The following is a 57,671-nucleotide window of genomic DNA, read 5'->3' as shown; positions in this document are numbered from 1 at the left end:
GCCATTTCCACCATGCTGTAGAAGGCGTCCACGGTCATCCGCGCCTGCATCAGCATGACTTCGTCCGTGGGCCGCTGCAGCGCCTCCCCCACCATCCCGGCAAACTGCGCGGCCACCGCGCGGTGCGACTGCAAGCGCAGTTCCTGCAGGGGCTGCACGGCGCGCAGGGCCTGGGTGATTTCGTGGCCGCCGACCCGGTCGCGGGTATCCTCGTAGGTGAGCTTCAGCAGCTCATAGATGTTGTCGAGCAGCGCGGGGGCGCCGCCGGCCCGCAGGTGGCACTCGTACCACTGTTCGAAAATGGCGTTCTGGCGCTCCATCAACACCGCGCCCAGGGCGTAAAGGACAGCGTATTTATTGGGAAAATAGCGGTACAGGGCCGGCACCGTAATGCCGGCGCGCTCGGCAATCAGATTGGTGGAGATGCGCTCCACCCCAACCTCCACCAGCAACTCGGCGGCTGCCTGGAGAATATTCTCGTAGGTGCGTTTAGCCCGCTCCTGACGCGGGCGGTTTTTTTCCAGAAGCTCAACTTCAGGCCGGGTCTTGGTCATACACGGACTCCCCCATGCAATCCCGACAACGCTATCTGGGTGCCACACAATTGTTACAGAATTATGACAGGCACAAAAAAGACACGCCGGGACCTTCCCTATTCAACCTGCCCGATTGCTCCCCCTCCGGCGCGCGGCAGACACTGTATAATTGGAATTGTTAGACTTCAAAATGCCACAATGCTACTAACAACTCTAGAACATTTTTGACGGAAGGGACCAAATTTGAGCCGAACGAAACCGGTCGCGCGTAAATTTCGCGGCGTCACCATACCCACTGCCAGCCATCCGGCGATCCGCCGCGTCAAACGCCAGGGCACGTCCCCTTCCATTCACGGCACCAAACCGTGGAAATCCAGCGCCCTGCTGATCGACTACCTGAAGAAGCACCCGCCCGCCCACGCCGGGCGCGTCATCGACGTGGGCTGTGGCTGGGGGGTCGCCGGCATCTGGTGCGCCAAAAAACTGCGGTCGGAGGTGACCTCGGTGGACGCCGACCCGGATGTCTTTCCCTTCCTGGATGAAGTGGCCGCCATGAACCAGGTGCGGACCTCCCACCTGGTCAAGCGCTTTGAACAGCTCACGGTCAAGAAGCTGGCGCGCTACGACATGCTGATCGCCGCGGACATCTGCTTCTGGGACGAACTGGTCAAGCCGGTCACCAACATGGTCAATCGCGCGGTCAAGGCCGGGGTGAAGCACATCTACATCGCCGACCCGGAGCGCTCCACCTTCCTGGAAATGGCCGAGCGCTGTGTCGACAAGCACTGCGGCGAATTGATCGACTGGCGCACCCGCGGCACGATCGAGACCCGGGGCGCCCTGCTGACTATCGAGAACGCCTGAGCGGCAACCACGCGTAGCTCCGCTCAACGGCGGGGCTCGACACCGGCTCCCCCGACTCGAACCGGGGTCGGAAACGCACCTCGCGCAGCGCCCGGCGCAGGCGGCTCGCCGCCGACACCTGCGCTTCCGGCACCGTGTCGATGCCCAGTTCGCGCACGCGCCCCCGGGCGCTCACCGTGAACCGCGCCCGCACCACGGCCTCCGCGGCCTGCCCGGGAGCGGGGGCCTGCCAGAAGGCGCCGTTGTCCGGCAGCTCCACCGGCGCGCCGAACCACTGTTGCAGCGTTTCGCCCTCTCCCGCCGCCGCCAGTTCCGCCGCCAGCTGGCGATAGATCTCCGCCGCGTCGCGGGTGGCCCCGTGCCACTGGTACCAGTCGGCGAGGGCGAGCCGGGCGTCGCGCCCGAGGGCGCTGCCGGCGGCCTGGCTGCCGGCGAAGTCCTGCAATAACTGCGCGCCGCGCATCATGCCGCCGCGCCGCAGGTTGTCCAGGCGCCGGCGCTCCGCCTCCAGGGCGTCCATGTCGCGGCCCGGGGTGTAGAAGGCCCCGGCGGACATCGCGCCCGGCCGGTACCCCGGCTCGGGAATACTCGACTGCAGCAGGTAGAGGTTGCGCAACTGGCTCTGCACCAGCAGCCAGCGCCGCGCTGGCGGCAGCGCCTCCGGGCCGGCGGCGGCATCCGCGTCCAGCAGGTCTTCGTTCAAATCCACCAGCGCCTGCAGGCGCCGCTGGTCGCCGCCGAGACCGCTGCGCAGCGCTTCGCGCTGCCAGCGCAGGTAGTCGAGGGTCGCATGCCAGTTGTCCTCCCCCGCGAGCGGCTGCCCGCTCGCGGCGAGGAAATACAAGTAGGCCTGGCGGTCGTCCAGCCGCGCCAGGTCGCCCGCGGCCCGCGACAGTGCGATCTGGTCGCGCAGCAGGGACACCTGCCGCTCGCTGCGCAGGCCCTCGTTGATCCGCAGGATGTGCAGGGCCCGGTCCAACTGCCGACCCGCCTCGGCCAGCTCCCCCCGCGCCCAGTGCCAGCGCGCCAGGTCGCGCAGGGGCTCCTCGAGTCCGGCCTGGTAGGGGCCGCCCGCCAGCTGCGCGTCCTCGATCGCCGCCGCGTAGGCCTCGCGGCCGGCGCCGGCGGGCGCCGCCGGCGGGCGCGGCACCTCGGGCGTGCCGTCGGGCCAGGTTTGTTCCGCGCGCACCAGGCGCGCGCCGTAGGCCGCCGCCGTGTCGATGGCCATCGCCGGCGCCGCGCACAGCAACAACAGGCCGGCCGACAGCCGGCGGACGCGGCGCTTCGATTTCAGGACCCGCGGGAATTCAAGCTTTGTCGCAAACAGAGGAGTCTCTCCCGGTAAGTCGGTGTTAAGCTGTGCAGGGACACGTTAACCAGCGGGGTGCGAAGGCGATGAAACAACTCGGCGTACTGGATGCCGCGTTCATCAACCTGGAACAAGCCAACACGCCACAGCACATCGGCGGCCTGGGACTCTACGATCCCTCAACGGCGCCCGGCGGCCAGGTGCGCTTCAAGCAGGTCATCGCCACCTTCGAGCGCCGCCTGCGTCTCAACCCGCTGTTCCGCACGCGCCTGGTCAAGGTACCGGGCGGCATCGACCGGCCCTACTGGGTAAAGGACGCCAATTTCGACGTGGAGTTCCACCTGCGCCACATCGCCCTGCCCCAACCCGGCGACTGGCGGCAACTGTGCATCCAGGTGGCCCGCCTGCACGCGCGGCCGCTGGACATGAACCGGCCGCTGTGGGAAGTCTACGTGATCGAGGGGCTGGACAATATCCCCAACCTGCCCGCCGGCTGCTTCGCCATCTACACCAAGCTGCACCACGCCCTGGTGGACGGCGCCGGCGGCTCCGACGTACTGGCGCTGACCCACGACCGCGAACCGAACCCGCCGCAGGAGGTGCGCAGCGAACAGCCCCTGCTGTCGGACACCCCGCCGACGGTGCCCGAGCTGCTCAGCAAGGCCACCGTAAACGGCCTGCGCAACAGCCTGGGCTTTAGCCGCGCGGCGCTGGTCAACGGCGCCTCGCTGGCGCGTTACGGCGCCGGCCTGCTGCGCGGCAAGGTTCCGCTGCCGGAGCTGAGCGCGCCGCGCACCCGCTTCAACGGCCCGGTGGGCCCGCACCGGGTATTCGAGGCGGCGGAATTCCCGCTGCAGGAGTTCAAGCGCATCAAGGACTTCGCCGGCGTCAAGGTCAACGACGTGGCGATGGCGGTGATCGCCGGCGCGATGCGGCAGTACCTGGAGCAAAAGGGGGAGCTGCCCGAGGGCTCGCTGACCGCGACCCTGCCGCTGAACATGCGCACCCGCCGGGGCGGCAGCGACGACCACAACCAGGTGGGGGCGGTTTTCACCAGCCTGCACAGCGACACCCCCGACCCGCTGGAACGGCTGGCGGCCATCGGCGCCTCGACCCGCAACGCCAAGACCTGGGGCGAGCAGACCCCGCTGGTGGATATCATCCGGCTGGCCGGGGCGGTGTCGCCGGTGATCGCCGAATCCGCCGCGGGCCTGTGGTCGCATTACGAACTCTCGCGCTACCTGCCCGCCAACGTGTCGACGGTGATCTCCAACGTCGCCGGGCCGCCCTTCCCCCTGTACTGCGCGGGCGCGCAAATGGTGGACTACTACGGCCTGGGGGTTCTCACCCCGGGCGTCGGCATCTTTCACCTGGTGTTCAGCTACGCCGACAAGGTCACCCTGTCGGTGCTCGCCGACCGGGAGATCCTGCCCGATCCGCAGCTGTACCGGCAGTGCCTGGAGCGCACCTTCGACGAACTGTCGCGCGGCGCGCGCCCGGCGCGCAAAACCCGCGCGCGGCGCAAGGCGTCACCGGCAAGGCGCAAGACCCGGGCGCGGGCTTAAAAAGCACATTCATCGCTCCCGATGCGTCGGACCGGGGCATCCTGCCCTCCCACGATATACAGCCGTACGCGGCCCGGCCCATCCATGGGCATAAAAAAACCCGCCATAAGGCGGGTTTAAAAGGTAACTCGGTTAGACCTGGATGGGAGTCCCATCGGCGCAGCCCTCGCCGCGCCGGCGCTGCGGCCGCACGGACCGAACGCTACATCCTGAGTTGCTACCAGAATAGACCGCCCTCTGATATATTTCTAATGTATTATTTTTATGCTCCCCATGAATTTGGTTCATATTGACCATGGACAGCCGCCAACTCCACAAAATTGACCTCAACCTGCTGGTGGCCCTGCAGGCGCTGCTGGAGGAACGCAACGTGTCGCGGGCGGCCCAGCGCCTGCACATCACCCAGCCGGCGATGAGCAAGACCCTGTCGCGCCTGCGGGAGCTGTTCGGCGACACCCTGTTCACGCGCAGCAACCGGGGCATGCAGCCCACGCCCCGGGCGCGGGAGCTGGAGCAGGCCCTGCCGGCGATCCTGGCGGACATCGGGCGGCTGGTGAGCGGCTCGGACTTCGACCCCTGGGCCTATACCGGCGAGGTGGTGCTGGCGCTGTCGGAGTACGTGGGCATGGCGCTGCTGCCGCCGCTGATCCAGCGCCTGCACGAGCAGGCCCCGCGGCTGTCGATCCGCACCATTACCCGGGTCGAGAACCAGCTGGAGCAGCTGGCCGCGGGCAACCTCGACTTCGCCATCCATATCGCCCAGGCCCATTACGCCGACGAATTCCAGGTGCACGCGATCGGCGGTTCGCCCCCCGCCGTGCTGGTGCGGCGCGACCACCCGCTGACCCACGGCGAGGTGACCTGGGAGCGCCTGGCCAACTACCCGGTGATCCGCGTGTACATCTCCGACCTCGACCAGGCCGAACTGGTGCGCAGCTCGGACACCTTCAACCGGGTGCGCCATCCCCAGCAGGGCTCGCTGGAGACCTCGCACCTGATGACCGCCCTGGAAGTGCTGCGCAACACCGATTACTTCCTGCCCGGCCCGGCGTATATGCTGCGCAACGAGGCGGCGGCCGAGGGCATCGTGGCGCTGCCGATGCCCGAGGACGGCGACTACAGCATGGAGTACATGCTGGTGATGCACGAGCGCTGCGCCGGCTCGCCGCTGCACCAGTGGCTGTGGCGGCAGATCATCGCCACCCTGGAGAGCCTGGAACGGGCCGCCTGATCGCCCCTTCCCCCGCGGCCGCCACTGCCCTATCCTATTCGGCCGCTCGCCAACCACAGCACCGACACCGCCCCTATGAGCACAAAACGCCGCGACATCCCCCGCTTCCAGACCCCGCTGATCGAGACCCACTGCCACCTCGACTACCTGGACCAGGAACACCTGCAGCAGACCCTGGCCCGCGCCCGGGAAGTGGGCGTGGAGCGCATCATCACCATCGCCGTGGCGCCGGGCAACCTCGACAAGGTCTGGCAACTCGCCGGCGCCGAGGATGACGTGTGGGGCACCCAGGGCATCCACCCCCACGAGGCCGAGGGCTACGACGACAGCGTGGCCCAGACCATTCGCGCCCGGGCCGCGGACCCGCGCATCGTCGCCGTGGGCGAGATTGGCCTGGACTACTTCTACGACCACGCCGACCGCGCGGTGCAGCGGCGGGTGTTCGACGCGCAGCTGGCGCTGGCGGACGAGCTGGAACTGCCGGTGGTGATCCACACCCGCGAGGCCGACGACGATACCCGCGCCATCCTCGCCAACTACAGCGGCTCGCTGCGCCGCCGCGGCGTCATCCACAGCTTTACCTCGAGCCTGGAGCTGGCACAGTACTGCCTGGCGGAGGGCTTTATGCTCGGCTTCAACGGCATCGCCACCTTCAACCGCGCCGACAACGTGCGCGAGGTGGTGGCGGCCACCCCGGTGGAGCAACTGCTGCTGGAGACCGACTCCCCCTACCTCACCCCGGTGCCCTACCGCGGCAAACCCAACGCCCCCTACTACCTGCCCTTCGTGGCGGAGAAGGTCGCCGAGGTCAAAGGGCTGCCGGTGGAGGAGCTGCTGGCGCAGGCCCGGCGCAACAGCCTGGCCCTGTTTTTCGATAGCCCCTGAGCCCCATCCTCGCTTTGCGCTGACAAAGCAACGGAATTCGGTGGTACACTACGCGCCCTTTTTTCGGGCCCACGCCCGCCAACCGCAGGCGATACAGGGAGACTATGGAGTATATCGTAGGACAGCGCTGGGTAAGTCATGCCGACGCCCAGCTGGGTTTGGGCGTGGTGGTGGAAGTGGAACCGCGCCGGGTCACGGTCAACTTTCCCGCGGTGGGCGAGGAACGGACCTACGCCACCGACGGCGCGCCCCTCACCCGCCTGCGCTTCCAGGAAGGCGACCATATCTCCACCACCAACGGCGTCGAGCTGATTGTTACCAGTATCGAGGAACGCCAGGGCCTGCTGCTCTACACCGGCACCGACCACCACGAGGCGACGCTGACAGTATCGGAGCTGGAGCTGGACGCCTACGTACAGCTCACCACCCCGCAACAGCGCCTGCTCAACGGCCACTTCGACAAGAACGGCGACTTCGCCCTGCGGGTGGCCACCTTCGAACACCTCGACCGCCAGCAGCGCTCGCCGGTGCGGGGCCTGATGGGCTCGCGCACCAGCCTGCTGCCGCACCAGGTGTATATCGCCCACGAAGTGGGCCAGCGCTTCGCGCCGCGGGTACTGCTCGCGGACGAGGTGGGCCTGGGCAAGACCATTGAAGCCGGCATGATCATGCACCAGCAGCTGCTGTGCGGCCGCGCCAACCGCTTGCTGGTGATGGTGCCGGAGCCCCTGCTGCACCAGTGGCTGGTGGAGATGCTGCGCCGCTTCAACCTGCACTTCGCGCTGTTCGACGAGGAGCGCCTCGCCCAGCCGAGCGACGGCAACCCCTTCGACAGCGAGCAGCTGGTGCTGTGCAGCCCGCAGCTGTTCCTGGACCAGCCCGAACGCCAGCAGCAACTGCTGGACGCCGGCTGGGACCTGGTGGTGGTGGACGAAGCCCACCACCTGCACTGGAGCGAGGAGGAATCCGGCGCGGACTACCGCCTGGTGGAAACCCTCGCCAGCCGCTGCCCGGGGCTGTTGCTGCTGACCGCCACCCCCGAGCAACTCGGCCAGGCCAGCCACTTCGCCCGCCTGCGCCTGCTCGACCCCTCGCGCTTCCACTCGCTGGAACAGTTTATCGAGGAAGAGAAGGAATACCGCCGCTGGAGCGACATGGCCCGGCAACTGGAGGCCGGCGAAGTCCCCGCCGACCTGCCCGCGGGACTCGACGCGGCCACGCCGCCGCCCCAGCTGATCGACCAGATTCTCGACCGCCACGGCACCGGCCGCGTGTTGTTCCGCAACACCCGCGCCGCGGTGAGCGGCTTCCCCCAGCGCCACCTGCACCGGCACCCGCTGCCCTACCCCGAGGAATACGCCCTGGCGAGCCTCGACCTGGAGTCGGGCCTGCACCCGGAGCGGCCCTACCACGACGACAGCTGGGTGGCCTTCGACCCCCGGGTGGAGTGGCTGGAGAAGTTCCTCAAGCAGTTGCGGCCGGCCAAGGCCCTGGTGATCTGCGCCCACGCCGACACCGCCGTGGCCCTGGAACACCACCTGCACCTGCGCGCGGGCATCCGCTCGGCGGCCTTCTACGAGGGCCTGTCCATCGTCGAGCGCGACCGCGCCGCCGCCTACTTCGCCGACGAAATCAACGGCGCCCAGACCCTGGTGTGTTCGGAGATCGGCTCCGAGGGCCGCAACTTCCAGTTCGCCCACCACCTGATCCTGTTCGACCTGCCGCTCAACCCCGACCTGCTCGAGCAGCGCATCGGCCGCCTCGACCGCATCGGCCAGCAGCACGACGTGCAGATTCACGTGCCCTACCTCGAGGGTAGCGCCCAGCACAGCCTGCTGGACTGGTACGAGCGCGGCCTGGACGCCTTCAGCGAAAGCTGCTCCGCCGGCCACATGATCTTCCAGCGCTTTGCCGAGCGCCTGCTGCCGCAGCTGGAAAAGCGCACAGATGACTTCGAGCAGCTGCTGGCCGACACCGCCGACTTCACCGTGGAAACCCGCCGCGAACTGCGCGAGGGCCGCGACCGCCTGCTGGAACTCAACTCCTGCAAGCCCGAACAGGCGCAACAACTGATCGACGGCATTCGCGAGCGCGAGGCCAGCGACCAGCTACTGAACTACCTGGAGGCCCTGTGCGAGGCCTTCGGCGTGGACAGCGAATTCCACTCGGAAGGCGCCCTCATCCTGCGCCCCACCGAGCAGATGCTCACCGGCCACTTCCCCTACCTGCGCGACGAGGGCACCACCGTCACCTTCGACCGCGACAAGGGCCTGGCCCGGGAAGACATGGCCTTCCTCACCTGGGAACACCCCATGCTGGTGGAGGCCATGGACATGGTCCACTCCACCGAACTCGGCAACGCCGCCATCGGCACCATCAAGCTCAAGGGCATCCCCCCGGGCACCATGATGCTCGAATGCCTGTTCACCGTGAACTGCGTGGCGCCGCGGGAACTGCAAGTGGAGCGCTTCCTGCCGCTCTCCCCCATGCGCCTGCTCGTCGACGCCCGCGGCAAGGACCTCGCCCACCTCGTGCCCCACGCGCGCCTCAACGAACTGGTGGAGCGGGTCAAAAAACCCGTGGCCCTGGCCATCATCAAGCAGGTGCAAACCGACGTCGACGCCAAAATGGCCCTGGCCACATCTCAAGCCGAAGCCCGCCTGGCCGATATCCTCACCGAGGCCGAAGCCGAAATGCGCAGCGCCCTGGGCGCCGAGCGCGAACGGCTGGCGGCATTGCGGGAAGTGAACCCCGCGATTCGGCAGGAGGAGTTGGATCACCTGGACTACCGGATTGAGGAATGTGCGGTGCATATTCGGCATGCGGGGTTGCAGTTGCAGGCGCTGAGGTTGATTCTTACTACCTGAGGCGCTCTTGGCCCAGTCCCTGTGTTTTGATTGACGCAGGGGCTTTTAGATACATGCATCGCGACACCTGTAACGTTCGTATCAGGTCCCAGGTACCGCATGCTCCTGGTGCCGGAGCCGGTCACTTCCCTCCCCTTCCCTAACTTAAGTAGCGGCGATCGCCAGCCGGGGCATTTTCCGCCCTTGAAATGACCCGGCTGGCAGGTTATACCTTTTGGCGAATGCAGCGTCGGGGAAGGGGGGGCGAACCTTTTTTGCTTAGTTATTAAATTGGTTCACTGGATTTTACTTGGTTTATCAAGCGCCTGCAGAATCACAAAGCGATACCAGCGAATCAAAAGGTTTACCTCCTAATGTATCTTATGGGACCGTAGGCTCCATTAAAAATGACCGTTAGGTGGACCAGATGGACGCGGAGCAAGCTACAGAGAAATTTAGAGAAGACTCATTCGTACATGTCCTAATTGGAGATGTTATAAGAAGCTCTGACATACTTTCTAAAGAGGATTCTGACTATCAGAGAAGGCTAACTGTAAGAGCCATTTTTGCAGCTATTGAGGGACTTTTTACTGTAGCAAAATCTGGAATGACATCACTCCCGCTAAATCCGGCTGAGGCGTCTGTGCTTAAAGAAGAGTCCTATGAAGTAGGGGAACGAGGAAATATTCGCATACGGACGAAATACATACCTCTGGAGCGTAATCTTAAAGCCATTGTAAGGATTGTTCGTAGAGTACGACCTGCGTATGAACTAGATTTTAATCACCCGGGATGGTCTTCACTAGTTCGTGCCCTGGAGGTAAGACACCGACTAATGCACCCGAAACGCCTGGAAGATCTCTCGGTAAGTGATTCAGAGATGGTAGATGCTCAACGTGGTTTCAATTGGTTTCTGGCGTTTACCATAGAGGTGATGGAAGAGACTAATTCAACTCTTCAAGAGATTTACTCAAAAGTTCTCCCTAGGCCTCGCAAAAAAGCGAATGGAGAGGATGTCACCTAACAAGACAAGACAGAAATTCATACTGATAGAGGCGCTGAATATCGAGTTAGTGAATTTCAGGCCGCCTTGCGGCACAGCAGGATCGTACATAGCTTGAGTCGCCAGGACAATGCACTAACAATGCACATATGGAATCATTTTTTCATTCGCTTAAAGCTGAGTTGATACGAGGTCGAGTGTTTTGTAGCGCTACGGAACTGCGATATGCTCTGGCGGGCTATATCAACAATTACGACAATCGAACGCGGCTGCACTCTGGTATCGGTTATCACCCCCCCTATAGAATATGAGCTATTAGCAGCATGAAAATAACCGTGCCCGTTTATCGGGTGAAGATCATGAATCACTCGCTTCGCTCCTAATTTACCGGTGAATGCGGCGCTAGCTTCATTTTCAGAGCTTATGCATGAATGAGAATATAGATTATGTTGCATGGTGGGGAGCAATTCTCTCAAGCATCGTGTTTGCTTGGAATGTTCTCAAGTGGAAGCTATCTGGACCAAAGTTGGATGTACGTATATCTCCATACGAGTATCAGTGGAAAGGAAAATTTGAGCTTATGCCCGGCGAGGAGAGAAAGCCTGCTGGAGTACCTCAAAAAATGAAGCCTTTTGTCGTGGTAGAAGTTAGGAATACTGGTCGGTCAGCCACGACGATTTTGGAAATTCGCTTCTCTCAATGTGATTCGCCTAAAGGCTTCAAGAAAAGCATGATGAGCGAAAATGAGCACGATCCATTTTCAAATGAATTGCCTGTTGTATTGGAGGCGGGCCATGTTTGGCTATGTCGTTTTGACCAAAACCAAGTAACTAAATTTAGCGAAGAAAATAACACTCCGCATTTTTCTGTTGATATCCGGCATACACATGCAAAGGGCTGGGTTAGAGAACCGGTCGAAATTGAGAGCAAAAGCTAGCACGGCCAGGCAATTCGCTTCGGCCGAAAAAGACGCGGCCTCCGCGGGACAGCCTACACTGCGTTTAGGCTGCCCCTTAGCAAGGCGTTGAGGCTGTAGAAAAACCTCATTTAATTCGGTAAAAACCGATAAAATGGCATTGTAGATTGAAAGGATTTCAGAAATGCCGAAGTTTAAGGCCGACAACTTTAACCAAGACGCCATGGTGGTGATCAACTTCAAGGAACAGTTGCAGCCAGGCAACTTTGAACACGCCATACACTTCTTAATCGATAACAAGCTCGACCTTTCCCCCTTCGACAAACATTACAAAAACGAGGATGGTGGCCGGCCTGCTTACGATCCGTAGAAACGGGGTAGAACCCGTACGACAATTTTGTTATAGAGTGTAATGACGGAAAGCACCGCAAGAAAACATAACGAAAAACGGCCGTTAGCATTAGGCTGAGAGGTCCTATCCGCCACTTCGCGTTAATCTTAAACCACTTTAGTGGACGGGGCTTTTCCGAGACTATGGAGGTACCGAATGGGGGTACACAAAAATGATGAACTACAGCCGTTACTCGCTAGCTTTGTTGCCAGTGCTATGATTGCTGAGTAGAACCAGGAGGCAACTGTGAGTAAGAAAATAGAGGAAGCTGATGTCGGATCAAGAATACTGGGCGGGGCCTTGATCGCCGGCATTATCTCCGCATACTTCTGGGGAATGGGCGGCCTCATCTTGGGCGGAATATTCGGAGCCGCACTTGGTTATTGGGCCCACAATCAGAAAGAGAACGAAGGCAAGAACAACTCTGCGGAGGTTGCTGCACTTAAACCAATAGCCTCACCTCCTTCGGCACCATGTCATGAGATCTTGACACACCCTGACCATCCCGACAGCAATCCATCAAACGCAGGGGTTCCGGATCAGTCTCTATACGTCGAGGCGCTGATTACAGTGTTGGCTGGATGCATAGTCGCAGATGGCAAAGTTGAGCAGTCAGAGCTAAAAATGGCAAGCTCCCTTATCAAGCATGACGACCTGGTTACAGATAAAAAACTCACCGTCGATGCTACTCGGTTAAAAATCAAGAAACTCTTTGCTTCAAGAAAGGAGTCAAAGGCTGCTTTCAATTTAAAGATATCGGCCGATCTAAATCGACTTGCGTATATCACGGACGCTGCACTACGAGAACGGTTGTTGCTTGTGTTAGACGGTATGGTAGATGCACTCGAGGGATCTGATTCGCCCGACACTCTAAAGTTCAAATCGAAAGTACAAGAAAAGCTTTCGCAAGCATCAACTCCTGCAGACAAGAAGGATGCAGTTGAAAGGTACATCTTGAACAGCGGAGATCAAGCTGCGATCCTGACTTTGCATCAGATGCGAGCAAACCCTGCCGCCTATCAACAGAACTTAAAAAATGGCGCGCGGGACAACACTACACTTAAAACAGCTCTTGGAGTATTTACAGGCTTTATCGCCGCCGACCTTATAACAAGCGCAATTCATCAACACCAGTTGCAACAGGCTCTGGAATCATTCGATGCCGAGTTGGCGAACATTGGCGGATTAGACGCGCTTGAATTCGGCGGCGCTGAATATAGCGATCTGAGCTATAAATTCGAAGAGCCAATTGTCGAAACCAGCAGCTATGAGCAGGAAAACGGTGATATCACTGAAGCAGATGACGCTGATATTCATGGCGATTTCGATTCGGATGATTTCGATTTGTTTTCGTAGATACCCGGGCAAAAATAATAAACCAAGATATGTCGCGCTACGGAGCCGGACGCCAAAACCGATACGCGGTTGCGGCGCCATGTAATTTATAATCGAGCGTGACCACGTGATTCTAGCTACAAACAAAGCAATACTGGAGAGCTTCAAGACCTCGTTGAAAAGGAAGATAGGGAACATAGGATCAGGCCTTACATTTGACACAGCTAAAGACAGTCCTGACTCTGAGTGAAATGATGTTATGCATTGCTTATCCTCGCCAGCCAATCCAAGGAACCAAGAACGCAGCGCGTTTATAGCGCCCCTACGGCAAATTTTTGAACCACAGGAGAAAAAACTACGTGCAGAATATTCAAACCTTGGAACTAGTCTCAATTAGAGATCACGGCCTGGACGAGTACTGGCTGCAAGATTATATAAGCCAAAGCCCAGCGTGTTTAGGCTTGGGCGATTTAGAGCTTGTATCAAAAGAGAAAAAACAATCTTCTGGTGGCCGTTTAGATATTCTGATGAAAGGTTCCGACGAAGAACTCTACGAAATTGAAGTGATGCTTGGCGAAACCGACGAAACTCATATTATTAGAACTATCGAATACTGGGATATCGAGAAAAAGAAACGCCCCAAAAGACAACATACAGCCGTTCTTGTGGCAGAAAAGATCAATACGAGATTCTACAACGTCATTAACCTTTTATCGCACAGCGTCCCAATGATCGGCATCCAGGCAAATCTATACCGAGTGGGTGATGAAGTCTCAATGATTTTTACGAAAATTATAGACAGTTTTGAAGAACCTGAAATCGAAGAAGAAGGCGAAATACTACATGGCTTCGAGTTTCTGAAAGGCAAGTCACCTGAAACTGCTCAAGTAATAGAAACACTCACGCCTATAATCGTTAGCACCTGCTCTGATAATCGAATTAATCACAGAAAAAATGGCGCGACCATTTTTATAGGCGGCACAAAAAAAATGACGGTAGCTAGGAGAGGGAATAAACAGGCATCGGTTCAGTATAAAGTCTCTGATGAGGATCGAACAGCTATTGAGGAACTACTAGATTCAAACACAATTTCTTATGACTATAAGAACGGTTATGTTCGTATTTGGCTGACACCTGCAACTTTAAACGAGCATATAGAAGTTCATAGACAAATTATTGAAAAACTTTAATGAGGTACTGCTGCGAACGCTTCGCTCCACGACGCGGGAAGAAGGGTCGGACCATACATTTGATACAGCTGAATACAGCTGAATACAGCCACAAATCTGACAGAAATTAAGACACGAATACTTAAGGCCTGACCCCATTTTCCTTCAAATCTGACAGAAATTAAGACATGCAAAACTTAAGGCCTGACCCCAGCTCCGTGCACGAACCGAGCGATCTTGCAATGCGCTTCTTTTTGCGGCGCACTACTGTTATTAATAAAGCGGGGGTTCAGTTTGGTCACGAGATCTTCTTTTAACAAAGCCAAGCAACATCACGCACTACGTGCACTGGACTGTCTTTCCGCAGCTTTGCCGCTCCAAGCCCGCCGCTGTTGGCGACGATAACCGATTGGGAGAAAGGATGAAAAAGTACCTGGGATTTGGGTCACTATTCGTGGTTTTTCTTATAGTATCTGCTTGTGGAACCGTATCTGTATCCTCGAATCCAAAGCAAAAAATTAGTCGTGATGCAAAAATTACGGTAGTAGCGCCAACAAGTGATGATCAAAATATCACTGGTCAAATTGAGCATTTGCTCCTAAGTCACGGATTTTCTGTAACTTCCGAATCGGTTGGTAGGACTCAAATAGAGTATAGAGAATCAGAAATAAGAACTGAGCAAACAACAAGCAGATCCGGCTCTGTCGGCGTAGTAACGAGGCTTCCTACTGAATTAATATTACGCTTTAGTTACAACGCATATTTTGATGTGTTTTATTGGTCGTTCACCAGATTTAATGGGACCGTGGTAGATCTTGAAGATGGCAAGGTGATTGCCTCTGTATCCTTTTCTGGGGACAAATCAGTTACAGCAGTATTGACGGATTTTACAAATCAACTTGGAGCTATGGCTCAATGAGAGCGGCTAACAAACGCAATAATCCGCTCGCCACACTCCGAAGATAGGATCAGGCCTTATATTTGACACAGCTGAATACAGCCACAAATCTGACAGAAATTAAGACATGCAAAACTTAAGGCCCGACCCCAGTTTACCGCCATGAATCTATTAGGTCCCAAGAAAGATCTCGACATCGCGAATAAAGCGATCGATTACATGAAATCCACCACAGATTTTTCTGAATTTCAGGAAAGCTGGGAGAATTTTCTATTCCGGATAGAAAGAGCCGGGGAGTTCACCGAAAGAACGCTCAAATCAAAAACGGGCTTCCAGCAATGGCATAAGCCATACACTGACCTGCGGAGAAAAGACCCTTTGTTGGTGTTTTTACGGCAGGCACGAAATGCAGAGATGCATAGCGTTTCGCCCACAGTAACCAGGCCTCTTAAGATGGCAGTAGTTGACAAGAGTGGACGTGGTTTTCAGCTCAATTCAATTTCATCACAGCTGGAAAATGGGACTTTGACGATAGATTTAAATTCACCCGATATATTGCTCGATCTGGATACCAGAATCTTGCCTACCGATCCTGAAGTTGTTCGTTTCAAGAATAGAGGAAAGTGGTACAACCCACCATGGCAGCATCTCCGGGAAAGGATCCGTGATCTCCACCCAGTGGCCTTGGCAGAACTTGGCCTTGTGTTCTATCGAGCCTATGTCAATGAAGCTGAGCTTTGGAGTCAGAAAACTTAACAATGTGGTCACCGGGGAAGATAGGGTCAGGCCCTACATTTGACACAGCTGAATACAGCCACAAATCTAGCAGAAATGAAGACATGCAAAACTTAAGGCCTAACTCCAGTTTCGGCCCCCAGTTTCGCAGTTTTCGACTTTGAATATTATTTTAAAAGGACATGCATGCGTAGCTTTTCAATATCAGCACTTCTTCTAGTTCTTAGCACAGGTTGCGCAACAACACCAAAGACCAACGACCTTTCGGTTGCTCATAACGCATGTTATTCCTACAGTTACGGAGAACATGGTTTTGAGAAAAATTACGAAAAGGCTTATGAATGGTGCTCTATTGCCGCGAACTTGGGTGGTAGCAGCTCACAAACACTTCTAGCCGAACTCTACTTTCAAGGTAATGGTGTCACACAAAGCTTAGAAACAGCCGCAGATCTTTATAAAAAAGCAGCGCTACAAGGTCATCAGCATGCCAAAATGATGGTTTTTCTCGTCAATAATGTCTATCGCGAAGAGCAAAGTAGTGCCGATGAAAAAGCTATGGGGCTACTTTTCTTAAACGAAGCAGTTGAAGCAGGCTACCCAAAAGCAGTCGAACTCCAGAAAGAGATCGATGCTCAAAAAATATAGGGGCGGGCCTTACACTTTCTAGTGCATCTTTTGGACTAAGTCATCGCTCCTGCGTAAAATTTTCGGATTTCAGATTGGCTTTCCTGACGCTACAATAGCCGCTCCCTAGTCATCCCGGCAGAAATCCGACAGACTAAAATAGCTTGCCCGCCATCTCGCATCCTGCGCCTGGCACTATTGTACTTCTAAGGAGCTCTTGTGGCGTTTTCGGACCCCGAAAGAAAGGCCCTCCTGGCCGTAAAGGGCGTTGGCCCAACCGTTCTAAAACGATTTGAAGAAATCGGCATCGACTCGCTTGCCGATCTGGCCACCTACCAAGCGGATGTCATCGCCGACATGGTTGCGTCAATGTTGAGAACAACGTGCTGGAAAAACAGTCCGCAAGCCAAGGCTGCGATTGAAGCCGCAATTACCCGAGCAAAGGAAGGCCTGTAGAAAGCCCTGAGTTAGCACTATGGGGCGGCGTAGCCGCGAGCCCGCGACAACTACTATCGCGCTCGGGCTGCTTTACCGCACGACTGAACCGTCCTAAGAATCGAGGTGAGCATGATCACTGGTAGCTGTCTTTGTGGAAGCGTGAAATATGAAATTCATGGAGAAGTTAGCGATATTGTCCATTGCCATTGCGTGACTTGCCGCAAAGCACATGGGGCAGCGTTCTCCAGCGTTGCGGCGGTAAAGGACAGTGACTTCACGCTGACCAGCAATCATGCGCTGGGCGCTTTCGAGTCATCCAAAGGAAAGATGCGTTACTTCTGTTCCAACTGCGGAACACAGATTTATGCCAAACGAGAGGGTACGCCGCATATTATGGAATGGTTCAATGGATGTGAGCAGCCCAGTTAAGGGACAATACCCTCAACTGGAGACTGTACTACATGACCTCGAGAAAGAAATATTCGAAGGAATTCAAGCTGGACGCGATCAGCCTTGTGCTGGAGCAGGGTTATAGCCGTGCGGAGGCCGCCCGCAGCCTGGAGATCAATGCCAATATGCTGGGCCGCTGGATCAAAGAACATACAGAGGGCGATGGAAAGGCTTTTCGTGGCAATGGCAAGCTCACGGCGGAGCAGGCTGAGATCCGGAAGCTCCGGGAAGAAAATCGCCGCTTGAAGATGGAGAAAGACATTTTAAAAAAGGCGACGGTCTTCTTTGCCAAGGAAACGCGGTGAAATACGCGTTTATCACCCGACACAAGAAGACCTGGCCAGCCGACTTGATGTGTCGGCTACTGGGTGTGAGTCGTAGTGCTTTTTACCAACATTGCCAGCGACAAGCGAGTCAACAACCGGACCCCGAGCGTCAGGCGATGTTGTCAGCAGTCAAGGAAATCGCGGAGGCCAGTGGTTACAGCTACGGAGCGCGAAGAATGAAGCGGGCGCTCAATGCCCTGGGATACCCGGTAGGCCGCAGGAAAGCCCGTTCTCTGATGCGCGAGGCCGGTGTAAAGGCACGTTACCGCAAGAAATACAGGGTGACGACGAACAGTAATCACAGGCAGCCGGTGTTCGAGAACGTGCTGGAGCGGGAGTTCGATGTCTCTGCCCCTGATCAGGCGTACGTATCGGATATTACCTATGTCTGGACTCAGGAAGGCTGGCTGTATCTAGCCGTATTTATTGACCTGTTCAGTCGCCGTGTCGTGGGCTGGAGCATGGGATCACGGATAAACGCCCGATTGGTCACCTATGCGTTGCAGATGGCCCTGTGGCGGCGACGCCCACCTGCGGGCCTGATCGTGCATTCGGATAGGGGCTCGCAGTACGCGAGCAAGGCGTACCGGCAGCTACTCAAAGCGCATGGCTTTGTTGGCAGCATGAGCCGAAAAGGCGACTGTTGGGATAACGCAGTGGCCGAGAGCTTCTTTGCCAGCCTGAAGAAAGAGCGTGTTCAGTGGCGCCATTATCAAACCCGCGCCGAGGCGCAGCAGGACATACTGGACTACATTGCGATGTTCTATAACAGCCAGCGGCTGCATTCGTACCTGGATTACACCAGTCCCAGTCAGTACGAATCAGCTATGGCAGAAATGAAGAAAGCCGCTTAACTGGGTTGTCAAAAATTAGTTGACCACTCCATCATCTTGCGTTTGGGCTCCCTGGATGATGATCCTCAATCCAACGAGAAGGGTCATATCTGGGTATCTCAGAAAGCGCCCTGGTACAGCATAAACAATCGCCTGCCCGAGCATGCCGAGTTCGAGTAAAGCTCGTGGAAAGCACACCAGAATCGTTTCGGAGTTCCTTCGTCGCTAGATAGCACTGCCACCGCGCGGCTTAACTGCTAATCTCTATACACTTTTGTGGAGAGCAGTAGCCATGCACAATAGATGCGCACTATAGAAGGCGAAGAATCTATGGATTCGCACAGCGATGAGAAGATCATCGACTCCTGGCACAAGAATGCGTCCCAGTGGACAAGCGCTGTTCGCAACAACCGCATTGGCACCCGCGAGCGGGTCACGAACCAGGCCATGGTCGAGGCTGTGCTGGGTCATTCGCCCGATGCCGTGCTCGATATCGGTTGCGGCGAGGGCTGGCTTTGTCGCCAGCTCGCTCCCCATGTCACGCATTTGGTGGGCGTTGACGCGGTACCAGAGCTGATCGAACAGGCAAAGGCCGGAGGTGGTGGCCGGTTTCTGGTCACTTCCTACGAAACGCTCGCGGAACTGTCACTTGAGGGGCTGTTCGATGTCGTCGTCTGCAATCTCTCGCTGCTGGGCAAGGAGTCGGTCGAGGCGCTGTTCAGTACGGTACCGGCGTGCTTGAAACCGGGGGGCGTTTTTATCGTGCAAACGCTGCATCCGTTGTTTGCCAGCGATATGCCCTATATCGATGGCTGGCGCGACGGCTCATGGGCCGGCTTTGACGCCAGCTTCACCGACCCCGCACCGTGGTACTTCAGGACGCTCGAAAGCTGGATTGCACTGTTTCTGGCGAATGGGTTCAAAATAAAGGCCATCCGCGAGCCCATCGATCCACAGACTCATAAACCGGCATCCATTCTCTTCACCGCTCGAACGAAACCACGCGCGTGGTGAAAGCGGCCACGGCTGTGACGGCGACTGCCCTGGCCTGCTATGCTCTACCCGCAGCTCGCAGGGAAAATGATGCATGAACCGCGCCATCCCACACACTGAACAGCTCGCCGCTGACGCCCCTCCCCTTCAGGTGCTGATCGTCGGCGCCGGTTTTGCCGGCGTGGGCGCCGGCATCCGCCTGCGCGAAGCCGGCATCGACAACTTCCTTATCTGCGAGAAAGCCGTGGGTATCGGCGGCACCTGGTGGCACAACCGCTATCCCGGCGCGGCGTGCGATATCGCTTCCCACCTGTACTGTTACTCCTTCGAGCCCAATCCCAACTGGTCGCGCAAGTTCGCGCCCCAGGCGGAGATCCAGGCCTATATCGAACGCTGTGTGGACAAGTACGGCATTCGCGACCGCATCCGCCTGAATACGGCGGTGGTGTCGCTGGACTGGGAGGCGGAGCGCGGGTTGTGGCGGGCCCGGCTGGGCGATGGCAGTGTGCGCCACAGCCGCCATGTGATCTTCGCCAGTGGCGGCCTGCACCTGCCGGCCTACCCCGATATTCCCGGGCGCGGGGATTTCCGGGGGCCGAGCATGCATTCCGCCGAGTGGGATGCGTCGGTGGATTTCAGCGGCAAGCGGGTGGCGGTGATCGGCAGCGCCGCCAGCGCCATCCAGCTGGTGCCGGAGCTGGCCCGGGTGGCGGCGCGCATCGATGTGTACCAGCGCACCCCCAACTATATCGCGCCGCGGCTCGACCGGGCCTTTAGCGAGCGCGAAAAGGCGCGCTTTGCCCGCTGGCCCTGGCTGGGGCGGCTGTACCGCCACTACCTGTTCCTGCGCGGCGAGTGGCTGTTGTTCCCGGTGGTCAAAACCCGCCGCCGCTCGCGCTGGCGGGAGCGCCTTGAGCGGATGATCCGCGCGCATATCCGCGCCGAGGTGGCGGAACCGGCAACGGCGGAGGCGCTGCTGCCCAGCTACCCCATGGGCTGCAAGCGCATTCTGATCGCCGACGATTTCTACCAGGCGCTGAACCGGCGCAACGTCGAGCTGGTCACCGCGGGTATCGAGCGCATCGCCCCGGAGGGCGTGCAAACCACCGGCGGCGAGCTGCGCGAGGCGGACATACTCGTCTACGCCACCGGCTTCGACCTCGAGGGCTATATGCGCGCGGCGGTAGTGCGCGGGCGCAACGGCCGTCTGCTCAGCGAGGAATGGGCGGATATTCCGCGTGCCTACAAGGGCGGCTTTGTGCCGGGCTTTCCCAACTTCTATTTCACCACCGGCCCCAATACCGGGGTCGGCACCACCTCGGTGGTGTACATGATCGAGGCCCAGCTGGAGTTGATCCTGCAGGCCATTGCCAGCACCGGCGACGGCAGCGCCATTGAGGTGACCGAGGACGCTTACCAGCGCTACAACGCGGAGATTCGCGCGGCGCTACAGGACACGGTGTGGGCGGGCGCCTGCCAGAGCTGGTACAAGCGCGCCGACGGCGAGATCGCCTCGCTCTACCCTTTCAATGCGCGCAGCTACCGCCGGGATCACCGCCAGCTGGAGCGCGGCGACTTCCGCTGGCACGCCGTTGCGGCCGGGCACGACGTGCGGCCCACCACCGCCTCGGCGGACCGCTGAGGGCCTAGGCGGCGGCCACCACCCCGCCGTCCAGGGCCAGTACCTGCCCGGTCATCCATTCCGAGGCCCGCGACGAAAGGAAAATCGCGGTGCCGGCGATATCCTCCGGCGCCCCGATGCGGGAAATGGGGAAACCCCGGACCAGCTCTTCCTCTTCGGGCAGCATGTGCGCGGTCATCTTGCTAGGGAACACCCCCGGGGCGATGGCGTTCACATTGATGCCGTCGCCGGCCAGCTCGGTGGCCAGGTGCCGCGTCAGGTGGTGGATTGCCGCCTTGCTCGCGCTGTAGGAATAGTTCGGCATGTGCGAGTTGATCATGCCGTTCACCGAGCCGATGTTGATCACCCGGGCGCGCGGGCTGGCCGCCGCGCCGGCGCGCAACAGGGGCAGGCAGCGCTGGGTGAGGAAAAACGGCGACTTCACGTTGAGGTCCATGACCTTGTCCCAACCACTCTCCGGAAACTCCGCCAGCGGCGCGCCCCAGGTGGCGCCGGCATTGTTGACCAGGATGTCGAGGCGCTGCTCGCGCGCGGACACCGCCGCCACCAAAGCCTCGATCCCGTCCAGCGTCGACAGGTCCGAGCGTAGGGCAATGCAGTCGCCCGCCGCCGCCAGTTCCTTCTGCGCGGCCTCCAGCTCCGCTTCCTTGCGCGCGGTGATGTAGACCCGCGCGCCGTGCTCCAGGAAGCCGCGGGCGATCATCGCGCCGATGCCGCGGGAACCGCCGGTTACCATGGCCACCTTGCCGCGGATATCGAACAGGTTTTGCATGCCTTTAGTACTCCATTCAGTTAGCGGGGGGCCGATACCAGATGGGCGAGGTATAGGCCCGCTCCTGGATGGTATCTGGGTAGCCGGCCGCGCTCTCCTGCCCCAGCGCCAGCGCGTCGAGGAAGGAGTGGCGGGCGGTGGGCACCTGCAGTACGCGCACGTAGTAGAAGGCCGCCTGGCCGGCGTCGAACCCGGGGTCCCGCCAGTGAGCCAGCAGCTGCGGCGCGCCCTCGTTCTCACCGAGCCGGCCGGTACTGCGGTCGACGGTGTCGGCCACCGGCGGCAGGCGGCCGTCGGCGCCGGGTACGCGGTGGCCGGACCACACCACATCGAAGACTTTCTCGTGGGACTTGCCGCTGGCATCGAGCCAGCCCTTGACGATCTGCACCCGGTCCAGGGGCGCGCCGGCCGGGTCCATCAGCGCCTGGACCAGGAAGCTTGGGGAGCCCTCGCTCGGTGAACCCTCACTGGATGCGCCCTCACCCGCCGCGCCCTCTTCCCCGGCGCTGGCGGCATCTGCCGCCGACAGTTCACCACCCATCGGCACCCCCGCCGCGGTGGCCCGCGCGTACAGGTCCGGCGCTTCGAGGTCTTCGGCGCCCAGACCCCAGCCGGCAAAGAACTGCACACCGATGCGCGGGCCGGTGGTGGCGTAAACCTCGCGCCGCTTCATCGCCGCCAGGATCGCCTCTCGGGTGTTGTCCTCGGCCCACACCGCGGCCATGCCGGAGGCCGACATGGCCCAGCCGTTGGTGCCGCCGTCCTCCTCGCTCCAGCCCAGGGTCTTGTTGGCGGGGATGGAGTCGGTGGCCATCTTGCCGTGGAAGTTGTCCTCCTCGGCGGACGACAGCGCGGTGTGCGAATCGGTGGAGCCGACAAAACCCAGCTGGTAGGGATTGGCGCCCAGTTCGCGCTCCAGTTCCAGGCCGCGCATCAGCGCCGGGCGCAGGTAGTCCCCGGGCCTGGCCTCGTAGGGCGTGATGTGGCGCTGGATGTAGTGCGGATAGGCCTCGAAGTCGGCGAACTCATCCTGTGGCGACAGGTCCGGATGGGTCTCCGAATCGCCCTTGATCTGGGTGATCTCGGCGATCGGCTCCCAGCGCCGCCGGGTGGCGATGTAGTCGGGTGTCATGGCGGCCCCGCGCAGGGTGCGGGTGTCGAACATAAAGCCCTTGGAGATATTGGAGTTGTGCGGAATGGCCAGGAAGTCCACCCCGGTGGCCTCGCCGGTTTCCGCCAGCCAGGCCCACAGGTCCTCGGGATAGGGGCTGTCGTCCAGGCCGAAGGGCTGGAACTGCTGCGCCCGGGCGGCGTCGGCGTCGGACACCACCACCCGGTGCAGGTTGGCCCCCGCCGGGATCGAACTCCACTCCCAGCCGATCAGGGCGGTGAATTCCCCCGGCGCGTTGTAGCGGTCGGCGGCCTCGGTGATCTGGCGCCAGGTGTTGGCCTCCACCTCCGGCATCGGCGGCAGCCAGCCGACGTTGCCGCCCAGCTGGGCCGCCTCGGCGGCGGCGCGTGGATCGCCCGGCTCGGGCAGCACGTCCACGAACAACAACCGCCCCTCGCCCCGATCCACGTGGCGCTGCAGGATCCAGGTGGCCAACCGCGCCTTCAGGCTGTCCAGCAGACCCAGGTCGCTGGTGTCCACGCCCTCAAAATAGGTATTGCGGATCACCCCCAGGAACTCGGCGTGGTCGGACACCACCAGGAAGTCCAGCGGGGTGCCGATCTGCACCCTGGCCCGGTGATAGGGGTGCTCCACCGGCTCGCCGCGGGCGTAGCGGTAGGCGGTGTCCGGGTCCGCCACCAGGTTGTTGTTGGCGAAGGCGTCGGACGAATAGGTGGTGTGCAGGTGGGTGTCCCCCCACAGCAATTGCCGCCCGGCCTGGGCCTGGGCCTGGGCATCCGCGGGCAGCGACAGCCCGGCTATCGGAGTCGCCAGCGCGGCCGCCAGCAACAGGGAAAGGCGCATGTTCCCTCCTTGTGTCGTATTTATTGTTTTTCATGGCGAGCCGTGTGGCTCGCGAACACTATAACGCGGCGGAGCGCAACGCGGCCAGTATGACCTGGCGGGTATCCGCGGGATCGATCACCGCGTCAATTTCCAGAAAGGCCGCGGCCTCGGTGGCCTTGCCGGACTCATACAACTGCGCCACCAGTTTCTCGAACAGGGCCTCGCGCTCGGCGGGGTCTGCCACCGCCTCCAGCTCCTTGCGAAAGCCCAGGCGCACGGCCCCCTCCAGCCCCATGCCGCCAAACTCGCCGGTGGGCCAGGACGCGGCGTAGACCGGCGCCACGAAACTGCCGCCGGTCATGGCCATGGCGCCCAGGCCGTAGCCCTTGCGCAGGAAAATCGCCACCACCGGCACCTGCAGGGCGGCGCCGCTGACAAACAGCGAGGACATCCGCCGCACGGCGGCGGCGGCCTCGCTGGCCGGGCCCACCATAAAGCCGGGCGTGTCGGTCAGCGAGACCACCGGCAGGCCAAAGGCATTGACCAGCTGCAGGAAGCGGGCCGCCTTCTCCGCGGACTCCGCGTCCACCGCCCCGCCCAGCTGCTGGCAGTCGTTGGCGATCAACGCCACCGGCCGGCCCTCCAGGCGCATAAAGCCGGTGATGATGCCGCGGCCGAACACGCGCCTCAGTTCCAGGAAGCTGCCGCTGTCGGCGATGGTCTCGATCACCCGGCGCACCGGGTAGGCCCAGCGCCGGTCCTCGGGCACGATGTCCCGCAGGCCCTGCTGATCGGCGCAGTCCCACTGCGGGTCGTCGCCCTGGAAGTACGACAACAACTGCCGGGCGAGCGCGGTGGCGTGGGCCTCGTCCTCGGCGACAATGTCGATCACCCCGTTTTTTTCCTGCACGTCGGCGGGGCCGATCTCGCGGGCGTCCACCTTGCCCATGCCGCCGCCCTCGATCATCGCCGGGCCGGCCATGCCGATCCAGGAGCTGCGGGTGGCGATGGTAAAGTCGGCGCAACCGAACAGGGCCGCGTTGCCGGCGAAGCAGTAACCGTTGTTGACCGCGATGCGCGGCACCCGGCCGGCGAGCCGCGCCCAGTTGCGGAAGGAGCGCAGGTGCAGGCCGGCGATCTGGGTCTGCACGTCGGTGTCGCCGGGTCGCCCGCCGCCGCCCTCGGTGTACATCACCACCGGCAGGTGCTGCTCCTCGGCGATCTCGCAGATGCGGTCGAGTTTGTAGTGGTGGAAGTATCCCTGGGTGCCCGCCAGCACCGCGTAGTCGTTGACCACCACCGCGGCGCGGGTGCGCTCGCCACCCAAACGGTCGGCGTTGATGGTGCAGGTGCCGGTGAGAATGCCGTCGGCGGCGGTGGCGCTTTGCAGCTCGCCGTAGTCGCGGCGGCTGCGCTGGGCGGCCACCGCGAGCTGGCCGTACTCGAGGAAGGAGTCGGGGTCTACCAGGTCGGCGAGGTTTTCCCGCGCGGTGCGGTAGCCGCGCTGGTGGCGGCGCTCGCGGGCTTCGGCGCGCGCGTCGTCCCCGGTGCGGCGCTGGCGTTCGCGCAGCGCCTGTAGCTCGGGCCTGATGTCATCCACGGGCAGCTCGCCCCGGCGCGCGCCCCACTCGCCCCGTTACTTGCCCTGCCATTTCGGGGCGCGTTTCTCGACAAAGGCGGTGACACCCTCGGTGGCGTCGGCGCTGTTGATGCACAGGTGCTGCAGCTCCGCCTCGGCGGAAATGGTGTCGGCCACATCCTGCTCCATGGCCACGTTCAGCGCCTGCTTGGCGTAGCGCAGCGACAGCGGCGCTTTCTCCGCCAGCTCGGCGGCCCAGGCCAGCGCGGCGCCCTGCAGTTCGTCGGCGGGCACCACGCGGTTGCACAGGCCCAACTCCAGGCAGCGCGCGGCGCGCAGTTTCTCGCCGCCCACAATCAGCTCGTAGGCGCGCTTGCGGCCGATGCTGCGCGCCAGGTGCCAGGTGGCGCCGCCGTCCGGGATCAGGCCGATGGCGGTGAAGGCCTGGTAGAGGTAGGCGTCCTCGGCCATCACGCTGAGGTCGCAGACCATGGCAAAGGCGCTGCCGATGCCCGCCGCGGCGCCGTTGATGGCGCTGATCCAGGGCTTGGGCGCGGTGTTGATCGCCATCAGCGTGGGTTTATACTCTTCCAGCAGCTGGCGGCGCACGTCGAAATCGTCGCCCTGGGCTTCCATCAGGTCGGCGCCCGCGCTGAACGCGCGGCCGGCGCCGGTCAGCACCACCGCGCGCAGCGACTCGTCGCCATTGACCTCATCCACGGCGGCGCGCAGGTCGCGACGCAGCTCGGCGCTGAAGGCGTTGAGGCTGTCGGGGCGGTTAAGGGCCACCAGGGCGACGTTGTCGTGGCGTTCGATGGTTACGGTGTCGTATGCGGACATTGCGGTTTCCTGTACTGGTATATCGGTGCTTCAGGCGATGGCGCCGGAAGCCTTCAACTGTTGTATTTCCTGCTCGCCGAAGCCCATGGCGGACAGCACGGCATCGGTATCCTCGCCGTTGCCGTGCACGCCGTGGCGCACCTCGGAGGGTGTGCGCGCAAAGCGCGGCGCGGGCGCCGGCTGGGTCACCCCGTCCACCTCGATGTAGGTGTTGCGAGCCACGTTGGCCGGGTGTTGCGGGGCGTCCATGAAGGACAGCACCGGCGCGAAGCACACATCGGTGCCCTCCATGATCTCACACCACTGGGCCTGGGTCTTCTGCCGGAAGACCGCCGCCAGCTTGTCCCCTTGCTCCGGCCACTGGGCCTGGTTGTTCTGTTCGCCAAAGTCCTCCGCTGGCAGCTCGGCCAGGGCCAGCAACTGGGCGTAGAACTGGGGCTCGATGGAGCCGATGGAAATAAATTCGCCGTCGGCGCACTCATAGGTGTCGTAGAAGTGCGCGCCGCCATCGAGTATGTTGCCGCCGCGCTTCTTCGCGTCCCAGGCGCCCATGGCCTCGAAACCGTGGAACATCCACATCAGCTGCGCGGCGCCGTCCACCATGGCCACGTCGATCACCTGCCCCTTGCCGGAGCTGGCGGTTTCCAGCAGCGCGGCCAGCACGCCGTTGACCAGCAGCATGCCGCCACCGCCCATGTCGCCCACCAGGTTGAGGGGCATCACCGGCTTGCGGTCCGCCGGCCCCATGGCGTAGAGCGCGCCGGTAATGGAGATGTAATTGATGTCGTGCCCGGCGGCGCTGGCCAGCGGCCCCTCCTGGCCCCAGCCGGTCATCCGCGCAAACACCAGCCGGGGGTTGCGCGCCAGGCAGGTCTCGGGACCAATGCCCAACTTTTCGCACACCCCGGGACGGTAGGGGTCGATCAGCACATCGGCGTTTTCCACCATGCGCAGCAGGGTTTCCACCCCCTCGGCCTCCTTGAGGTTGAGGACCACCGACTTCTTGCCGCGGCCGCTGACCTTCTCCATCAGCCGGGCGTCGACACCGCCGGCGCGGTCGATGCGGATCACCTCCGCGCCCATGTCGGCGAGCATCATGCCCCCCATCGGGCCTGGCCCGATGCCCGCCAGCTCGATAACGGTAAAGCCATTCAATGGTCCCATACTGCTCTCCCTGTGTTGAAAAACGCCGTTAACGCGGCTGCATGCGAATGGCGCCGTCCAGGCGGATGCATTCGCCGTTGACGTAGTCGTTCTCGGCGATGAACACCGCCAGGTGGCCGATCTCCGAGGCCTTACCCAGGCGCTGCGGGTAGCACACGCTGTTTTCCAGGGATTTATACAGGTTATCGGGAATGGACTCGAACAGCGGGGTGTGGATCAGGCCCGGCACGATGGTGTTGACGCGGATGCCGTAGCTGGCCAGGTCCCGCGCCATGGGCAGGGTCATGCCCACCACGCCGCCCTTGGAGGCGCTGTAGGCCAGCTGGCCCACCTGCCCCTCCATTGCCGCGATGGACGCGGTGTTGATGATCACCCCGCGGCCGCCGTCGTCGTTGATCGGCTCGTTGTTGGCCATCTGCTCGGCGGCGTAGCGCGACACATTGAAGGTGCCCACCAGGTTGATGTTGATCACCGGCATGAACTGGTCCAGCGGGAACACGCCCTTCTTGCTCAGGGTCTTGCAGGCGCTGCCGATACCGGCGAAGTTGTTGCACACGTGCACCGCGCCGAACTTTTCCACCACGCCGGCGACCGCGGCCTTCACCGACTCCTCGTCGGCCACGTTGACGCTCCAGAAGGCGACCTTGTCCTCGCCCAGCGCCTTGATGACTTCGTTGGCGTTGCCCTCGTTGAGGTCGAAGATGGCCACTTTCATGCCCTTGGCCACGTAGGCCTCGACGGTGGCGCGACCGAGGCCGGAGGCCCCGCCGGTGACAATGGCGATTTTTCCTGCGAGATCCATGTGTTTGTCTCCTGCTGTTGCTGTTTATCAGAAATTGCGGGTATTGAAGGGGTTGTAATCACCGCCGAGGCAGTCCCGGCTGATAATGATCTTCATCACTTCGGAGGTGCCGGCGTAAATCGGCGATATGCGCGCGTCGGTAAACTGCCGGCTGATGGCATACTCGTCCATGTAACCGGCGCCACCGTGCATCTGCACCCCGGCGTCGGCCACCTTGACCTGCAACTCGCTGGTCACCAGTTTCGCCTTGGCCGCGTCCACCGCGGTCAGTTCGCCCGCGTTGAAGGCGCGCACGCACTGGTCGACAAAACACTGGGCGATGTCCAGCTCGGTGCGCAGCTCCGCCAGCTTGAACTGGGTGTTCTGGTAGGCCGCCACGGGCTTGCCGAAGGCCTTGCGCTCCTTGACGAATTCGGCGGTGAGGTCCCACGACAGCTGCGCCGCGGACAGGTAGCCGACGGCACCGATCAGGCGCTCCTCGGCCAGGCCCTGCATCAGGTAGATAAAACCCTTGCCGGGCTCGCCCAGCACATTGGCCTTGGGCACCTGCACGTCGTTGAAGAACAGCTCGGCGGTGTCCTGGGCCTTGAGCCCCATCTTCTTCAGGTTGCGCCCGCGCTCGAAGCCGGCCATGCCGCGCTCGACGATGAACAGGGTCATGTGGTGCGGGTTGTTGTCGGGGTCGGTCTTGGCGGCCACGATCACCACATCGGCGTTGATGCCGTTGGAGATATAGGTCTTGGAGCCGTTGAGCAGCCAGTGGTCGTCGCGCTCCACGGCGGTGCTGCGCATGCCCGCCAGGTCGCTGCCGGCGTCCGGCTCGGTCATGGCGATGGCCAGCACGTGCTCGCCGCTCACGCACTTGGGCAACAAGCGCTGGCACTGCTCCTGGGAGCCGAAGCGGGTCAGGTAGGGCCCCACCAAACGGCTGTGCAGCGAGTTGTACCAGTCGCCGGCGCGGGCGTAGGCGGTCTCTTCGATGATAATCTGCTCGAAGCGGAAGTCCGGGTCGCCCATGCCGCCGTACTGCTCGTCCGGCCACACCATGAGGAAGCCCTGCTCGCCGGCCTTGCGAAAAGCCGAGCGATCGACGATACCGGCCTCACGCCAGTCTTCCATATGTGGCACAATTTCCGCAGCCAGGAACTTGCGGTAGGCGTCCCTGAACATCTGCTGCTCTTCGGTGAATTCGCGCTGTAGCACGGTGCTGTCTCCCGGGTTGCTGGTGATCCGCTACCGCCCCGGCGCCGCGAGGGGCCGGGCGGAAGTCGAAGGCAGGCCAGTATGGTAAGCGGTCACCGGCCCATCAATGACCTGTGCCGACACATAAATTGACATAAACTGACAACAAAAAACTGGGGTTTCGGGGCGACAGGGATGGAGATGATATTCACGGAAAACCTCGCCTACATTCACTACGGCCTGGTACTCGCGCTGACCTGCGCGCAGCTGCTGATCCTCTATTTCCTCAGCGATTCGGCCAATCCCCCCCGCGGCCTGGGCCTGTTCACAGTGTACTTCATGGCGGCGCTGATGGGATGGATCCTGTTCACCCTGCAACCGGGGCGCGACGCCCTGCTCGACGTGCCCGCCATTGTCGCGCTGGCCACCGGCTACCTCCTGTACCTGGCCTGCGCCCAGCGGGCGGGCATCCCGCGCGGCCGCTACCTGCTGGGCGCGCTCTGCCTCGCCGCCTGCCTGAGCGCGTTTTACTTCCCGCCGTCGCAGATGTTCGCCATCCAGCTCGGCGGCACCGCCGGGCTGTGGGCGGCGGCCGGCGCCGTCAGCGGCTACCGCGGCTGGACCCAGCGCAACGTGGGCGACGCGATCATCGCCCTGGCCGGACTGCTGGTGGTGGCCGGTCACCTCGAGGCCTGGCTGGGCTGGCAACGGGAGAGCGACCTGTCCCGCGCCCAGGCCGACGCCATCGGCGTGCACAGCGCCGCCTACGCCCTGGTGGTGGTGGGCTTTCTCGCCAGCGTGCTGCTGGAGTACCAGCGGCACCTGACCCACCTGGCCACGGAGGACCCCCTCACCCGCCTGCTCAACCGGCGCGGCCTGGAAGACGCCATCTACGTGAGCCTGGCCAGCGCGTCGCGACACAACCTGAACACCTCCGCCATCAAGCTCGATATCGATCACTTCAAGCAGGTTAACGACAGCTTTGGCCACGACACCGGCGACCAGTTGATCCAGCAGGTCGCCCAGGTGCTGCAGCGCCTGTGCCGGGCCAGCGACGTGGTGGCCCGGGTGGGCGGCGAGGAATTCCTGCTGGTGCTGCCCAACACCGACCGCGATGGGGCCCGCGTCCTGGCGGAACGTATCCGCGGCGCCATCGGCGGCGACGCCCTGCTGGTGGACGGCCAGCGTATCGCGATCACTGCGAGCCTGGGGGTAACCACCGCAGAGGGCGAGGTGGACCTGGACAGCCTGGCCCGGGAGGCCGACCGCGCCCTGTACCAGGCCAAGCGCGAGGGCCGCAACCGGGTGGCCACGGTGGATAACCGGCCGCAGCATTTTCGCTCCACCGGACCCGTCACCGGCGACGGGAACTGAAGCCCATGCGCGACCTGTCGATCTCGGTCTATTTCGCGCGCGCGGTGCTGCAAAACACCGTGCGCATGGGCCTGGAGCCCGCCGAACTGCTGCGGCGCAACCGGATTTCCCCGCGCCTGCTGCAGGAGGAAAACGCGCGCATCTCGATCGAGCGCTTCGCCGACCTGCAGGTGAGCACCATGCTGGCCATGCAGGACGAATCCCTGGGCTACGCCAGCCGCCGCCTGCCCATCGGCAGCTGGGCGATGATGTGCCACGCGGTGATCGGCAGCGAAACCCTGGGCCAGGCACTGAGCCGCTACTGCCGGTTTTTTCAACTCTTTGACAGCGCTCCTTGCCCGGCGCTGGAAGAGGACGAGGACAGCCTCACCGTGCGCCTGGATGACCGGGGCCAGGCCCGGGTGGCCGCGCCCTACCTGTCCGAGCTGCTGCTGTTCAACAGCCACCGCTTCGCCTGCTGGCTGGTGCAGGAGCAGTTGCCGATTCAAGTCGTGCGACTCAACTACCCAATGGCGGCCCAGGCCGCGGATTACCGCCACATGTTTTACGGCTACCCCGTGGAATTCGAGCAGGCCGAAAGCGCCCTGGTACTGCCCAAGGGGATTGCGGGGCGGCGCATCAACCAGAACGAGCAGTCGCTGCGGCACTTCCTGCGCCACCCGGTGCTGATCATGCTGACCCAGAACTACGCGCGCAGCAGCTGGACCGCCCGCGCGCGCCAGCAGATCGCCCGCAATATGCTGGCGATGCCGGAACTGCCCGAGGTGGCGGCCCGGCTGGAACTGCACCCCCAGACCCTGCGCCGCCGGCTGTCGGCGGAGGGCACCACCTTCAAGGACATCAAGAACCAGGTGCGGCGCGACACCGCGCTCCACCTGCTGGGCAAGCAGGGGCTCAGCATCGAGGAGATCGCCCACCGTTCCGGGTTCTCGGAATCCAGCGCCTTTATCCGCGCCTTCAAGGGCTGGACCGGCGTCACCCCCTACAGCTACCGCAAGGGCCTGTAAAACCCGCCGCGCTTGTTTTGGCTGCAATGTCGGCGGTTTGTCTATAGTGTAGTTGTGGATTTTGTGTACCTTGAGGTTGTTTGTGAAAACGGTGTTTCGCGTGCTGGCCGGCATCTACCTGGCCTACATCGCCCTGTGCGTGCTGGTGATCATTCCCCTGCTGAACTTCCTGCCGCCATGGTTCGTGCGCGACACCTACCAGCGCGAGCTGAGCACGGAACTGGTGATCTACAATCCCTTCACCCTGGCCCTGGAGGTGCGGGACGCCCGCTTGAGCGAGGTCGACGGTAGCGCCTTCGCCAGCCTGGACCGCGCCGAGGTCGATCTCTCCACCGCCAGCCTGTGGCGCCCCGGCTGGGTGTTCGACAACCTGGCGATCGAGGGCATCGACATTCACCTGCGGCGGCTCGGCGACGGCGCGCTGAACATCGACGACCTGCTGCGCCCCCCCGGCGGCGCCGCGCCGGCGCCGGAGCCGGAACCGCCGTCCGGCGGCGGCGAGCTGCCCGGCATTACGGTTGACGACATCGTCCTCTCCGCCCGCCGCATCCAGGTCACCGACGCGATGCGGCCGGAGCCCTACACCACCCATTGGGATGACCTGCAAATCCGCATGAGCGACCTCTCGACCGTGGCGGAGGCGGGCCACCCCTACCACCTGCGGGTCTTCGACGAGAGCGGCGGCAACCTGGAGTGGGACGGCGAGCTGTCGATTCCCGACAGTTACAGCAAGGGTCGGATCGAACTCAGCGCGATCGGGTTGCGGCCCTTCTGGCGCTTTGTCAAAGACCAGGTGGACTTCGAACTGGCCGACGGCCGCCTGCACGCGGCGGCCAACTATGAACTGCGCTGGTCGCCGGAGCTGCGCTTCACCGTCGACGGCGGCGAGGTCGATATCTCCCGCCTGTCGCTGAAGCCCGCCGATCCCGAAGCCCTGCCCGATACCGGCATTGAACTGGGCGTGATCAAGGCCAGCGCCATCGCCGTCGACGGCGCCAGCCAGCGCGTCACGGTGCGCGATATCAACGCCGACGGCCTCGAAATCGCCGGCTGGCTGGAGGGCGAGCGCGTGAGCCTGGCGGAGATGTTCCAGACCCGCTTCCCGGCGGCCGGGGAACCCGAGCCGCAGGAGCCGAGCCCCTGGGTGGTCGAGCTGGGCGCCGCCCGAATCAACGGCGCCGCGATCAACTGGCGCAGCCCCTTCACCGACCCGCCGGCGCTGCAAGTCAGCCCGCTCAATATCGCCGTCGAGGGCATTCGCTGGCCCGCCGAGGCGCCGGTCGACATCGGGGTGGACCTGGTGGTCAACGGCGAGGCGCGGGTCGAGGTCGCCGGCGGGCTGCACCTGGGCAGCGGCGCCGGCGCCCTCACCTTCGCCCTGGAGCAGTTGCCCATCCCCTGGTTTGGCCCCAACCTGCCCGACGCGCTCAACGCCACTATCGAAAGTGGCCACGCCCGGACCACGGGCGAACTGGCGCTGGAGAACTTCGCGCCGCAGCAGCTGCGACTGGCGGGCGCGGTGGAGGCCTTCTCGGTGCACATGTTCGGCGCCGATGAATCCCTGACCAGCTGGAATGCCCTGGAGTGGGACGGGCTGTCGGTGGACCTCCCGGGCCGGGAGGTGCGGCTGGCCCAGCTGCACCTGGACGGCTACTCCGGGCGGGTGCACATCCACGAGGATGGCAGCCTCAATATCCAGAACCTGCTGGCGGAGGAAGCCGCGGCGCAGGCGGCGGAAGCCCGGGCCAGCGGCGAGGCCGTCGAGGCGGCGGAGCCCGCGCCGCCCTGGCGTTTCGGCGCCCCCGCCATCCACATCAGCGACAGCGAAGTGGATTTCATGGACGAGTCCCTGCCCATCCACTTCCGCACCGTGATCGGCGACGTCAACGGCGAGATCCTCGGCCTCGACTCAGACCCCGCGCAATCGCTGTCGGTGGACATCAAGGGCTCGGTGGACGGCTACGCCCCGGTGGTCCTGGCCGGCAGCGCGGCGCCCTTCCGCGAACAGCCGGCGCTGGATTTGGGGCTCACCTTCCAGGGCGTGGACCTGGCGCGCCTGACCCCCTACTCCGGAACCTACGCGGGCTACGCCATCGACCGCGGTACCCTCAACCTGGACGTGCGCTACAGCCTGGCGCAAAACCACCTGGAGGGCGACAACAAGGTGGTGATCGACCAGCTCAAGCTGGGCGACAAGGTCGACAGCGACAAGGCCCTCGACATCCCCCTGCAACTGGGCATCGCCCTGCTCACCGACGCCAGCGGGGTGATCGATATCGCGGTGCCGGTGAGCGGCGACGTGGACAACCCCCAGTTCAGCCTGGCGAGCGTGATCTGGGGCGCCTTCGGCAACCTGATCACCAAGGCGGTCACCGCGCCCTTCGCCCTGCTGGCCAATCTGGTGGGCTCCGACGACGACCTGCAGCGGGTGAACTATCCCGCCGGCGCCACCACGGTGGACGACACCGCCCAGGCCAAGCTGCGCGACCTCGCCGCCGCGCTCGCGGAGCGTCCCAAGATCAAACTGGTCATCACCGGCCGCATCAATCCCGACACCGACCGGGCCAAGCTGCAGCAGCGCCAACTGCGCGAACAACTGCTGGCCGAGGGCCTGAGCGAAGAGGACATCGACGGCCGCGGCGAGCGCTGGGCGCAGGCGATCGCCGCGCGCTACCAGGCGCTGCCGGAATCGGCGCGCGGCGACTCTGACCCCGAGGCCGACCCCGAGGCGCCGCCGCCCTCCCCGCGAATCCAGGCGCGCAAGGTGCAGGAGCAACTGCCGGTGCCCGCCGGGGCCCTGCGGGAACTGGCCGGGGAGCGCGCCGCCGACAGCAAGCGCTTCCTGGTCAACGAGGGGGGGCTCGCCGCCGACCGCGCGGTAGTCGCCAACACCGACCCGGCGGATCCGGCCAATACCTTCAGCGGTGTCGAGCTCTCGGTGGATACCTGATTTTCGGGCGTATTACGCGTCCCGGTACACCAGTTCGCCGCGGCAGTAGCGGCAGTGGTAGCGCCCCTGCCCGCGCTGCACCCGGTTGTGGCGGGTGGTGGACAGGCTGTGCTCGCGGCAGGGGCACTGGTAGGGGTGAGTGCGCTGGCGGCGCTGGGGAACCCCCGACAGGTCGCGGTCGAAGGTGACCTCCGGGTCGGCCTCGAACAGCTGCATCACCAGGCGCCACTGGCTGCCGTGGGGCTTGACCCGCCGCGCGCCGTAGAGCGCGTGCACGATGTAGTGGGCGACCTCGTGGGGCACGGTGCCCTCGAGGTTTTCGCGGTAGTACTTGGCGAAGATCCAGGGGTTGTAGCGAATCCAGCTGTTGCGGCCGTCGGCGCGGAACATGCCGGCGCTGCGGCCGCTGAGGTCGAAGAGCACCGGAATCCGCGCGAAGCGCCGCCCCAGGCCGCTCTCCGCAAGGGCGATGTAGCGGTGGGTTGCCGCCACCACCTCCGCCCGCTGGCCGGCGTTGATGGGCTGTATCACTGATGACTCCGGGACGCATTGACCACGCCGGGCAGTATATCGGACCAGCTCTGCTCACACAGCTGCAACCACTCCACCAAGGCGCTGCTGTGGAACTTGTCGCGGTGCAGGATGAGGTTCAGCTGGCGGCGGAAATCCCGGCCCGGCACCGCCAACGGCACCAGCGAGCCCCGGGCGAAGGCCTCCACCAGGCTGATGCGCGACAGGCAGCCCACCCCCAGCCCCGCCTCCACCGCGCGCTTGATCGCCTCGGTGTGCTGCAGTTCCAGGGCGATATCGAGGTCGGTGAGGATCCCGCTCATGGCGCGATCGAAAGTCTGCCGGGTGCCGGAGCCGGACTCGCGCACGATCCACGGCAGGCCGACCAGGTCCGCGTCGGTGAGCGCCTCGCGGCCCGCCAGGGGATGGCCGGGGGCGGCGAACACCTGCAGCTCGTCGGCGCGCCAGTGCCGGGTCTCCAGGTCCGGGTGATTGAGTTCGCCCTCCACCAGGCCCATGTCGAGCTCGAAGCCCGCCACCCCCTCGGCGATGGCCTCGGTATTGGCGACCGTGAGGGCCACGTCGGCGTCGGGAAAATGGCGGCGAAAATCGGCGATCATCGGCACCGCCAGGTAGTTGCCGATGGTCAGGGTGGCTCCCACCCGCAGGCGGCCCGCCACTTCCCGCCCGGACAGGGCCTGCTCCAGCTCCCAGGCCCGGGCCAACAGGTTTTCCGCCCGGGGCCGCAACTGGGCGCCCAGTTCCGACAGCCGCAGGCGCTTGCCGCGGCGGTCGAACAACCGCACCTCGAACTGGCTCTCCAGGTCTTTCAGGGCGCCGCTGGCGGCGGACTGGGACATGGCCAGGTCGCGGGCCGCGCGGCTGATGTTCTCGTGCCGCGCGGTGGCCAGGAAGACCTCCAGCTGGCGCAGGCTGTAGCGCATCGCCGCCACCTTCTTTCATCGAACCGTATATCGGATTTACAGATATGGTATATCCGACATTCCCGATTTGCCAATATAGATTGCGGGTTTACACTGGCGGCATTGAATCCATACCGGAACCCCATGCCATGGCGACACTACTGCGCGAACAAGTCACCGAAGTCCACCACTGGACCGACCGCCTGTTCAGCTTCAAAACCACCCGCGACGCGGGCTTCCGCTTCAAGAACGGCTATTTCACCATGATCGGCCTGGAGCACGAGGGCAAGCCCCTGCTGCGCGCCTACAGCATGGCCAGCGCCAACTACGAGGACCAGCTGGAGTTCTTCAGCATCAAGGTCCCCGACGGCCCGCTGACTTCCAAGCTGCAGAATATCCAGGTGGGCGACGAACTGCTGGTCAACAGCAAGGCCACCGGCACCCTGGTGCTGGACAACCTGCTGCCCGGCCGCAACCTCTACCTGATCGCCACCGGCACCGGCCTGGCGCCCTTCCTCAGCATCATCAAGGACCCGGAGATCTACGAGCACTTCGACCGCGTGGTACTCACCCACGGCTGCCGCTACGTCGAGGAGCTGGCCTACCAGGAGGCGATCACCGAGCACCTGCCCGAGCACGAGTACCTGGGCGAGGACGTGCGCAGCAAGCTGGTGTACTACCCCACGGTGACCCGGGAGGAGTTCCGCAACACCGGCCGCCTCACCGACCTGCTGGAGAGCGGCAAACTGCCCCACGACGTGGGCCTGGACGCGATCGACCCGGAGGTCGACCGCTTCATGATCTGCGGCAGCCCGAGCATGCTCAAGGATATCTGCGCGCTGCTGGACAGCCGCGGCTTCCGCGAGTCGCGCCACGGCAAGCAGGCCCACTACGTGATCGAGCGGGCCTTCGTCGAAAGCTAGGCGGCCCTCGCAGGCCCTTCGCCGGACCTTCGCCGGCTATCCAGCCCCGTCCAGCGGCAGGGACTCACGCAGTTCGCGCTTGAGGAACTTGCCGTTGGCGTTGCGCGGAATCGGCTCGTCGAGCAGCCAGATGTAGCGCGGCACCTTGTAGGGGGAAAGCACCCCGGCGCAGTGCGCGCGCAATGTTGTGGCGTCGCAGTCCGCCCCGGGGCGCAGGTAGACCGCCGCGCCCACCTCCTCTCCCAGGCGCTCGTCGGCCACCGCGAACACCACGCACTCCGCCACCCCGTCCTGGGCGAACAGGGCGTTTTCCACCTCCGCGCAGTACACGTTCTCGCCGCCGCGCAGCACCATGTCCTTGGCGCGGTCCACCAGGTAGATAAAACCGTCGTCGTCGATCCAGGCGATATCGCCGGTGTGCAGCCAGCCGTCGGTGATGGCTTCGGCGGTGGCCTCGGGGCGGTTCAGGTAGCCCTTGATCACCGGCGCGCCGCGCACCCACAGCTCGCCGACGTCCCCCGCCGGCAGACCGCGCCCTTCCGGGTCGACACACTTGGCTTCAAAGGTGGGCATGGCCGGGCCCACGCTGGCCGGCTTGCCGACGAAGAAGGCCGAGGAGATGGCGGCGATGATGCCGCAGGTCTCGGTCATGCCGTAGCCGGTATTGGGCCGCGCGCCGCCGCTGGCGTCGATCTTCGCCACCAGATCGGGCTGCAGCGCGGCGCCACCACCACCGAGGGTTTTCAATGACGCGGTGTCGCGGCGGGCGAAATCCGGGTGGCCGAGGATCTCCCGGGCCATCATCGGCACCGCGTTGAACACCGTGACCCGCTCCCGCTCGATCAGGGCCAGGGCCTCGGACGGGTCCCACTTGTACATGTGCACCAGCTTGCCCCCCGCCAACGTGGTGGCCTGGGCCACGCAGTTGTTGCCGGTGACGTGGAACAGCGGCGTGGCCAGCAGCGACACCGGCGGCTCCGGCGCCTGCCCGGCGGCCTCCCCGCCAGGCAGGCCCGCCTTGGCCAGGGCCAGCGGCTGCACGGCGTTGACAAAGGCCAGATTGAGGATGTTGTTCACGCAACCGCGGTGGGTCAGGCGCGCGCCCTTGGGCTGGCCGGTGGTACCGGAGGTATAGAAAATACAGGCGTCGTCGTCCGGCGCGATGGTCACCTCCGGCAGCGCCGGCGCGGTGTTGACCACATCCATCCACTCGGTGGCCCAATCGGGGACCGGATCCTCCATGCGCACCGCCGCCACCGCCAGCTCCGGGTAGTGCTCGCGGATTTCGGCAAAGCGCTGCAGGCGTTCGCGGTCGCAGATCAGCACCTTCGGCGCAGCGTCGTCCAGGGCGTAGCGCATCTCGCCCGCCACCCACCAGGCGTTCATGCCCACCACCACGGCGCCCATCGCGGTCACGGCCCAGTAGCCGAGCATCCACTCCGGGTAATTGCGCATGGCGATGGCCACCCGGTCGCCGGGCGCCACCCCGCGCTCGCGCAGCCAGGCGGCAATGGAGGCCACGTACTCCTGGGCCTGCGCGTAGCTGCAGCGCTCGTCGCGGAACACCAGGTAATCCGCGTCGCCGTGGGCCGCGCAGGACAGCCACACTTCCCGCAGCGACGGCGGCGCGTGTTTATAACTGCGCGTGGGCGCGCCGCCAACGGTGACCGTTTCCAGTTCGAACATCTGTCCGGGCGCGGTCAATTCCGCCCAGGCTGCCTTGAGTTCCGGATACACTATTCACCCCGTTTATACTGATTAGTCTGCGTGGACTGGCAGCATAACCCTTGAGTTGGGCGTGCTCAATAACGCACAATCGTCTGTCGTTTACGGTCAATTTTTTTGTCGGGCCTTGTCATTGTTCACCCCCGTGGCTGCCCACAGACTGACCGCCGCGTTCCGAGTCATAATCTCCACCCATACCCCCAGGAAGCAGCATGAGCACACAACAACTCGATATCTCGCGCCTTGCGGACTACCTGCGCGAGCACGTCCCCGGTTTTTCCGGCGAGCTGACCGCGGAGAAATTCGCCGGCGGGCAGTCCAACCCCACCTTCAAGCTCACCGCCGGCGGCACCTCCTATGTCCTGCGGCGCAAGCCACCGGGCGAGCTGCTGCCCTCGGCCCACGCGGTGGATCGCGAGTACCGGGTAATCACCGCCCTGGGCGGCACCGACGTGCCGGTCCCGCGCACCTACGCCCTGTGCGAGGACGAGAGCGTCATCGGTTCGATGTTCTATGTCATGGAGTACATGGACGGCCGTATTCTCTGGGACCCCCTGCTCCCCGAGGCCCGTGACAACGACGAACGCGCCGCCTATTACGACGCCATGAACCGCACCATGGCGGCCCTGCACAATGTCGACGTGGACGCGGTGGGACTGTCCGACTACGGCAAGCCGGGCAACTATTTCGAGCGCCAGGTGGGTCGCTGGACCAAGCAGTACCGGGCCTCGGAGATGGAGCGCATCGAAGCCATGGAGACCCTGATCGACTGGCTGCCCGCGAACATGCCCGCGGACGACGGCACGGTGAGCCTGGTACACGGCGACTACCGTCTCGACAATATGATGTTCCACCCGGACAAGCCGGAGGTTATCGCCCTGCTGGACTGGGAACTGTCGACCCTGGGCCACCCCCTGGCCGACCTCGCCAACCAGTGCATGGCCTGGATGCTGCCGCGCGACAGCAGCATGAAGGGCCTGGCCGGCGTCGACCGCAAGGCAATGGGTATCCCCACCGACGAGGAGTACATCGCGCGCTACTGCGAGCGCACCGGCCGCAGCGGCATCGATAACTGGAATTTCTACCTGGCGTTCTCCCTGTTCCGCCTGGCGGCGATCGTGCAGGGCATCCGCAAGCGCGCCGAGATCGGCACCGCGTCCAGCGCCGAGGCCGACAGCCGCGGCAACCTGGTACACCCGCTGTCGGCAATGGCGGTGGAATTGATCGACTAAGCACCCTGCAGGGTCGAGAGCCTGCCCCTCTTTTCGGGTCATTCATTCGACCAGCGCGCGTCGCGCGCCTCTGAAAAGCGGCGGAATGAATTCCGCCCTACAAGGGGGCGGAACCACCCTGTAGGGTCGAATTCATTCGACCAGCGCGTCGCGCGCCTCCGAAAAGCGGCGGAATGAATTCCGCCCTACAAGGGGACGAAACCACCCTGTAGGGTCGAATTCATTCGACCAGCGCGTCGCGCGCCTCTGAAAAGCGGCGGAATGAATTCCGCCCTACAAGGGGGCGAAACCACCCTGTAGGGTCGAATTCATTCGACCAGCGCGTCGCGCGCCTCTGAAAAGCGGCGGAATGAATTCCGCCCTACAAGGGGGCGGAACCACCTTGTAGGGTCGAATTCATTCGACCGGGATTAGCCCCTCAAGCCGCTTCCCTGCTGCTCTTGTCGGCTTTTTTACCCGCCGCGGCGCTCTTGCCAGCCGCGGCGCTTTTCCCGCGGGTGGCGGGCGATTTCTTGCGCGTGCTCTTGCGCCGCGGCACTTCGGCGCTGCGCTCGCGCTGGGCCTCGCGGTCGGCGCGGGTCGGCTGGGGCCGCCGGCGAGAGCTGCGCGGCCGGCGGTATTCCGCCTCGGTGGGCCGCAGGTCGCCGTACTCGAAGCGGTGCAGGATCTCCTCCATGGTGCGGCTGATCTTGGTGCACACGCGGATGGTTTCCACGTGGGGGTAGGTGCTGTGCTCGCCCCCCTCGACCAGTGCCAGCAGTTCCTTCTCGGAGAGGTGGGAGAGAATTTTCGCGGGGTTGTACCAGCGGAAGCTGGGAATGATATTGATATCGCCGCTGTACTCCTGGTCCATCAGGCTGTGAATACCGTTCAGCAGCAGGTTGAAACGCGGCCAGTTGTCCCCCTGTTTCTGCGCGATGCCGCGGTAGAAATTCAGCAGCTCCCGGCCGACGCCGATCCCCAGCGATCCCAGGGCCGAGGCCAGCTTGCCGCGCCGGCCATCGCGATTGAGGAAGGGCGTGGCGATGGGATTGACCATGCTCACGATGTAGTGGTTGGTGCTGTAGAGCCGCGACAGGCGCTTGGCCGGCAGGTCGTCGGCGATGGAGCCGTCCACCCACTTGCGGGTGGGCAGGTAGGGCTGGGCCTCGCCGTGCACGTTCTTGGCCATCAGCATCACCGGCGGGAACACTCCCGGCACCGCGCAGGAGGCCATCACCGCCGAGCGCACGTAAACGTTGGGCGAGGTGATCGCGTTGAGCAGCCGCGAGCGCTGGTGCTGCTCCGCCGGCGCCACGGTGATGCTGATCTGGCGGCCGGTCTTCTCATAAGCTTCCTGGAAGGTGAGGTCCGGGACCTGGCGCTCGATAATGGTTTCGAGGTCGCGCACGTCGATCTGCGGGTTGCTGCCGAAGAACATGCGCGAGAACACACTCGCCTCGCGCTCCGCCTCGAAGTGCAGGCTGGTGCTGTCGAACACCTGTTCCAGCTCGGCGTCGGTGTGGGTACCGACCACCCCGGCCACCAGCGAGCCGGCGCTGGAACCGGAAATCACCCGCGGCAGCAGGCCCTGCTGCAACAGCACCCGCACCACGCCCATGTGGTAGAAACCGAGCACGCCGCCGCCGCTGAGCATCAGCGCGGAGCGTCCGAAGCAGATATTGGAGCGGTAGAAGAAATCCAGCTTGTCCTGGGTGCTGATCTCGTCGGACTTCAGCTCCGCCAGGAAGCGCAGGGCGTCATTGACCTCGTCGATATACTGCTCGATCAGGTGCTTGGTGCCGAACTTGGCCCGGCGATACAGGGTGCTGCGCCCCATGCCCCCCATATTGCCGTGGATGCCCTCATTCAGGGCGAACAGCAGGCCCTGGTGGTCGTGCCGCGCGCGCAGGCTGCGCAGGCGGTCGAGGCGCATGCGAATTTGCGCGTAGTCGTACTGGCTGGTCTGGTCCACCTCCCGCCAGCGCTTGGTGCCGGAGAGTTCGTCGTGCGCGATGGCGGCGTCGCGCCACTCGTCGAAGGAGGTGGCGCAGTCCATCTGCTTCTCCAGCTTGCGGAGCTTGCGGGTATTCTTCACAGGTAAACCTCTGTGTCTGGGACGTGTTTACAGCATAAAGCAAATATGGCCGGGGACGCACCCTCGGCTCGAGACCGCCGAGCACACCGCGACCGAAAAGTCAACGAGACCCAAGGGCGCGGGGGCGGCTAGTCGCGCTTCCCGCCCTTCTCCTGCTCTTCGGCGGAAGAGGCGTCGCGGTACTGCTCCACCAGGCGCTTTTTGTACATCTTGCCGTTATCCATTCTCGGCAGCTCGCGGTGAAAATCCAGCGAGCGCGGCACCTTGATATGGGAAATGCGCTCGCGCAGCCACTCCAGCAGCTCGATGGCCACCTCGTCGGTGGCGTCGACCCAGTTCATCGGCTGCACCACGGCCTTCACTTCCTCGCCAAACTCCTCGTTGGGCACCCCGAACACCGCCACGTCCGCCACCTTGTCGTGGGTAATCAGCAGGTTCTCGACCTCCTGCGGGTAGATATTGACGCCGCCGGAAATGATCATGAAATTCTTGCGGTCGGTGAGGTAGAGGTAACCGTCGCGGTCCAGGTAGCCCACGTCGCCGGTGGTGGCCCAACCGCGGTCGTTGTAGGCGCCGGCGGTTTTCTCCGGCTCGCCGTGGTACTCGAATTTGGCCTGCTCGCCGGAAAAATACACGGTGCCGATCTCCCCCGGCGGCAATTCGTTGCCCTCGTCGTCGAGGATGTGAACCTCCCCCACCAGGGCGGGGCCCACGGACCCCTTGTGGGTCAGCCAGTTCGCCGAGTCGATGATGGTGATACCAATGCCCTCGCTGGCGGCGTAGTACTCGACGATTACCTCGCCCCACCACTCGATCATCTTCTCCTTGACCTCGACGGGACAGGGCGCGGCGGCGTGAATGGCAAACTGCATGCTGCTGACGTCGTAGCGCGCGCGCACCTCCTCGGGGAGCTTCAGCATGCGAATGAACATGATCGGCACCCACTGGCTGTGGGTGGCCCGGTGCTCCTCGATCAGCGCCAGCGCCCGCTCGGGCTCGAACTTTTCCATCACCACCGTGGTGCCACCCTGGAAAATGGTCATCATGTTGTAGTGCAGGGGCGCGGCGTGGTAGAGGGGCGCCGGCGACAGGTAGACGGTTTCCTCGCTGAAGCCGAAGGCCTGTCCCAGGCTCTGGGCCAGGGGCATATCCGCCAGTACGTCGTCGCTGTGGGGCGGCACGAAAACGCCCTTGGGCTTTCCCGTGGTGCCCGAGGAATACAGCATGGCCACGCCATTGCCCTGGTCGGCAATCGGCTCGACGGGCTGGGCGTCAATGGCCTCTTCCCAGGACTCGAAGCCCTCGCTGACGCCGCCCACCATGAACCAGCCGGCGAGGTCGCCGCCGCGCTCGCGCAGTTGTTGCGCCACATCGTGCAGCCGCCACGAGCCAATAAAGACCCGGGCGCCGCAGTTTTCCAGGATGTAGGCCGCCTCGTCCCGCCGCAAATGGGTGCTGATCGGCGTATAGATAATGCCCGCGCGTTGCGCGGCCCAGCAGATTTCCAGGAATTGGCGGTTGTTTTCCATCAGCAGGGCGATGTGCTCACCGGCGGCGACCCCGAGGGCTCGAAACAGCTGCGCGCCCTGGTTGCTGCGCTCGTCGAGCTGGCCGTAGGTCACCATCTCGCCGGACTCGCCCATGATGATCGCGGGCTTATGAGGGTAGGTTTGGGCGGTCACACTGGGATGGGGCATGGTCGATCCTCTCTTTGGCCGGGCCTTGTTATGGTGCGTTTACGGTGCATTTATGACAGCCACTATAGTGCGCAAGCCGAGCGTGTGGCAACGCCCGCCAGCGACCGTCTATCGAAACCGATAGCCCCGCGTCGCCCACCGAACGTCCCCTGTCTCGCGCTGTCGAAGCACGGGGCAATCGACTAGAATGTCGGGCTCACGCGCATCGCACGAGGTAAAGCATGCAAGACACCGTTTCTCCCGCCCAGTTGCGCCAGCGAATTCGCGAGGGCCTGCACACCGGCAATACCTCGGGGCTGGCCCCCGGCTACGTACAGTGCAACCTCGCCATCCTGCCCGCGGACTGGGCCGGCGATTTCCTGCGCTTTTGCCAGCTCAATCCCCGCCCCTGCCCCCTGGTGGGCATGGCCAATGCCCCCGGGGACGTCGCGCTACCACCTTTGGGGGATATCGACATCCGCAGCGACGTGCCAAGCTATCGTGTTTTCCGCGACGGGGAACTGACCGAGGAAGTCAGTGACATTACCTCGCTTTGGCGCGACGATCTGGTGACCTTCGCACTGGGCTGCTCGTTTTCCTTCGAGGAAGCGCTGTTGGCCGACGGATTGGAAGTGCGCAATGTCAGCCAGGGAGTCAATGTACCGATGTACCGCACCACCATCCCCTGCCACCCGGCCGGCGCCTTCGGCGGCGACATGGTAGTCAGCATGCGTCCGTTCCGGGCCGCCGACGCCATCCGCGCGGTGCAGATCTGCACCCGCTTTCCCTCGGTGCACGGCGCGCCCGTCCACCTGGGCGACCCCGCGCTGATCGGTATCGAGGACCTGTCGCGGCCGGACTACGGCGACGCGGTGCGCGTCGACGATGACGAACTGCCGCTGTTCTGGGCCTGCGGCGTGACGCCACAGGTGGCCCTGGAGCGCGCACGACCGCCCTTTGCGATCACTCACAGCCCCGGCTGCATGCTGGTTACCGATCTGCGCAACAGCCGGCTGGCGGTTCTGTAGGGAGCATTATCGATGTTACTGAATTGCGACCTCGGCGAGAGCTACGGCAGCTGGACCATGGGCATGGACGCCGACGTCATGCCGCATATTCACCTGGCCAATGTCGCCTGTGGCTTTCACGCCGGCGACCCGCTGACCATCCGCAGGACCCTGGCCCTGGCCGCCAGGCACGGCGTCGGCGTGGGCGCCCACCCCGCCTACCCCGACCTGGCCGGCTTTGGCCGTCGCCCCATGCACCTCAGTCACGATGAACTGGTGGCCACCGTGCTTTACCAGGTATCGGCCCTGGACGGCATGGCGATGAGCGAGGGAGTACAGCTGGACTATGTCAAACCCCACGGCGCCATGTACAACCAGATGATGGCGGACGCCGGGATTCGCGCGGCGGTGATGGCCGCGGTGGCGGCCTATCACCGCCCCCTGCGGCTCATGCTGCTGGCCACGCCGGATGCGCGGGCCCACCGCCGCGAGGCGCAGGAGGCGGGCGTCAAGGGCTTGCTGCTCGAGGCCTTCGCCGACCGCTGCTACGACGACGACGGCGCCCTGCTCTCGCGCGGCAAACCCGGCGCGGTGCACGACCGCGAGCGCACCCTGGCCCAGGTGGAACAACTGCTGCGCGAGGGCACGGTGACCACCGCCGGCGGCAATACACTCCCCCTCGACGCCGACACCCTGTGCGTGCACGGAGACAACCTCGAGGGCGTGCGCGCCATCGAGGCCATCCGTGCCCTGGTCGACAAGCACTGAGAACACTATGGAATTGCACCAGGCCGGCGAATGCGCCGTCATGCTGTATCTGGGAACCACCACCAGCCCTGACATCTCGGCCCGCGTGCAGGCCGCCGCGACCGCGGTGGAGCGCGCGCTGGGCGAGCACCTGGTGGACCTGGTCCCCTCCTACGCCTCGCTGTTGATCATCTACGACCCCCTGGCCACCGATCACTACGCCGTGGCCGAGCGCGTGCGCCAGGCCGTGGCGGGGCTCGACACCACCGGCGAGACGGACAGCCGCGAGATTTGCCTGCCGGTGTACTACGACCCCGAAACCGGCGCCGACCTGGAGGGCCTCGCCGAACGCGCCGGCCTGTCGATCCAGGAGGTCATCGCCCTGCACAGCGAGACCGAATACCGGGTCTACGCCATCGGCTTCGCGCCGGGCTTTGCCTACCTGGGCCAGGTCGACGAGCGCATCGCCGCCCCCCGCCTCGCCACCCCGCGGCAGCGGGTGCCCCGGGGCGCGGTGGCGATCGCCGACCGCCAGACCGCGGTCTACCCCGCCGAGTCGCCCGGTGGCTGGAACCTGATCGGCCGCTGCCCCACGCGCATGTTCGACCCGGACGCCGAGCCGGCGATGCCGGTGGCGGTGGGCGACCGGGTGCGCTTCGAGCCAATCAGCCGGGCGCGTTTCCTGGAACTGGGCGGAGAACTGTCATGAGCCTGGAAGTACTGCAACCGGGCCTGATGAGCCTGCTGCAGGATCGCGGGCGCTTCGGCCGCCAGCGCATCGGCCTGACCACCGGCGGCCCGCTGGACCCGGAAGCCCACGCCCTGTGCAACCGCCTGCTGGGCAACGACGGCAACGCCACCGTGGTGGAAGTGAGTTTCGGCGGCCTGGTGGTAAAGGCGACAGAGGACACCCTGCTCTGCGTGACCGGCGCGCCCATGCCGCTGCGCATCAACGACCAGCCACGGGACATGTGGCGGGTCCACCGGGTCGCCGCGGGGGACGAGATCGCCCTGGATTTCGCCGAGTCCGGCTGCCGCGCCTACCTGGGCGTGGCCGGGGGCCTGCGGGTACCGCCCCGCTTTGGCAGCACCGCCACCGTGCCCCGGGAAAAGCTCGGCGGCCTCAACGGCGGCAAATTGCAGCCGGGGGACGTGCTGCCCTGCGCGGCCGTGAGCAGCGGCACGCTGCGCTACCTGCCGCGGAGCTACTGGCCGCACTACGCCCGGGACATCACCCTGCGGGTGATCCCCGGCTACCAGCAGGCCCATTTCAGCCGCCTGCAGCAGCGGCGCTTCTTCTCCCACGCCTATACGGTCGGCGAGCGCTGCGACCGCATGGGCTACCGCCTGGAGGGGCCGGCCATCGAATGTGACATCGAGGGCATTCTCTCCGAGGGCATCTGCTTCGGCGCGATCCAGATACCGGCGGACGGCCAGCCCATCGTGCTGCTCAACGACCGCCAGACCATCGGCGGCTACCCCAAGATTGGCGCCGCCCTGTCGCTGGACGTGGCGCGCCTCGCGCAACTGACCCCGGGAGGCCGCGTGCACTTTGCCGCGATCACCCCCCACGCCGCCCACAATGCCCTGCACCTGGCCGATCACCGCCTGCGCAACCTACCCTTGCCGGAGTACCGTGTATGAGCGAACTTGAGCTCAGCGTCGCCATCGAAAACCTGCTGGTGGCGCGCAACCTGCGCCAGATGCGCACCGCGCAAGCCGCGCTGCGTCCCGGCTACTACCTGCGCGCCGCGCGCCACCTGCGCGGCCTGGAGGGCAAGGTGCTGATCGGCACCGGCTTTCCGGTTGCCGACACCTTCGAGACCGACGGCCCGGTGGGCGCCATCGCCCTGTACGAGGCGCTGGCCGCGCTCGGCGCGGAGCCGGTGCTGGCCTGCGCGCCACCGCTGTTCGACGCCCTGGAACAGGATTTCCGCGTGCTGCCCCTGCCCACCAGCGACCCGGACCGCGCGGAGCGGGACGCGCAAGCGGCCCTCGCCGAACTGGCCCCCCGGGCCATCATCTCGATCGAGCGCCCCGGGGTCACCGACGACGGGCGCTATTACAACATGCGCGGCGAGGACATCAGCGAGCGCTGCGGCATTTTCGACCCCTTCCTGGCGCGCGCGAACTGCCCCACCATCGCCATCGGCGACGGCGGCAACGAGATCGGCATGGGCAAGATCGCCGGGGCGATCAGCGCCCTCGATATCCGCGTCTCGGTAACCGGCTGCGACGAACTGCTGGTGGCGGACGTCTCCAATTGGGGCGCCTACGGCCTGATTGCCTTCCTCGGCCAGTGGGCGGGCAAGGACCTGCTGGGCCGGGTCTCGCCGGTGGCGATTCTCGACTATCTTTCGGTGCGGGGCAGCGTGGACGGCGTGACCCGGGAGAATACCCCCACCGAAGACGGCCTGGAGGCCAGCGAAGGCTGCGCGGTGATCGAGCAACTGCGCCAACTGACCGGTTTTGCCGACAGCGACGATCGGCAGTGACTATTTCATGACCACAGGAAACACCCCATGAGCACAGTGTATTTGAACGGCGCATTCCTGCCGATGGCCGAAGCCCGGATTTCGCCAATGGACCGCGGCTTTCTGTTCGGCGACGGCATCTACGAGGTCATCCCCTCCTACGGCGGGCGGCTGGTGGGCTTCGGCCCCCACATGCAGCGCATGCAGGATGGCCTGGACGCGCTGGAAATCGACCTGCGCATCGACCTCGATCAGTGGCGCGACATCGCCTCGCGGCTGAGCGAGAAAAACGGCGGCGGCAACCTGGGTATTTATTTTCATGTCAGCCGCGGCGCCGACACCCGGCGCAACCACGCCTATCCCGAGGGGGTCGAACCCACCCTGTTCGGCTTCGCCTTCGACATTCCGCCGGCGCCGCGGGCCGACAAGGCGGCGGCCACCTGCTACCGCGTGTCCACCACCGAGGACCTGCGCTGGAAACGCTGCAATATCAAGTCCACCGCGCTGCTGGGCAACGTGATGCACTACCAGCACGGCTATTCCCGCGGCCACAGCGAGACCATTCTGTACAACGCCCGGCGGGAGCTCACCGAGGCCGCCGCCTGCAACGTCTACGTGGTCAAGGACGGCGTGGTCGCCACCCCGGAACTCGACCACCAGAAACTGCCCGGCATCACCCGGCTGATGCTGCTGGATATGCTGCGCCGCGACGGCGGCATCCCGATCCAGGAGCGGGTGGTCACCCTGGACGAATTGTGGACCGCGGACGAGGTGTGGCTGTCCAGCTCCAGCAAGGAGCTGGCGCCGGTGATCGAGATCGACGGCGAGGCCGTGGGCGATGGCGGGGTTGGCGATGTGTGGCTGGCGGCCCAGACCCTGTTCTCCGAACACCGCTACGATTACTGATGCGCCCGAACCAGGCCCGGCTCGACCTCTCCGCGGCGCGCCACAATATCGCGCTGGCGCGGGAGCTGGCCCCCGCGTCGAAGGTCATGGCGGTGGTCAAGGCCAACGCCTACGGCCACGGCGCGGTGACCATGGCGCGAACCCTAGAGCCCCACGCCGACGCCCTGGCCGTGGCCTGCATGGAGGAAGCGCTGGAGCTGCGCGAGGCCGGCATCGGCGCGCCGATCCTGCTGCTGGAGGGGGTATTCGAGCCCGACGAGCTCGCGGTGGCGGCGAAGGCCGGCCTGTGGATCACCATCGACAATGACACCCAGCTCGCCTGGCTGGAGGCGGCCAGGCTCGCCCGGCCGCTGCAGTGCTGGCTCAAGGTCGACACCGGCATGCATCGCCTCGGCGTGGCGCCCGCGCGCGCGGCGGAACTCTGCCAGCGCATCGCCGCCTGCCGCAACAGTCTCGGCCCGCCGGTGCTGATCACCCACTTCGCCTGCGCCGACGAGCTGGAAAACGACGCCACGCGACGGCAAATAGCGCTGTTCGAGGACTGTGGAGCCGGTTTGGCGGCGCCGCGCAGCGCTGCCAACTCCCCCGCCGTGCTGGCCTGGCCCGAGGCGCACTACGACTGGATACGTCCGGGGTACATGCTGTGGGGGCACTCCCCCTTCGGCACCCGGCCCCAGCCCAACGCGGACCGGTTGCGGCCGGTGATGACCCTGTGCTCGGCGGTAATCTCGGTACGCGAGGTAGCGGCCGGCGAGGCAGTGGGTTACGGAGCCAGTTGGGTTGCCAAACGCCCCTCCCGCATCGCCACGGTCACCGTGGGTTACGGCGACGGCTACCCCCGCACCGCCGCCAGCGGCACGCCGGTGCTGGTCAACGGGCAGCGCGCCGCCCTGGCCGGGCGGGTATCGATGGACATGATCACCGTCGATGTCACCGATATCGGCCCCGTTAGGCTGGGTGATCCGGTGGTGCTGTGGGGCGAGGGCCTGCCGGTGGCGGAAGTCGCCGAGCCCGCCAAAACCATCGGCTACGAGCTGCTCACGCGCATGCCGATGCGCACCCCGCGGGTGGTCGCCCGCGACTGAAGCGCCCGGCGGCCGGCATTTTTTTGCCCGCTGGTGTATAATGGCCGGCCACCCCGAGCAAAGAGACCCGACATGTCCGCCAAACCCCAGCGCGCCGCTGCCAAGAAAAAGCAACCCGCCGCCGTGGAAACTTCCGCCTCCATCGAAGAGCAGACCGCCGCCTTCCTGGCCTCCGGCGGCAAGATTGAGCAGGTTCAGTCCGGCATCAGCGGCCAGCAGGGCGGCTACTACTCCCGCACCACCACCGGTAAGAAGTAAGCCCCACCGCGATCGCAAATCGACGCCGGGTGACAAGCCCGGCATGGCATACTGAACCAGGGTGCGATCCACCGCCCCGGCGCCCCCCGACCGCTAGTCACGGCTGATATCGCCCGCTACAGTGGCCCGCAAAGCCCCGTGTGAGGCTCGGCGATGCCAACGATAAAAACCGCGCTGAAAACGCTCCTCGCCCTGCTGCTGGTCGCTGTCCTGGCGGCGGCGCTGGGCCTGTGGTGGTTGCGCCACGAGTTCGCGCGACTGGAACGCGACGACGGCAACTACCGCGCGCTGTTCGAAACCCCGGTCAAGCCGCTGCTGGAAGCGACCGGGGCAACACCCTGCCGCGACCAATTCCCCCACCGGCGCGCCTGGTTCGGCGCCCTGCACGTGCACACCGCCGCCTCCTACGACGCCACCGCCTTCGGCGTGCTGGCAACCGCGGAGGACGCCTACCGTTTCGGGCGCGGCGAACCCCTGCAACTGCGCCTGCAAGGTGACGACGCGGATACCACGCCCCCCGAGGCGCGCATCAGTACTCCCCTGGATTTCATGGCAGTCACCGACCACGCCGAGGCCCTGGGGGAAAACCGGCTCTGCCACCAAGCCGGCAGCGAGGCCTACCCCACCCTGGTGTGCCGCCTGTATCGCGGCGATCTGCGCCTGCCCCTGGGGGACGCCGCGCAGCCCATGGTCCGCCTGGCCTCCACCGCCATCTTCGGCCAGGACCGCTCCGCCCGGATCTGCGGTGACGGCGCCGCCGACTGCCTGCGCGAGGCCGAGCTGGCCTGGCGCGACAACCAGCGCGTCACCGAGGCCTTCCACGACCGCGGCGGCGACTGCGCGTTCACCACCTTCCACGCCTACGAGTACTCCCTCGCCGAGCAGGCCTCCAACCTGCACCGCAATGTGATCTTTCGCTCCGCCACCGTGCCGCAGGCGGTGGCCAGCGCCAAGGAAGCGCGCACACCACCAATGCTGTGGCGCTGGCTGCAGGAAACCTGCCGCGACGGCAGCGCCGACTGCGACGCGTTGGCCATCCCCCACAACAGCAACTGGAGTTCGGGCCGCATGTGGCAGCCCTACCGCTACGGCGACCTGGACGCCGCGGAGCGCCGCGCCCAGGCCGAGCTGCGCGCGGCGCTGGAGCCACTGGCGGAGATTATGCAGACCAAGGGCGATTCCGAGTGCCGCAACGGCATTCCCAGCGTGCTCGGTGGCGCCGACGAGCTGTGCGACTTCGAGAAGCTGCGCCCCGCGACGGAGGCCATCCCTGATTGCGGCAACGATGTGGGCAGCGGCGGCATGATGCTGCGGGGCTGCGTGTCGCGCTTCAGCTACCTGCGCCACGTACTCCCGGAAGGCCAGGCGGACGCCGCCGAACTCGGTATCAACCCCTTCAAACTGGGCATTATCGCCGCCACCGACACCCACACCGCCACCCCCGCCGCGGCCCTGGAGGCCGACTACCAGGGCTCCCACGGCCACGACCGCGACGCATCCCACCGCCTGCTGGACGCCGTCGACGTGCCCGGAGACATCGCCACCGGCTCGCCGGTGCGCTACAACCCCGGCGGTATCGCCGGTATCTACGCCGAGCAGAACAGCCGCGAGGCGCTGTTCGATGCCATGCGGCGGAGGGAGACCTTTGGCACCAGCGGGCCGCGCATCCGCCCGCGTTTCTTTGCCGGCTGGGAGCTGAGCGAAGCGCTGTGCGACGACCCGGACTTCCTGGCCAGCGCCTACCGCGACGGCGTGCCCATGGGCGGCGACCTGCCGGCGGCCAGCGGCGCCACCGACGGCCCGGTTTTCGCGGTCAGCGCCAGCCGCGACCCCCGCCCCGAGGGCGGCCTGCTACAGCGCATCCAGATCATCAAGACCTGGGTGGACGGGGACGGCGGCAGCCACCAGCGCGTCTTTGACGTGGCGGGGCAGGCGGACAACGGCGCCGGCGTGGACACGGCCACCTGCCGGGTTCACGGGCCCGGCGCCGCCCAGCTCTGCGCCACCTGGCGCGACCCGGCCTTCGATGCCGGGCAGAGCGCGGTGTACTACGCCCGGGTGTTGCAGAACCCGAGCTGCCGCTGGAGCCAGTTCGACTGCATTGCGCTACCCGCCGAAGAACGCCCTCCCAGCTGCGCCGACCCGGCGCTGCCCAAGACCATCCAGGAGCGGGCCTGGACCTCGCCGATCTGGTACCGCGGCGAATAAACACCGGCCGAGTGCGCTGGCGCCGACAATCCTTTACCATAACTGGCCCGCGCCTGGCGCTGGAAGCATTCGCCCTGAAAGCCTCACTCTGGAAACGACGGCCTTGGCAAACGACAGCGAACCTCTCGATCCCCCGCCCGACGGCAGCCTGCTGGCGGCCATCGACCTGGGCAGCAACTCTTTCCACCTGATCGTCGCGCGGGTCGAGCACGGCGAGATCCGGCCGGTGGAAAAACTGGCGGAAAAGGTGCAGCTCGGCGCCGGGCTGGAGGACGACCAACTGAGCGCCGAGGCGATCACCCGGGGCCTGGACTGCCTGGCCCGCTTCGGCCAGCTGCTGGGCAGCGTGGAACCGGAGCGCCTGCGGATCGTGGCCACCCACACCCTGCGGGTGGCGAAAAACCGCCGCGAATTCACCCGTCCCGCGCGCGAGTTGCTGGGCAAGTCGATAGATGTCATTTACGGCCGCGAGGAGGCCCGCCTGGTCTACCTGGGGGTCGCCCACACCCTGGCCGACGACGCGCAGTCACGGCTGGTGATCGACATCGGCGGCGGCAGTACGGAATTGATCGTGGGCGAGCGCTTCGAGCCGCGCGAACTGGAGAGCCTGCAAATGGGCTGCGTGTCGTACTCGCGGGAGTTTTTCCCGGGCGGCGGCATCACCCCCCAGCGCTACCAGGCCGCCTACAACCGCGCCCGCCTGGAAATCTCCTACATCCGCCACCGCTACCACAGCGGGCTGTGGGTGGACTGCGTCGGCTCCTCGGGCACGCTGCAGGCGATCGAGGGTATCCTGGGCCAGTACGGCTGGTGCAGCGGCGGTATCGATGCCGCGGGGCTCGCCGAGCTGGAAAAGAAACTGCTTGGCTTCCAAAGTTTCGACACGCTGAAACTGCGCGGCCTGTCGCCCCAGCGGCGCAATGTTATTGTCGCGGGGGTGGCTATCGCCAAGGCGTTGTTCGATGTGCTGGGCATTACGGTGATGCGCACTTCGAAGGGCGCGCTGCGCGAGGGGGTGATCTACGACCTGATGGGCCGGCTGTCGCACGAGGATGTGCGCGAGCGCACGATCAATGCGCTGATGCAGCGCCACAATGTGGATACGGCGGCGGCGGCGATTGTGGAGCGGCGCGCGCGCATGCTGTTCGACGCGACCCGCAAGAGCTGGGGACTGGCGAAGACCGACTGGGACCTGCTGCACCGGGCGGCCTGTACGCTGGATATCGGCATGGCGATCTCGCACAAGCACTACAACCGCCACTCGGCCTATCTGCTGCTGAACGCGGACCTGCCGGGCTTTTCGCAGGAGGAGCAGGAGCAGCTGGCGCTACTGGCGCGCACCCACCGCGCGAAGCTGGACCCGTCGCTGTGGGCGGATTTCGCCGACACGGAGGTGCCCCGACTGCTGCGCCTGATCACGCTGCTGCGCCTGGCTTTCCTGTTCAAGCATGTGGAGCAGCTGGAGCAGTTGCCGGAGTTTTCCATCCGCACCGGCAAACGCTCGCTCAAGCTGACCTTTCCCGAGGGCTGGCTGGAGCAGCATCCGCTGACGGCCTGGGAGATCGAGCAGGAGCAGGTGGTGCTGGAGAAGCTTGGGATCAAGTTGAAGATTCTCTAGCCGCGACCTGACCGAACTGGAAACTTTCGCCCGTTACTATGCTGCACTGATGGGGCAGTTTGCGATTACGCCTACCGGATTCGCAGGCGGGGTTAAGGACGGGATTGGTGGATGATTGCCGGCCCGGGACGCGGGAGCGCCTCTGCGAACGGCCACTCGTTTTCCATCATCTCCGGGCGGCTGCGCAACTCGACGGTTTTTGCTGCGCAAAAACTCGGACTCGAACAGTGCTCGCCGTAAAGCTCCCTCCGATGATGGAAAACGAAAGCGGTGGCCTGATTGTTCGCAGAGGCGCTCCCGCGCCCCGGTCCTACCTGCGCAGCGTGAATCCGCTTAAGGCAGGCGCTTTTAAGGTGTATAAACCACGTAAATTTGAATCTCGCTCCGTAAAGAGGGACGGGAGGCGGATTGGGGTGCCGAACAATTAGGCCACGCTTTTAGGGCTTGTCATCACCGGAGGGGGCTTTACCGCGAGCAGAGCCTGCCCCTCTTTTCGGGCACTGTTCGAATCCCAATTTTTTGCGCAGCAAAAAATGGTTGAGTTGCGCAGCGGCCCGTAGGTGATGACAAGCCCAGTGGCCGTTCGGCACCCCAATCCGCCTTCCGGCCCGGCTTTCGAAGCCGCTCTCCTCAGACTGCGTTATCACCTGTCCCCAGTAGATCTGCTCAGGCCAGCAATCTCCCGCAAATAGTCGATCAGCAAGCGGTTAACCTCATCCGAGGCCTCCAGCTGCACCATATGCCCCGCCCCCGGAATCATCTCCACCCGCCGCAGGTCCGGGAAAATCGCCCGCATCTGGCCAATGGGGTCCTCGCCGTGAAAGCCCTCCAGGTCGACATCGTGCTCACTGCCGATGAAATAGGCAGGCACCGTACTCTGCACACCCTCGAAGGGCCGACGCTGCTCCCACTTGATATCAAACGAGCGATACCAGTTCAGCCCCCCGGTGAACCCGGTACGACTGTACTCCGACACAAAAAACTCCAGCTCCAACTCCGACAGCCAGGGCCAGGGCAGCGGCGGCGGTTCCTCCATCGCGTCCATATAGGACGTGCCCGGTGGGTGGCGGAACATCTCGAAGAAATCACAGGCGCCGCTCAGCGTGTGGTAGACCTTGTGCAGGAAACGCCGCGGATCGGCAGCCAGATCGCGATCGGCCCGGGGCGGCTCGCGGAAATACTCGATGTGCAGGAAATGCTCCCGCGCCTGGCGGCGGTACTCCGACAGGGGCGGCTCATCGGGATTGTGGGGCGCGGCCGGGTTTTCCAGGCCGATCACCGCGATCACCCGCTCCGGGTGGCGCAGGGCCAGGTCGTAGATCGCGAAGGCGCCGAAATCGAGGCCCGCGAACACCGCGCGCTCCTCGCCGACATGGTCCAGCAGGCCCAGCAGGTCGCCGGTGATATGCTCGATATCGTAGGCCTCCACCGCGGCCGGCGCCCCGGTCTGGCCCATGCCGCGCATGTCCGGGGCGATCACCCGGTAGCCCGCCGCCGCCAGCGCGCTGATCTGGCGGTGCCAGCTGAACCACAGGTGGGGAAAGCCGTGGCACAGTACCACTGGCATGCCCTCACCCTGCTCAACGTAGTGCATGTGGATGCCGTTGATGGTCGCGTGGCGGTGTTGCCACTGCATGCCGGTCGTTGGCGCGGACATATCAGATAGCCTCGCGACCGCGTTCGCCGGTGCGCACCCGCACCACGTCGCCGACGTCGGCCACGAACAGCTTGCCGTCGCCGATCTTGCCGGTATTGGCGGCCTCGCGCACCGCGTCAAGGGCCGCATCCACCAGCTCGGCGTCGACCACGGCCTGCAACTTCAACTTGGGCTGGAATTCCACCAGGTACTCGGCGCCGCGGTACAGTTCGGTGTGGCCCTGCTGGCGTCCGTAGCCTTTCACCTCCTCCACGGTGAGGCCGGTGACACCGACCTGTTGCAGGGCGTCGCGCACATCGTCCAGGCGGAAGGGCTTTATGATGGCGGTGATCATCTTCATGACATATCCTCGTGTTATTCTCGGCCGCATCCTGCCACAGCGTCGTGGCGGGTGTAAGCCTTGCAATTCGCCGCGCCAACTGCTTCTCTCTCCCCGCCAAACCACCGCGGGCACTCGCCGAGGGCTGGCCAAGTCCGGCGCGGCGCAATTCACCTTGCGACTTTAATTTAACGGGAGACTTCCTTCATGCCCACCCTCCGGCACCTCGCCAGCGCCCTGACGCTGACCCTGGCCAGCCAAGTGGCCGACGCCGCCAACGTTATCCTGATCATCGGCGATGGCATGGACGACCAGCAGGTTACCATCGCGCGCAATTACCTCCAGGGGGCCCGCGGCCAGCTGCTGCTCGACACCATGCCGGTACGCTCGGCGGTACAGATACTCACCGTGGACGACACTATGGATCGCAGGCCGGTCTATGTGGCTGACTCCGCCAACACCGCGACCAGCATCGCCACCGGCGAGGTGAGCAGCCGCGGTCGCATCGGCACCACCGCGGGTGACGACCGGGATGCCGAAACCATTGTCGAACTGGCCCGGGCCGCGGGGCTGCGCACCGGTGTGGTCACCACCGCCAGCGTGACCGACGCCACGCCCGCCTCCTTTGCCGCCCACGTCAGCAATCGCATGTGCGAAAACCCGGACGCCATGGTCGACATCACCTACCACGACATACCGCTCGGGGGCTGCGAGGATGACCTGAAAGCCGCCGGCGGTCCCGGCTCCATTGCCGAGCAGCTGGCCGTATCCGGCCTGGACGTACTGCTGGGCGGCGGCGCCAAGCACTTCGATCCCGCGGTGGAGGGCGGCGAGCAGAGCGTCGCCCGCGCCGCCCAGCTGGACGGCTTCAGCCTGGTGCGCAGCCGCGAGGAACTGCTCGGCGCGCCCGCGGACGCGCGGCTGCTGGGTCTGTTCGCGCCGAGCACCCTGCCGGTGCGCCTGCGCGGGGAGGACGGCCGCGAGGCCGAGGCAGCCAAGCCCAGCCTGCTCAATCGCCTGCACCGTTACCTCGGGGACGTCACCCTGCCCGAGCCCATGACCTGCGAACCCAATCCCGCCTTCGACGGCACCCCCTCCCTGAAGGAGATGACCGATGTGGCCCTGGCGCGCCTGTCGGCGGACAATGAGCGCGGCTTTTTCCTGATGGTGGAGTCCGCCTCCATCGACAAGCAGGCCCACGAGCGCAAGCCCTGTGGTTCGATTGGCGAGCTACAGCAACTGGAGGAGGCGCTGGCCAGCGCACTGGATTTCGCGGCGTCCCATCCGGATACCCTGGTGCTGGTGACCGCCGACCACAGCCAGGCGGCGCAACTGGTGCCCGCGACCAGCATTTTCGCCAAATACAATGTGCCGATTTACAGCCCCGGACTGGTGGCGCGCATCATCACCCCGGAGGGCAGCCTGATGAGCGTCAACTACGCCACCAACCAGTTCAGCCACGAGGAGCACACCGGCGCCAGCGTACCGCTGTACGGCAATGCCGTGGCCGATGGACGGGTGGCGCCCTTCATCCGCCAGCCCGATCTCTTCACCATCGTGCGAGACTACCTGGGCTTGTAGCAGAACCCGCGACCTGTCCGGCCGGGCATCACGCCCGGCCAGTACCTTGTTTTAGAGGTTCACCCAGCTGTTGAGCGCGCGCAGGCGAAACGGCTTGCCGGCGAATTCCAGCACCACGGAGTCGGGCAG

Annotated in this window: 51 protein-coding genes and 1 pseudogene (2 of these 52 running past the window's edge); 35 read left to right on the top strand and 17 right to left on the bottom strand. The window is 64.1% G+C overall.

All coding sequences use genetic code 11. The features are described from left to right. On the bottom strand, positions 1-554 hold the 5' portion of the coding sequence (locus tag JYP50_RS06855) for a TetR/AcrR family transcriptional regulator (RefSeq protein WP_206559738.1). It extends 94 nt beyond the left edge of the window; the window shows 554 of its 648 coding nt (coding positions 1-554); its start codon is at positions 552-554; its stop codon lies off the left edge, out of view. Positions 555-779: 225 nt separating this feature from the next. Between JYP50_RS06855 and JYP50_RS06850 the strand changes: the two genes are divergently transcribed. Further along, on the top strand, positions 780-1,400 hold the full coding sequence (locus JYP50_RS06850) for a methyltransferase (protein WP_241262880.1): 621 nt from the start codon (positions 780-782) through the stop codon (positions 1,398-1,400). Here JYP50_RS06850 and JYP50_RS06845 read toward each other — a convergent pair. Next, positions 1,384-2,628, bottom strand: a complete 1,245-nt coding sequence (locus tag JYP50_RS06845) for a hypothetical protein (protein WP_206559737.1) — start codon at positions 2,626-2,628, stop codon at positions 1,384-1,386. The two genes, JYP50_RS06850 and JYP50_RS06845, sit on opposite strands and share 17 nt — an antisense overlap. Before the next feature lie 167 nt (positions 2,629-2,795). On the opposite strand from JYP50_RS06845, the gene JYP50_RS06840 reads away from it, so the two are divergent. The 18 genes and pseudogenes from JYP50_RS06840 (at position 2,796) to JYP50_RS06755 (ending at position 20,989) form a co-directional block, all read left to right on the top strand. Next, the gene (locus tag JYP50_RS06840; protein ID WP_206559736.1) at positions 2,796-4,274 is read left to right on the top strand and encodes a WS/DGAT/MGAT family O-acyltransferase; all 1,479 of its coding nucleotides are present in this window, start codon (positions 2,796-2,798) and stop codon (positions 4,272-4,274) included. Positions 4,275-4,569: 295 nt separating this feature from the next. Beyond that, the gene (locus JYP50_RS06835; protein WP_206559735.1) at positions 4,570-5,505 is read left to right on the top strand and encodes a LysR family transcriptional regulator; all 936 of its coding nucleotides are present in this window, start codon (positions 4,570-4,572) and stop codon (positions 5,503-5,505) included. A 75-nt stretch (positions 5,506-5,580) separates the two neighbouring features. Further along, a complete protein-coding gene (locus JYP50_RS06830) occupies positions 5,581-6,390 on the top strand; it encodes a TatD family hydrolase (protein WP_206559734.1) in 810 nt (269 codons plus the stop codon). Positions 6,391-6,494: 104 nt separating this feature from the next. After that, positions 6,495-9,257 (top strand): RNA polymerase-associated protein RapA, encoded by a 2,763-nt coding sequence (gene rapA / locus JYP50_RS06825; protein WP_206559733.1) that lies wholly within the window; start codon positions 6,495-6,497, stop codon positions 9,255-9,257. Positions 9,258-9,663: 406 nt separating this feature from the next. Further along, complete coding sequence (locus JYP50_RS06820) at positions 9,664-10,260, top strand: hypothetical protein (protein WP_206559732.1); 597 nt, start codon at positions 9,664-9,666, stop codon at positions 10,258-10,260. Positions 10,261-10,275: 15 nt separating this feature from the next. Next, a pseudogene (locus JYP50_RS21740) lies at positions 10,276-10,566 on the top strand (IS3 family transposase); the annotation flags it as partial. Positions 10,567-10,666: 100 nt separating this feature from the next. Beyond that, positions 10,667-11,176: a hypothetical protein gene (locus JYP50_RS06810; RefSeq protein ID WP_206559730.1), complete on the top strand. Its 510-nt coding sequence runs from the start codon at positions 10,667-10,669 to the stop codon at positions 11,174-11,176. A 163-nt stretch (positions 11,177-11,339) separates the two neighbouring features. Further along, positions 11,340-11,525 (top strand): hypothetical protein, encoded by a 186-nt coding sequence (locus tag JYP50_RS06805; protein ID WP_206559729.1) that lies wholly within the window; start codon positions 11,340-11,342, stop codon positions 11,523-11,525. A gap of 267 nt (positions 11,526-11,792) precedes the next feature. Beyond that, on the top strand, positions 11,793-12,902 hold the full coding sequence (locus JYP50_RS06800; RefSeq protein WP_206559728.1) for a hypothetical protein: 1,110 nt from the start codon (positions 11,793-11,795) through the stop codon (positions 12,900-12,902). A 338-nt stretch (positions 12,903-13,240) separates the two neighbouring features. After that, positions 13,241-14,071, top strand: coding sequence for a hypothetical protein (locus JYP50_RS06795; RefSeq protein ID WP_206559727.1), 831 nt, complete (start codon positions 13,241-13,243; stop codon positions 14,069-14,071). A 400-nt stretch (positions 14,072-14,471) separates the two neighbouring features. Continuing rightward, complete coding sequence (locus JYP50_RS06790; protein ID WP_206559726.1) at positions 14,472-14,969, top strand: hypothetical protein; 498 nt, start codon at positions 14,472-14,474, stop codon at positions 14,967-14,969. 141 nt (positions 14,970-15,110) lie between these two features. Next, complete coding sequence (locus tag JYP50_RS06785) at positions 15,111-15,704, top strand: hypothetical protein (RefSeq protein ID WP_206559725.1); 594 nt, start codon at positions 15,111-15,113, stop codon at positions 15,702-15,704. 165 nt (positions 15,705-15,869) lie between these two features. After that, complete coding sequence (locus tag JYP50_RS06780) at positions 15,870-16,328, top strand: tetratricopeptide repeat protein (protein WP_206559724.1); 459 nt, start codon at positions 15,870-15,872, stop codon at positions 16,326-16,328. Between the two features lie 198 nt (positions 16,329-16,526). After that, entirely contained in the window at positions 16,527-16,763 is a 237-nt protein-coding gene (locus JYP50_RS06775; RefSeq protein ID WP_206559723.1) for a helix-hairpin-helix domain-containing protein, read from the top strand. 111 nt (positions 16,764-16,874) lie between these two features. Further along, on the top strand, positions 16,875-17,174 hold the full coding sequence (locus tag JYP50_RS06770) for a GFA family protein (protein ID WP_206559722.1): 300 nt from the start codon (positions 16,875-16,877) through the stop codon (positions 17,172-17,174). A 32-nt stretch (positions 17,175-17,206) separates the two neighbouring features. Further along, a protein-coding gene (locus JYP50_RS06765) for an IS3 family transposase (protein WP_431311290.1) occupies positions 17,207-18,375 on the top strand; the annotation gives its coding sequence in 2 pieces (ribosomal slippage) (positions 17,207-17,459 and positions 17,459-18,375; 1,170 coding nt in all). A 309-nt stretch (positions 18,376-18,684) separates the two neighbouring features. Continuing rightward, a complete protein-coding gene (locus tag JYP50_RS06760; RefSeq protein ID WP_206559720.1) occupies positions 18,685-19,368 on the top strand; it encodes a class I SAM-dependent DNA methyltransferase in 684 nt (227 codons plus the stop codon). A gap of 73 nt (positions 19,369-19,441) precedes the next feature. Continuing rightward, positions 19,442-20,989: a flavin-containing monooxygenase gene (locus JYP50_RS06755; protein ID WP_206559719.1), complete on the top strand. Its 1,548-nt coding sequence runs from the start codon at positions 19,442-19,444 to the stop codon at positions 20,987-20,989. A gap of 4 nt (positions 20,990-20,993) precedes the next feature. Here JYP50_RS06755 and JYP50_RS06750 read toward each other — a convergent pair whose 3' ends face one another. Genes JYP50_RS06750 through JYP50_RS06720 form a run of 7 tightly spaced genes read right to left on the bottom strand, consistent with a single transcriptional unit; the run spans position 20,994 to position 29,306 of the window. Further along, entirely contained in the window at positions 20,994-21,761 is a 768-nt protein-coding gene (locus JYP50_RS06750; protein ID WP_206559718.1) for an SDR family oxidoreductase, read from the bottom strand. A gap of 16 nt (positions 21,762-21,777) precedes the next feature. Beyond that, positions 21,778-23,736, bottom strand: coding sequence for a DUF3604 domain-containing protein (locus tag JYP50_RS06745; protein WP_206559717.1), 1,959 nt, complete (start codon positions 23,734-23,736; stop codon positions 21,778-21,780). A gap of 58 nt (positions 23,737-23,794) precedes the next feature. Continuing rightward, the gene (locus JYP50_RS06740; RefSeq protein WP_347136733.1) at positions 23,795-25,318 is read right to left on the bottom strand and encodes an acyl-CoA carboxylase subunit beta; all 1,524 of its coding nucleotides are present in this window, start codon (positions 25,316-25,318) and stop codon (positions 23,795-23,797) included. 36 nt (positions 25,319-25,354) lie between these two features. Beyond that, entirely contained in the window at positions 25,355-26,137 is a 783-nt protein-coding gene (locus JYP50_RS06735) for an enoyl-CoA hydratase/isomerase family protein (RefSeq protein ID WP_206559716.1), read from the bottom strand. A 30-nt stretch (positions 26,138-26,167) separates the two neighbouring features. Beyond that, complete coding sequence (locus JYP50_RS06730) at positions 26,168-27,301, bottom strand: CaiB/BaiF CoA transferase family protein (protein ID WP_206559715.1); 1,134 nt, start codon at positions 27,299-27,301, stop codon at positions 26,168-26,170. Positions 27,302-27,329: 28 nt separating this feature from the next. Next, complete coding sequence (locus JYP50_RS06725) at positions 27,330-28,103, bottom strand: SDR family NAD(P)-dependent oxidoreductase (protein ID WP_206559714.1); 774 nt, start codon at positions 28,101-28,103, stop codon at positions 27,330-27,332. A 27-nt stretch (positions 28,104-28,130) separates the two neighbouring features. Further along, on the bottom strand, positions 28,131-29,306 hold the full coding sequence (locus tag JYP50_RS06720; RefSeq protein WP_206559713.1) for an acyl-CoA dehydrogenase family protein: 1,176 nt from the start codon (positions 29,304-29,306) through the stop codon (positions 28,131-28,133). A 180-nt stretch (positions 29,307-29,486) separates the two neighbouring features. Between JYP50_RS06720 and JYP50_RS06715 the strand changes: the two genes are divergently transcribed. From JYP50_RS06715 to JYP50_RS06705, 3 genes are all read left to right on the top strand, one after another. Further along, a complete protein-coding gene (locus JYP50_RS06715; RefSeq protein ID WP_206559712.1) occupies positions 29,487-30,659 on the top strand; it encodes a GGDEF domain-containing protein in 1,173 nt (390 codons plus the stop codon). A 5-nt stretch (positions 30,660-30,664) separates the two neighbouring features. Further along, positions 30,665-31,666 (top strand): AraC family transcriptional regulator, encoded by a 1,002-nt coding sequence (locus JYP50_RS06710; RefSeq protein WP_206559711.1) that lies wholly within the window; start codon positions 30,665-30,667, stop codon positions 31,664-31,666. An 82-nt stretch (positions 31,667-31,748) separates the two neighbouring features. Then, positions 31,749-34,616, top strand: coding sequence for a DUF748 domain-containing protein (locus JYP50_RS06705; protein ID WP_206559710.1), 2,868 nt, complete (start codon positions 31,749-31,751; stop codon positions 34,614-34,616). Between the two features lie 12 nt (positions 34,617-34,628). On the opposite strand, the gene JYP50_RS06700 is transcribed toward JYP50_RS06705, so the two are convergent. Together JYP50_RS06700 and JYP50_RS06695 are read right to left on the bottom strand one after the other, a co-directional pair. Next, entirely contained in the window at positions 34,629-35,147 is a 519-nt protein-coding gene (locus JYP50_RS06700; protein ID WP_206559709.1) for a SprT-like domain-containing protein, read from the bottom strand. Further along, on the bottom strand, positions 35,144-36,070 hold the full coding sequence (locus JYP50_RS06695) for a LysR substrate-binding domain-containing protein (RefSeq protein ID WP_206559708.1): 927 nt from the start codon (positions 36,068-36,070) through the stop codon (positions 35,144-35,146). The genes JYP50_RS06700 and JYP50_RS06695 overlap by 4 nt, the downstream gene beginning before the upstream one ends. Before the next feature lie 128 nt (positions 36,071-36,198). On the opposite strand from JYP50_RS06695, the gene JYP50_RS06690 reads away from it, so the two are divergent. Further along, positions 36,199-36,972, top strand: a complete 774-nt coding sequence (locus JYP50_RS06690) for a ferredoxin--NADP reductase (RefSeq protein WP_206559707.1) — start codon at positions 36,199-36,201, stop codon at positions 36,970-36,972. A gap of 36 nt (positions 36,973-37,008) precedes the next feature. On the opposite strand, the gene JYP50_RS06685 is transcribed toward JYP50_RS06690, so the two are convergent. After that, positions 37,009-38,709, bottom strand: coding sequence for an AMP-binding protein (locus JYP50_RS06685; RefSeq protein ID WP_206559706.1), 1,701 nt, complete (start codon positions 38,707-38,709; stop codon positions 37,009-37,011). A 200-nt stretch (positions 38,710-38,909) separates the two neighbouring features. Between JYP50_RS06685 and JYP50_RS06680 the strand changes: the two genes are divergently transcribed. Beyond that, the gene (locus JYP50_RS06680; protein ID WP_206559705.1) at positions 38,910-39,929 is read left to right on the top strand and encodes a phosphotransferase family protein; all 1,020 of its coding nucleotides are present in this window, start codon (positions 38,910-38,912) and stop codon (positions 39,927-39,929) included. Between the two features lie 418 nt (positions 39,930-40,347). Here the strand turns inward: JYP50_RS06680 and JYP50_RS06675 are convergent, their stop codons facing one another. Both JYP50_RS06675 and JYP50_RS06670 read right to left on the bottom strand, forming a co-directional pair. Next, complete coding sequence (locus tag JYP50_RS06675) at positions 40,348-42,006, bottom strand: DUF3336 domain-containing protein (protein ID WP_206559704.1); 1,659 nt, start codon at positions 42,004-42,006, stop codon at positions 40,348-40,350. A gap of 128 nt (positions 42,007-42,134) precedes the next feature. After that, entirely contained in the window at positions 42,135-43,703 is a 1,569-nt protein-coding gene (locus tag JYP50_RS06670; protein ID WP_206559703.1) for an acyl-CoA synthetase, read from the bottom strand. A gap of 221 nt (positions 43,704-43,924) precedes the next feature. On the opposite strand from JYP50_RS06670, the gene JYP50_RS06665 reads away from it, so the two are divergent. The 10 genes from JYP50_RS06665 to JYP50_RS06620 all read left to right on the top strand — a co-directional run bounded on the left by JYP50_RS06665 (position 43,925) and on the right by JYP50_RS06620 (position 53,985). After that, positions 43,925-44,710 (top strand): putative hydro-lyase, encoded by a 786-nt coding sequence (locus tag JYP50_RS06665; RefSeq protein ID WP_206559702.1) that lies wholly within the window; start codon positions 43,925-43,927, stop codon positions 44,708-44,710. Positions 44,711-44,722: 12 nt separating this feature from the next. Continuing rightward, positions 44,723-45,457 carry a 5-oxoprolinase subunit PxpA gene (locus JYP50_RS06660; RefSeq protein WP_206559701.1) on the top strand — a complete coding sequence of 245 codons (735 nt, stop codon included), beginning with the start codon at positions 44,723-44,725 and terminating at the stop codon, positions 45,455-45,457. Positions 45,458-45,464: 7 nt separating this feature from the next. Next, positions 45,465-46,145 (top strand): 5-oxoprolinase subunit PxpB, encoded by a 681-nt coding sequence (gene pxpB, locus JYP50_RS06655; protein WP_206559700.1) that lies wholly within the window; start codon positions 45,465-45,467, stop codon positions 46,143-46,145. Next, positions 46,142-47,080 carry a biotin-dependent carboxyltransferase family protein gene (locus JYP50_RS06650; protein ID WP_206559699.1) on the top strand — a complete coding sequence of 313 codons (939 nt, stop codon included), beginning with the start codon at positions 46,142-46,144 and terminating at the stop codon, positions 47,078-47,080. Before pxpB ends, JYP50_RS06650 begins: the two co-directional genes overlap by 4 nt. Next, positions 47,077-47,931: a glutamate cyclase domain-containing protein gene (locus tag JYP50_RS06645; RefSeq protein ID WP_206559698.1), complete on the top strand. Its 855-nt coding sequence runs from the start codon at positions 47,077-47,079 to the stop codon at positions 47,929-47,931. The genes JYP50_RS06650 and JYP50_RS06645 overlap by 4 nt, the downstream gene beginning before the upstream one ends. Positions 47,932-47,958: 27 nt before the next feature. Beyond that, complete coding sequence (locus JYP50_RS06640) at positions 47,959-48,816, top strand: aminotransferase class IV (RefSeq protein ID WP_206559697.1); 858 nt, start codon at positions 47,959-47,961, stop codon at positions 48,814-48,816. Further along, a complete protein-coding gene (gene alr / locus JYP50_RS06635; RefSeq protein WP_241262879.1) occupies positions 48,816-49,901 on the top strand; it encodes an alanine racemase in 1,086 nt (361 codons plus the stop codon). The genes JYP50_RS06640 and alr overlap by 1 nt, the downstream gene beginning before the upstream one ends. 72 nt (positions 49,902-49,973) lie before the next feature. Then, a complete protein-coding gene (locus tag JYP50_RS06630; protein WP_206559696.1) occupies positions 49,974-50,159 on the top strand; it encodes a hypothetical protein in 186 nt (61 codons plus the stop codon). A 153-nt stretch (positions 50,160-50,312) separates the two neighbouring features. After that, a complete protein-coding gene (locus JYP50_RS06625) occupies positions 50,313-52,367 on the top strand; it encodes a DUF3604 domain-containing protein (RefSeq protein WP_206559695.1) in 2,055 nt (684 codons plus the stop codon). Positions 52,368-52,470: 103 nt separating this feature from the next. Further along, positions 52,471-53,985, top strand: coding sequence for a Ppx/GppA family phosphatase (locus tag JYP50_RS06620; RefSeq protein WP_241262878.1), 1,515 nt, complete (start codon positions 52,471-52,473; stop codon positions 53,983-53,985). A 643-nt stretch (positions 53,986-54,628) separates the two neighbouring features. Here JYP50_RS06620 and JYP50_RS06615 read toward each other — a convergent pair. Beyond that, positions 54,629-55,642, bottom strand: a complete 1,014-nt coding sequence (locus tag JYP50_RS06615; protein WP_241262877.1) for an alpha/beta fold hydrolase — start codon at positions 55,640-55,642, stop codon at positions 54,629-54,631. A gap of 1 nt (position 55,643) precedes the next feature. Then, a complete protein-coding gene (locus JYP50_RS06610; RefSeq protein WP_206559694.1) occupies positions 55,644-55,982 on the bottom strand; it encodes a P-II family nitrogen regulator in 339 nt (112 codons plus the stop codon). Positions 55,983-56,168: 186 nt separating this feature from the next. On the opposite strand from JYP50_RS06610, the gene JYP50_RS06605 reads away from it, so the two are divergent. Then, on the top strand, positions 56,169-57,542 hold the full coding sequence (locus JYP50_RS06605) for an alkaline phosphatase (protein WP_206559693.1): 1,374 nt from the start codon (positions 56,169-56,171) through the stop codon (positions 57,540-57,542). 51 nt (positions 57,543-57,593) lie between these two features. On the opposite strand, the gene JYP50_RS06600 is transcribed toward JYP50_RS06605, so the two are convergent. Further along, positions 57,594-57,671: the 3' portion of a general secretion pathway protein GspB gene (locus tag JYP50_RS06600; protein WP_206559692.1), read on the bottom strand. It continues 834 nt past the right edge of the window; 78 of the gene's 912 nt are visible here — the last part of the coding sequence; the start codon falls outside the window, past its right edge; its stop codon occupies positions 57,594-57,596.

This window comes from Parahaliea mediterranea, from assembly GCF_017255185.1.
Lineage (GTDB): Bacteria > Pseudomonadota > Gammaproteobacteria > Pseudomonadales > Halieaceae > JAFKCZ01.
Note: the sequence above shows the minus strand (reverse complement) of the source record. Positions and strands in the feature narration are given on the sequence as shown.

Excerpts from the sequence above, each read along its gene's own strand:
- JYP50_RS06845 (WP_206559737.1), bottom strand. The coding sequence starts at position 2,628 with ATGGCCATCGACACGGCGGCGGCCTACGGCGCGCGCCTGGTGCGCGCG.
- JYP50_RS06840 (WP_206559736.1), top strand. The coding sequence starts at position 2,796 with ATGAAACAACTCGGCGTACTGGATGCCGCGTTCATCAACCTGGAACAA.
- JYP50_RS06835 (WP_206559735.1), top strand. The coding sequence starts at position 4,570 with ATGGACAGCCGCCAACTCCACAAAATTGACCTCAACCTGCTGGTGGCC.
- JYP50_RS06830 (WP_206559734.1), top strand. The coding sequence starts at position 5,581 with ATGAGCACAAAACGCCGCGACATCCCCCGCTTCCAGACCCCGCTGATC.
- rapA (WP_206559733.1), top strand. The coding sequence starts at position 6,495 with ATGGAGTATATCGTAGGACAGCGCTGGGTAAGTCATGCCGACGCCCAG.
- JYP50_RS06820 (WP_206559732.1), top strand. The coding sequence starts at position 9,664 with ATGGACGCGGAGCAAGCTACAGAGAAATTTAGAGAAGACTCATTCGTA.
- JYP50_RS06810 (WP_206559730.1), top strand. The coding sequence starts at position 10,667 with ATGAATGAGAATATAGATTATGTTGCATGGTGGGGAGCAATTCTCTCA.
- JYP50_RS06805 (WP_206559729.1), top strand. The coding sequence starts at position 11,340 with ATGCCGAAGTTTAAGGCCGACAACTTTAACCAAGACGCCATGGTGGTG.
- JYP50_RS06790 (WP_206559726.1), top strand. The coding sequence starts at position 14,472 with ATGAAAAAGTACCTGGGATTTGGGTCACTATTCGTGGTTTTTCTTATA.
- JYP50_RS06785 (WP_206559725.1), top strand. The coding sequence starts at position 15,111 with ATGAATCTATTAGGTCCCAAGAAAGATCTCGACATCGCGAATAAAGCG.
- JYP50_RS06780 (WP_206559724.1), top strand. The coding sequence starts at position 15,870 with ATGCGTAGCTTTTCAATATCAGCACTTCTTCTAGTTCTTAGCACAGGT.
- JYP50_RS06770 (WP_206559722.1), top strand. The coding sequence starts at position 16,875 with ATGATCACTGGTAGCTGTCTTTGTGGAAGCGTGAAATATGAAATTCAT.
- JYP50_RS06760 (WP_206559720.1), top strand. The coding sequence starts at position 18,685 with ATGGATTCGCACAGCGATGAGAAGATCATCGACTCCTGGCACAAGAAT.
- JYP50_RS06755 (WP_206559719.1), top strand. The coding sequence starts at position 19,442 with ATGAACCGCGCCATCCCACACACTGAACAGCTCGCCGCTGACGCCCCT.
- JYP50_RS06750 (WP_206559718.1), bottom strand. The coding sequence starts at position 21,761 with ATGCAAAACCTGTTCGATATCCGCGGCAAGGTGGCCATGGTAACCGGC.
- JYP50_RS06745 (WP_206559717.1), bottom strand. The coding sequence starts at position 23,736 with ATGCGCCTTTCCCTGTTGCTGGCGGCCGCGCTGGCGACTCCGATAGCC.
- JYP50_RS06735 (WP_206559716.1), bottom strand. The coding sequence starts at position 26,137 with ATGTCCGCATACGACACCGTAACCATCGAACGCCACGACAACGTCGCC.
- JYP50_RS06730 (WP_206559715.1), bottom strand. The coding sequence starts at position 27,301 with ATGGGACCATTGAATGGCTTTACCGTTATCGAGCTGGCGGGCATCGGG.
- JYP50_RS06725 (WP_206559714.1), bottom strand. The coding sequence starts at position 28,103 with ATGGATCTCGCAGGAAAAATCGCCATTGTCACCGGCGGGGCCTCCGGC.
- JYP50_RS06715 (WP_206559712.1), top strand. The coding sequence starts at position 29,487 with ATGATATTCACGGAAAACCTCGCCTACATTCACTACGGCCTGGTACTC.
- JYP50_RS06710 (WP_206559711.1), top strand. The coding sequence starts at position 30,665 with ATGCGCGACCTGTCGATCTCGGTCTATTTCGCGCGCGCGGTGCTGCAA.
- JYP50_RS06695 (WP_206559708.1), bottom strand. The coding sequence starts at position 36,070 with ATGCGCTACAGCCTGCGCCAGCTGGAGGTCTTCCTGGCCACCGCGCGG.
- JYP50_RS06690 (WP_206559707.1), top strand. The coding sequence starts at position 36,199 with ATGGCGACACTACTGCGCGAACAAGTCACCGAAGTCCACCACTGGACC.
- JYP50_RS06680 (WP_206559705.1), top strand. The coding sequence starts at position 38,910 with ATGAGCACACAACAACTCGATATCTCGCGCCTTGCGGACTACCTGCGC.
- JYP50_RS06670 (WP_206559703.1), bottom strand. The coding sequence starts at position 43,703 with ATGCCCCATCCCAGTGTGACCGCCCAAACCTACCCTCATAAGCCCGCG.
- JYP50_RS06665 (WP_206559702.1), top strand. The coding sequence starts at position 43,925 with ATGCAAGACACCGTTTCTCCCGCCCAGTTGCGCCAGCGAATTCGCGAG.
- JYP50_RS06660 (WP_206559701.1), top strand. The coding sequence starts at position 44,723 with ATGTTACTGAATTGCGACCTCGGCGAGAGCTACGGCAGCTGGACCATG.
- pxpB (WP_206559700.1), top strand. The coding sequence starts at position 45,465 with ATGGAATTGCACCAGGCCGGCGAATGCGCCGTCATGCTGTATCTGGGA.
- JYP50_RS06650 (WP_206559699.1), top strand. The coding sequence starts at position 46,142 with ATGAGCCTGGAAGTACTGCAACCGGGCCTGATGAGCCTGCTGCAGGAT.
- JYP50_RS06645 (WP_206559698.1), top strand. The coding sequence starts at position 47,077 with ATGAGCGAACTTGAGCTCAGCGTCGCCATCGAAAACCTGCTGGTGGCG.
- JYP50_RS06640 (WP_206559697.1), top strand. The coding sequence starts at position 47,959 with ATGAGCACAGTGTATTTGAACGGCGCATTCCTGCCGATGGCCGAAGCC.
- alr (WP_241262879.1), top strand. The coding sequence starts at position 48,816 with ATGCGCCCGAACCAGGCCCGGCTCGACCTCTCCGCGGCGCGCCACAAT.
- JYP50_RS06630 (WP_206559696.1), top strand. The coding sequence starts at position 49,974 with ATGTCCGCCAAACCCCAGCGCGCCGCTGCCAAGAAAAAGCAACCCGCC.
- JYP50_RS06625 (WP_206559695.1), top strand. The coding sequence starts at position 50,313 with ATGCCAACGATAAAAACCGCGCTGAAAACGCTCCTCGCCCTGCTGCTG.
- JYP50_RS06615 (WP_241262877.1), bottom strand. The coding sequence starts at position 55,642 with ATGTCCGCGCCAACGACCGGCATGCAGTGGCAACACCGCCACGCGACC.
- JYP50_RS06610 (WP_206559694.1), bottom strand. The coding sequence starts at position 55,982 with ATGAAGATGATCACCGCCATCATAAAGCCCTTCCGCCTGGACGATGTG.
- JYP50_RS06605 (WP_206559693.1), top strand. The coding sequence starts at position 56,169 with ATGCCCACCCTCCGGCACCTCGCCAGCGCCCTGACGCTGACCCTGGCC.